Annotated in this window: 39 protein-coding genes and 1 tRNA gene (1 of these 40 only partly in view); 11 read left to right on the top strand and 29 right to left on the bottom strand. The window is 49.4% G+C overall.

All coding sequences use genetic code 11. The annotated features are described in order from the left end of the window. The 6 genes from VIS48_06860 to VIS48_06835 all read right to left on the bottom strand — a co-directional run. Positions 1 to 741: the 5' portion of a prenyltransferase gene (locus tag VIS48_06860; protein HEY9165866.1), read on the bottom strand. It extends 276 nt beyond the left edge of the window; 741 of the gene's 1,017 nt are visible here — the first part of the coding sequence; its start codon is at positions 739 to 741; the stop codon falls past the left edge of the window. An 820-nt stretch (positions 742 to 1,561) separates the two neighbouring features. Further along, positions 1,562 to 2,641: a hypothetical protein gene (locus tag VIS48_06855; GenBank protein HEY9165865.1), complete on the bottom strand. Its 1,080-nt coding sequence runs from the start codon at positions 2,639 to 2,641 to the stop codon at positions 1,562 to 1,564. A 74-nt stretch (positions 2,642 to 2,715) separates the two neighbouring features. Continuing rightward, positions 2,716 to 4,887: a BamA/TamA family outer membrane protein gene (locus VIS48_06850; GenBank protein HEY9165864.1), complete on the bottom strand. Its 2,172-nt coding sequence runs from the start codon at positions 4,885 to 4,887 to the stop codon at positions 2,716 to 2,718. 82 nt (positions 4,888 to 4,969) lie between these two features. Further along, positions 4,970 to 5,593 carry a porin family protein gene (locus tag VIS48_06845; protein ID HEY9165863.1) on the bottom strand — a complete coding sequence of 208 codons (624 nt, stop codon included), beginning with the start codon at positions 5,591 to 5,593 and terminating at the stop codon, positions 4,970 to 4,972. Positions 5,594 to 5,937: 344 nt separating this feature from the next. After that, positions 5,938 to 6,618: a response regulator transcription factor gene (locus VIS48_06840; protein ID HEY9165862.1), complete on the bottom strand. Its 681-nt coding sequence runs from the start codon at positions 6,616 to 6,618 to the stop codon at positions 5,938 to 5,940. Continuing rightward, positions 6,615 to 9,080 carry a HAMP domain-containing sensor histidine kinase gene (locus VIS48_06835; GenBank protein ID HEY9165861.1) on the bottom strand — a complete coding sequence of 822 codons (2,466 nt, stop codon included), beginning with the start codon at positions 9,078 to 9,080 and terminating at the stop codon, positions 6,615 to 6,617. Before VIS48_06835 ends, VIS48_06840 begins: the two co-directional genes overlap by 4 nt. 467 nt (positions 9,081 to 9,547) lie before the next feature. On the opposite strand from VIS48_06835, the gene hisS reads away from it, so the two are divergent. Then, a complete protein-coding gene (gene hisS, locus VIS48_06830; GenBank protein HEY9165860.1) occupies positions 9,548 to 10,942 on the top strand; it encodes a histidine--tRNA ligase in 1,395 nt (464 codons plus the stop codon). A gap of 16 nt (positions 10,943 to 10,958) precedes the next feature. On the opposite strand, the gene VIS48_06825 is transcribed toward hisS, so the two are convergent. Beyond that, complete coding sequence (locus tag VIS48_06825) at positions 10,959 to 11,378, bottom strand: hypothetical protein (GenBank protein ID HEY9165859.1); 420 nt, start codon at positions 11,376 to 11,378, stop codon at positions 10,959 to 10,961. Positions 11,379 to 12,205: 827 nt separating this feature from the next. Between VIS48_06825 and VIS48_06820 the strand changes: the two genes are divergently transcribed. Both VIS48_06820 and VIS48_06815 read left to right on the top strand, forming a co-directional pair. Then, positions 12,206 to 13,219, top strand: coding sequence for a squalene/phytoene synthase family protein (locus VIS48_06820; GenBank protein HEY9165858.1), 1,014 nt, complete (start codon positions 12,206 to 12,208; stop codon positions 13,217 to 13,219). Between the two features lie 322 nt (positions 13,220 to 13,541). Beyond that, positions 13,542 to 13,979 (top strand): hypothetical protein, encoded by a 438-nt coding sequence (locus VIS48_06815; GenBank protein HEY9165857.1) that lies wholly within the window; start codon positions 13,542 to 13,544, stop codon positions 13,977 to 13,979. 102 nt (positions 13,980 to 14,081) lie between these two features. Here the strand turns inward: VIS48_06815 and VIS48_06810 are convergent, their stop codons facing one another. From VIS48_06810 to VIS48_06785, 6 genes are all read right to left on the bottom strand, one after another. Further along, a complete protein-coding gene (locus tag VIS48_06810) occupies positions 14,082 to 14,327 on the bottom strand; it encodes a hypothetical protein (protein HEY9165856.1) in 246 nt (81 codons plus the stop codon). Further along, positions 14,324 to 15,847 (bottom strand): glycosyltransferase family 39 protein, encoded by a 1,524-nt coding sequence (locus VIS48_06805; protein HEY9165855.1) that lies wholly within the window; start codon positions 15,845 to 15,847, stop codon positions 14,324 to 14,326. The genes VIS48_06810 and VIS48_06805 overlap by 4 nt, the downstream gene beginning before the upstream one ends. A 345-nt stretch (positions 15,848 to 16,192) precedes the next feature. Further along, a complete protein-coding gene (locus VIS48_06800) occupies positions 16,193 to 19,693 on the bottom strand; it encodes a FlgD immunoglobulin-like domain containing protein (protein HEY9165854.1) in 3,501 nt (1,166 codons plus the stop codon). A gap of 125 nt (positions 19,694 to 19,818) precedes the next feature. Continuing rightward, positions 19,819 to 20,451, bottom strand: coding sequence for a hypothetical protein (locus VIS48_06795; protein HEY9165853.1), 633 nt, complete (start codon positions 20,449 to 20,451; stop codon positions 19,819 to 19,821). Between the two features lie 122 nt (positions 20,452 to 20,573). After that, the gene (locus VIS48_06790; GenBank protein ID HEY9165852.1) at positions 20,574 to 21,293 is read right to left on the bottom strand and encodes a diphthine--ammonia ligase; all 720 of its coding nucleotides are present in this window, start codon (positions 21,291 to 21,293) and stop codon (positions 20,574 to 20,576) included. 135 nt (positions 21,294 to 21,428) lie between these two features. Further along, a complete protein-coding gene (locus tag VIS48_06785) occupies positions 21,429 to 23,669 on the bottom strand; it encodes a T9SS type A sorting domain-containing protein (protein HEY9165851.1) in 2,241 nt (746 codons plus the stop codon). Between the two features lie 219 nt (positions 23,670 to 23,888). On the opposite strand from VIS48_06785, the gene VIS48_06780 reads away from it, so the two are divergent. Both VIS48_06780 and VIS48_06775 read left to right on the top strand, forming a co-directional pair. Then, complete coding sequence (locus VIS48_06780; protein HEY9165850.1) at positions 23,889 to 24,101, top strand: hypothetical protein; 213 nt, start codon at positions 23,889 to 23,891, stop codon at positions 24,099 to 24,101. Then, positions 24,061 to 24,456, top strand: coding sequence for a hypothetical protein (locus VIS48_06775; GenBank protein ID HEY9165849.1), 396 nt, complete (start codon positions 24,061 to 24,063; stop codon positions 24,454 to 24,456). Before VIS48_06780 ends, VIS48_06775 begins: the two co-directional genes overlap by 41 nt. 358 nt (positions 24,457 to 24,814) lie before the next feature. Here VIS48_06775 and VIS48_06770 read toward each other — a convergent pair whose 3' ends face one another. From VIS48_06770 to VIS48_06735, 8 genes are all read right to left on the bottom strand, one after another. Next, positions 24,815 to 25,312, bottom strand: coding sequence for a hypothetical protein (locus VIS48_06770; protein ID HEY9165848.1), 498 nt, complete (start codon positions 25,310 to 25,312; stop codon positions 24,815 to 24,817). A gap of 1,027 nt (positions 25,313 to 26,339) precedes the next feature. After that, positions 26,340 to 26,516: a hypothetical protein gene (locus tag VIS48_06765; protein ID HEY9165847.1), complete on the bottom strand. Its 177-nt coding sequence runs from the start codon at positions 26,514 to 26,516 to the stop codon at positions 26,340 to 26,342. A gap of 353 nt (positions 26,517 to 26,869) precedes the next feature. Continuing rightward, positions 26,870 to 27,910: a lysylphosphatidylglycerol synthase transmembrane domain-containing protein gene (locus VIS48_06760; GenBank protein HEY9165846.1), complete on the bottom strand. Its 1,041-nt coding sequence runs from the start codon at positions 27,908 to 27,910 to the stop codon at positions 26,870 to 26,872. Positions 27,911 to 28,018: 108 nt separating this feature from the next. Continuing rightward, positions 28,019 to 28,771 carry a glycosyltransferase gene (locus VIS48_06755; GenBank protein HEY9165845.1) on the bottom strand — a complete coding sequence of 251 codons (753 nt, stop codon included), beginning with the start codon at positions 28,769 to 28,771 and terminating at the stop codon, positions 28,019 to 28,021. A gap of 210 nt (positions 28,772 to 28,981) precedes the next feature. Continuing rightward, the gene (locus VIS48_06750) at positions 28,982 to 30,040 is read right to left on the bottom strand and encodes a radical SAM protein (protein HEY9165844.1); all 1,059 of its coding nucleotides are present in this window, start codon (positions 30,038 to 30,040) and stop codon (positions 28,982 to 28,984) included. Then, positions 30,022 to 30,744, bottom strand: a complete 723-nt coding sequence (locus tag VIS48_06745) for a glycosyltransferase (GenBank protein ID HEY9165843.1) — start codon at positions 30,742 to 30,744, stop codon at positions 30,022 to 30,024. Before VIS48_06745 ends, VIS48_06750 begins: the two co-directional genes overlap by 19 nt. Positions 30,745 to 30,746: 2 nt before the next feature. After that, positions 30,747 to 32,462, bottom strand: coding sequence for a capsule assembly Wzi family protein (locus VIS48_06740; GenBank protein HEY9165842.1), 1,716 nt, complete (start codon positions 32,460 to 32,462; stop codon positions 30,747 to 30,749). A 75-nt stretch (positions 32,463 to 32,537) separates the two neighbouring features. Beyond that, entirely contained in the window at positions 32,538 to 34,049 is a 1,512-nt protein-coding gene (locus VIS48_06735) for a radical SAM protein (GenBank protein HEY9165841.1), read from the bottom strand. A gap of 209 nt (positions 34,050 to 34,258) precedes the next feature. Between VIS48_06735 and VIS48_06730 the strand changes: the two genes are divergently transcribed. Then, complete coding sequence (locus VIS48_06730; protein HEY9165840.1) at positions 34,259 to 35,728, top strand: tetratricopeptide repeat protein; 1,470 nt, start codon at positions 34,259 to 34,261, stop codon at positions 35,726 to 35,728. A 120-nt stretch (positions 35,729 to 35,848) separates the two neighbouring features. On the opposite strand, the gene VIS48_06725 is transcribed toward VIS48_06730, so the two are convergent. Continuing rightward, on the bottom strand, positions 35,849 to 36,160 hold the full coding sequence (locus VIS48_06725) for a hypothetical protein (protein ID HEY9165839.1): 312 nt from the start codon (positions 36,158 to 36,160) through the stop codon (positions 35,849 to 35,851). Positions 36,161 to 36,352: 192 nt separating this feature from the next. On the opposite strand from VIS48_06725, the gene VIS48_06720 reads away from it, so the two are divergent. Beyond that, positions 36,353 to 36,439, top strand: a tRNA-Leu gene (locus VIS48_06720). Positions 36,440 to 36,790: 351 nt separating this feature from the next. On the opposite strand, the gene VIS48_06715 is transcribed toward VIS48_06720, so the two are convergent. Continuing rightward, the gene (locus VIS48_06715; GenBank protein HEY9165838.1) at positions 36,791 to 39,556 is read right to left on the bottom strand and encodes a DUF2723 domain-containing protein; all 2,766 of its coding nucleotides are present in this window, start codon (positions 39,554 to 39,556) and stop codon (positions 36,791 to 36,793) included. 151 nt (positions 39,557 to 39,707) lie between these two features. Continuing rightward, the gene (locus tag VIS48_06710) at positions 39,708 to 40,181 is read right to left on the bottom strand and encodes a hypothetical protein (GenBank protein ID HEY9165837.1); all 474 of its coding nucleotides are present in this window, start codon (positions 40,179 to 40,181) and stop codon (positions 39,708 to 39,710) included. A 179-nt stretch (positions 40,182 to 40,360) separates the two neighbouring features. Between VIS48_06710 and VIS48_06705 the strand changes: the two genes are divergently transcribed. Further along, positions 40,361 to 42,073 carry a M1 family metallopeptidase gene (locus tag VIS48_06705; protein ID HEY9165836.1) on the top strand — a complete coding sequence of 571 codons (1,713 nt, stop codon included), beginning with the start codon at positions 40,361 to 40,363 and terminating at the stop codon, positions 42,071 to 42,073. A gap of 64 nt (positions 42,074 to 42,137) precedes the next feature. Here the strand turns inward: VIS48_06705 and VIS48_06700 are convergent, their stop codons facing one another. Further along, positions 42,138 to 44,105 carry an ATP-binding protein gene (locus VIS48_06700; GenBank protein ID HEY9165835.1) on the bottom strand — a complete coding sequence of 656 codons (1,968 nt, stop codon included), beginning with the start codon at positions 44,103 to 44,105 and terminating at the stop codon, positions 42,138 to 42,140. A 531-nt stretch (positions 44,106 to 44,636) separates the two neighbouring features. On the opposite strand from VIS48_06700, the gene VIS48_06695 reads away from it, so the two are divergent. Continuing rightward, positions 44,637 to 45,782 carry a ceramide glucosyltransferase gene (locus VIS48_06695; protein HEY9165834.1) on the top strand — a complete coding sequence of 382 codons (1,146 nt, stop codon included), beginning with the start codon at positions 44,637 to 44,639 and terminating at the stop codon, positions 45,780 to 45,782. Positions 45,783 to 45,841: 59 nt separating this feature from the next. Here VIS48_06695 and VIS48_06690 read toward each other — a convergent pair whose 3' ends face one another. Continuing rightward, the gene (locus VIS48_06690; protein HEY9165833.1) at positions 45,842 to 47,038 is read right to left on the bottom strand and encodes a hypothetical protein; all 1,197 of its coding nucleotides are present in this window, start codon (positions 47,036 to 47,038) and stop codon (positions 45,842 to 45,844) included. A gap of 549 nt (positions 47,039 to 47,587) precedes the next feature. On the opposite strand from VIS48_06690, the gene VIS48_06685 reads away from it, so the two are divergent. Together VIS48_06685 and VIS48_06680 are read left to right on the top strand one after the other, a co-directional pair. Beyond that, positions 47,588 to 50,350 carry a TIM-barrel domain-containing protein gene (locus tag VIS48_06685; protein ID HEY9165832.1) on the top strand — a complete coding sequence of 921 codons (2,763 nt, stop codon included), beginning with the start codon at positions 47,588 to 47,590 and terminating at the stop codon, positions 50,348 to 50,350. 125 nt (positions 50,351 to 50,475) lie between these two features. Beyond that, positions 50,476 to 53,310, top strand: coding sequence for a TIM-barrel domain-containing protein (locus VIS48_06680; protein ID HEY9165831.1), 2,835 nt, complete (start codon positions 50,476 to 50,478; stop codon positions 53,308 to 53,310). 43 nt (positions 53,311 to 53,353) lie between these two features. Here VIS48_06680 and VIS48_06675 read toward each other — a convergent pair whose 3' ends face one another. From VIS48_06675 to VIS48_06665, 3 genes are read right to left on the bottom strand one after another with little or no spacing between them, the layout of a single operon-like run. Then, positions 53,354 to 54,127 (bottom strand): penicillin-binding transpeptidase domain-containing protein, encoded by a 774-nt coding sequence (locus tag VIS48_06675; GenBank protein HEY9165830.1) that lies wholly within the window; start codon positions 54,125 to 54,127, stop codon positions 53,354 to 53,356. A gap of 48 nt (positions 54,128 to 54,175) precedes the next feature. Beyond that, positions 54,176 to 54,862: a response regulator gene (locus VIS48_06670; protein ID HEY9165829.1), complete on the bottom strand. Its 687-nt coding sequence runs from the start codon at positions 54,860 to 54,862 to the stop codon at positions 54,176 to 54,178. Further along, the gene (locus tag VIS48_06665) at positions 54,859 to 57,537 is read right to left on the bottom strand and encodes a sensor histidine kinase KdpD (GenBank protein ID HEY9165828.1); all 2,679 of its coding nucleotides are present in this window, start codon (positions 57,535 to 57,537) and stop codon (positions 54,859 to 54,861) included. The genes VIS48_06670 and VIS48_06665 overlap by 4 nt, the downstream gene beginning before the upstream one ends. Between the last annotated feature and the right edge of the window lie 134 nt (positions 57,538 to 57,671).

The following is a 57,671-nucleotide window of genomic DNA, read 5'->3' as shown; positions in this document are numbered from 1 at the left end:
GAGGCGCGCGTTCTTCTCACCCAGAACTATCGGCAGCGTACGCTGGTTCTGGGTTTTGTCAAATTCCATCTGGTCAATATGTTTCCCGACGAGTATTGACATTACTCCGAGTCCGTATGGTATCGACGCGAGAAATGCCGCTGTCGATAATGAACCTGTCATGCAGAAGTATCCCCCTCCGATCATCAGCGGTCCCCACACGATGAAGGTGGCGATCTCGCCGAACCCGATGCTCTTGAGATCGCGTGGAGCACCATCGTACCAGTAAAGGATTCCTAGTCCAAGGGCAGCTAACACAGCCGCAACGAGACCTCTTACGAAAGTGAAGAATATCGCAATGATGATCCCGATGGAAATCAGGATCCAGATCCCTTTCTTGAGCGAGCCGGCGCTCATCATGTTGCTCGCTAGCGGGTGAAGGGTGTATCTCATGCGTGGCGAGTCGGGAGTGTCGTGGCCGCGATGAAAGCCGAAGTAGTCATTAGATAGATTGCTGACCGCATGTGCGACGACAAGTCCGATCAGGAGAAGCAGAAAGTAGAGGAGATCGAACGATCCCGACGAAATGGCGAGGAGGCCTGCGATGACAGCGGCCTGAGCCGAAATCACAAGGATGATACTCCGCGAGGCATATAGCCATCTTGACACCGGGTCAAGTTGATCGATCGGGAGTTCCTTCCGATAAAAACCGCGGAAGGCGTTATACCAGAGTTCGTACTTGGATACAACGGTCACCGACATTTGCATCTCCTTAGAATCTTGTCAATGATTTAACGTGGAAAATATAATAAAAGTGCGAAAGAGATTTACGGATTTTAAGATTGGGGTGGTGATTCAATTTCAATAAGTAACTGTTGTACCCCTTGCGAAAATGTCCCGCTCCGAAGGAGTCCCTTAGGGAAAGGGATCCCTTCGGGAGAGTCCCGCTGAAGAGGAACAGTTTATTCATGTCTCGACAGAATGGTTATGGCGATTTTTTGTTCAACAGAGGATTAACAGAGCTATTCAAAAAATCGCGCACAACAGAGGGCGGGACGTTCCCGATGCCGCCTTGCGGCATCCCGACACACAAATATTTGGACGGGACGGCAGTCGGGACCATTTTCGCGGGGCGTCCTTTTTGCGCCTCCAATTATTGTATATGCGGCGCATCCGCTCGACCCGTCGAGCTTACGGAAAAAAATGGGCGGGACTTAAACCCACTCTGGAAATTTCTGCCGCTTCTACATTATGGTTTTATTTCTGATGCGGCATCCTCGATCCCGCGGGCCGGGATCGGGACTAATCGCCATTTTTTCCGAAGGCCGTTTGTGAAGGTGTCTAATCAAAACTCAAACTGAGTCACAACCAAGATTGGCAGCGGACTACTTTAAAATAAATGTCACACCGACAAATTCTCTTACTGTCATCTTTGGGCGAGATAGGGTAGTCAATGATGGTGCATTTCAGTGGCATCAAAGGAGTCATTATCCGGATTATCAATTGAAATCTAGAATCACCTCGGGCGCCCTCTTCACCCGCTCCGCTCCGCATTTCGACGGAGCTCCTCCGATATTAAGGATCAGAACGAATAGGTAATACTTACAACCGGAATTCCGATGAGTGAGTCCCAGCTTTGACCAAGCGGATAAAGAAGACCGATGTCGCCTGAAAGCTTGCTCCCGAAAAACCTCAGGCCGATCACCAACGGAGACCAGTTGGCATCCTTCATCGTCCAGAACTCGGCCATCAGCTTGATGCTTTCGCCGACACGTTCATCGCCGCTTATTCCGAAAAGAATCTGGCTTCCGCTCCCGGAGAACGCGTCGCCGACAGCAAAGTTGAGCGCGCGGTCACGGTTTCCAACACTCGCGACGCCGTACGCGATCCCCGAGACATTTTCAATTAGTCCTCCTCCGAACATTTGAACACCAAGCGAGAAGTTCAACCTGGAGGCGGCCGGAAGTAGTCGCACCTTTGCGCCGTAATCGAAAATCATGTCCTCAGGGCGAAGCGGGAGCAGCACGGTTCCTCCATTTATCATCAGCCAATCTGTCAGGCCATAAGCCGCCGTAAAGAAGATGAGCTCATAGTCTCCGATGTAGCCGGTGCCGGCAGGAAGCGTGGAGGCGGTGGGCATGAGGTATGCCCTTGTCATGTCTGGGTCCTTTACAAGATCCGAATACTTTCGGGCGGGTCCGCGCGTCCGCTCGCTTATGTTTTCGATATTAGCTTTGGCTATGGCGACGTTTCCCAAACTCCCCGCTGCGAACGTTAACGAATCGGTAGTCTCCCTAAGAATTTTCCCGCTCACGATCAGCCCGTCCTTGAGAAGTAACTGCGTCGATTCCAATAACGAATCTTTTCGATTCATCATTGCGACGACCACATGTTGGATTCCCACTTGCTGGACAAGCGTATCTTCCGGCGTTCCGTCTTTTCCCATGTATCTCACACATGCGTTCACGATCGAATCATTCGAAACGAAGAATCTTGCGCACACGAACTTATCGACGTTTGACAGGAGACCGTAATGCTGCCTCAACATCGGCCAGAGCGTGTCTCCCACGAGTGAGTTGAGTTGAACCGGTTTCCCGAGATCCTGGGCTCTAACCGGAAATGAGATTGAGAAAAACAAAAGGAGAAGTCCGATTCGTTTCATAAAATTTTCCTCCTGACATAGTCCCTGATTTCTGAAGCTGTCTCCAATTGAGGGACCAACCTCGCATCAATAAGTTAGAACAGCTGACCGAAATTGAAATAGAAACCCGTACCCTCTCTTCCAAACCCGATGTCAACTCGGACAACGTAATTGTCCATATACAAACGCAGTCCCGCGAGCGGATTGTAAGGCCAGTTACGAAAGTCGATGTCTTTCAGTGACGGCCAAACTTTTCCCGCATCGATTCCCGCTACGCCGCCGATTCTCCAGAAAATCGGAAATCTCAACTCTGCATTCAGCAAAGCGTCGGACTTGTCGAGAAATCTGTCCTGCGGGTACCCGCGGAGATTCAGCGTACCGCCAAGCGAACTCATCACCTGGACAGGAATGTTGCTCCCGAATACCTGCTGGGCTCCGATCCTCAAAGCGAACACGGTGGTAGGGTAAAAGAGAACGGAATAGTATTGGATCCATCCTGCCGCACGGGCGAACGATGTATTTCCGAGACTCCACCGCGGTGAATACTCAGTCTCACCCTGCAGCACGACGCCTTTAGACGCATTAATGAAACTGTTCCTCGTGTCGTATCTCAATGTCAAACCAAGAGAATTGTATTTCACCGTCGCAGAGTTCAACGCGGGTGGAAGAGTGGCCAGCTTGCTTCCTACTGCAAAATTATAATTTCTTACCGACATGTATTTCAATATCACCTGACCTACGAAAGTAGGGCTAAAACCCCTGCTGATATCCACTTCCGCATCGATCGGGATCCTGGTGTATTGTTCACCTTCGGAAACTCTGCTGGCATTTCCGATTCCGTAGAAGTTATTTCGAAGCCATTTGTCATAATCGAAAATCAAATCGAGAGCGACAGGGTACCGTGTACCCTCTCTCGATTCGAAATCAGGAATTGAAAATACGAACCGGTACCATTGCTCTCCCTTCGTGCTGTTAAAAAGCACGATGTCAAACGACTCGTTCAGCTTGAACAGATCGAAGAGAAAAAGTTTCGCGCCGTATCCAAAATGTGTGTCCGTGTCGTAAGACAAAATCGGAAGAGGTTCAACCGGACTCCGCGCAGAGCTCTTTTCATTGTCAGTCGATAGAGAATCGCGCGCAATCTTATTCATATCGATGACCGCAAAAACACCGAAATGGTCGGACGCAAAAACACTGTCACGAGATTCATCCATCGCAATGTGCGCCTCCACTGTACTTCCCTCCGTGAAGCGATTGTTCAGGAATATGTAATCGATTGTTCTTGGGACGCGGTCATACATGGCGGACAATCTGTCGAAAGTGCTGAAGTCATTCACGCCCTCCGCAGAAAGATCAGTGGAGAACTTTATATTCGGGTTCCGAAGCGGATCCCAGGTAGGATGGGAAGCATTAGCGGCGCTGTCACGCACACAGGAAAATTCGCCTCTGCCACCGATCAATTTCATCTCTCGGGAGTCCTGGATCGAATTGAAATCGCCCGCCATGGTCACCGGAATACCGGCGGGAAATTCAGCCAGGTGGTCCAGAAGCTCGGATACTTCCTCAACTCTTCTTCCGGCTCCCGCAGAAATATCTTCAGAAAGCTGCTGCGCTTCGGCACTGTCGATCCTCCCCTCAATTATCTCCTTTTCGATTTCCTCCTTGATGGTTCGATCGTCAGGAGGATAGGCACTCAGGTGAACATTGACGAGGTATATTGCCTTCCCGCCCACCGTGATCTGGGCGACCTGGGCAAACTCGGATTCATCGAAGTTCAGGGTAATGGCGCCGCCATAAATTCCGAACGATCCGGACAACTTCCAGGGTGGAAGATAGCGCAGCTGCAAGTTCCTGCGTGCAAGAATTGCGATTCCTTCGTCAAAGTTCGTCGGCAGTCCCACTCCGCCAAACTTGATTCCCGCGTTGCATACCTGGTGAACTTCATCGAAGCCGAGCGAGTCTGCAAGCCGGCATGAATACTCACTGACCGGGTTCGCCTCCTGAATGCAGATGACGTCCGGGTCGAGTCTCCTCAGCTGCGCGATGAGAAGCTGCAGACGAAGTTCCCTTCTCTTTGCTGTCTCATACTCGCCGAAACGAAAGAAGCCGGTGTAATCCAAACCGGACCAGATGTTGATTGTAACCACTTTGAGAAGGTTTTGTGTTCCGGCTGTATCGGCAGAATTATTTGCCGAAGAGGCGAAAAGAGCTGACACATCGAGCAGTAAGAGACTCGCAAATACGACTATACCGAGTGTACTATCCAAACGATTCCTTACTTCAAAACCTCGAAACCCAATTCGGGAAAAAGAAATTCTCATTCGATGTGTCAGCGGTTTCTAAAAGGGTTTACATCAGTGAAATCTTGACGCCGACCAGGATCTGGACGCCGGTTGATTTCCACGATTCGGATTCGGTTCCGATATTTGTGAGACCTAACGAATATCGGACGTCACCCGTCAAACTCAGATTCGCGATTAATGAGTACTCCACTCCAGCTCCGATGTCGAGACAGAAGTCGGTCGATTTAGTGGAGTCTATCTTGCTCGTTTGAGTTTGACCGAATGCAGTGACCTCTCCCTGGGCGTTCACACTAAAGCCGATATTTGGGCCGACAAAGACGTACGGTTTCAGCGGGCCGACAGGAAGTTTAGCCTTGATGAGGATCGGGACTTCGACATAATCAAATTTGAATGTTGCGTCGATTGTTTGCCCCAGGAAAATCATGGAATACTTCGCGCCCTTCTGGATGTAAAGGACTTCGGGCTGCACAGATAACATTGGGGCAAGCCCGAATTCGATCGAGCCGCCGACAATCATGCCGGTCCTGGTTGTAGTAGATAATGACGGCGAAGTTGTCGCATTTGCCAGGTTCAATCCGCCAAGTACTCCGACGCTCAGCGGCAACTGTGCGAATGCGGCCGGAATCATTATGACGAACAGAATGACAAGCTGCATGAGTACGCGTTTCATTTTCGTCTCCTTTTTTTATTTGTGTAGTGGAAGCAAGCGAAGCGACAGGACGCACGACGTTACTCCTGCATATGAAGAGCAGATCCTGATGACGACTTCTTTGCCGCTTCCTTTATGGTCGAGACGAAGTCTCCCGCCGGATATTCCACACGGGCGAGTCCGAGCTTCTCGCCCCGCTCTTGATGGATGCGGAGAACTGCTGTCTACACACAATTGGAAGCTCACGTAAATATTTTTCGATTCGAAAAGCAATCTGGCTCTTCCATGACTTGTTGAAATCTATAAATGCATGTTCCCCCTTTTGTCAGGAAATTGTCACGGTCCGGTCAAATTACCCCCTTCCTTCAAACATCAAGCTTGTATCCGGAGGTATGGACAGTGAGGATGTACCTTGGACGCGCAGGGTTGTCCTCCAACTTATGACGGATAGAGAGAATGTAGTTATCGACCGTACGTGTGGTCGGGAAAGTCTCGTACCCCCAGACTTCGTCGAGAAGCATATCGCGTGTCACGACTTCGCACTTATGGTCGATCAGGTATTTCAACACCCGGAATTCCCTCTCTGTAAGCTTGATTGATTTCCCTTTCTTAGTCGCTTCGTGTTTCTTCATTTCGATCCTGACATTTCCGAACGAGAATTCGTCGATGATCTCCGCCTTCCTGACCTGCCTCCTGAGAATCGCTTTTACTCTCGCGAGCAATTCCGGAATACTGAATGGTTTGGTGACATAATCGTCCGCCCCCAATTCGAGTCCGAGAACTTTGCTCGTCTCTTCCTTCTTGCTTGTAAGGATAAGTATGGGCGTGTTGACCCCTTCGCTTCTGAGCCTCCGGCAAATCTCTTCGCCGTTGATTGATGGAAGCATTAGGTCGAGAATTACCAGGTTTACACTTTTCTTGACTGCCTTCTTATATCCTTCTTCCCCATCCGAGGAGGTGTCCACCTGATAGTGTTCTCCTTTGAGAGTCTCGGCAAGGCCGTTCCTTATTGCGGCATCGTCTTCGATTACAAGTATTTTGTTCATGATCGCTCCGTAATTGGAAACAGTAATGTGATCCTCGTACCATATCCTGGCTCGCTATTGATGTTTACCGCGCCATGGTGGGCGTCCATTACGTTTTTGACCACCGCCAGTCCCAGTCCGGTCCCTCCCGGTCGCAGTGTCTTCGTCGCTGCACCTCTGTAAAAGGCGTCGAACACATGCGGCAGATCCTCTCGCGCAATTCCAACTCCTCTATCGATGACTGAAACACACACAGACTCGTCTCTCTTGAATGTCTCGATCCGGATAATCTTCTTTTTCGTCGAATACTCAATCGCGTTGGAAATCAGATTGCCTAGAGCTTCCATTACGGCATCTCTATTGGCTGAGATAGGTTGAAGGTGTGAACGAATTTTGACTTTGCATGCGAAGCCTTCCTTTTTCAATTCGTACTCCATCATCTTCACGCTTGCCGCGACGATCTCATTCAGGTCTTCAGTCCCGAGTGCAAACGAAACAGTTCCGCGTTCAGCTTTCGCAACATCCAGGACATTATCGATCAATCTTGTCAGCCGAAGAGATTCTCCCCAGATAGTATCGAGATACTTTCCGGTTCTTGAAGCGTGAGAACCGCCTCGCGACTTCAGTATCTCCGTGTACATTCTTATGGTCGTCAGCGGCGTCTTGAGATCGTGAGAAACACTCGAGACGAAGTAGGTTTTCATGCGGTTGAGTTCTTCCAACCGTTCTCTCTCCTCCTGCTCTCGCCTCAACCTGTTTCGCATCACTATCCTGCCGTAAGCCAATCCGGATTGGCGCATGAGAGACGTCAGGAGTTCGACGTCTTCTATACTGAAGAGATTACCGGACTTTTTCGGACCAAGTATGAGAAGCCCTGAGACATCTCCCTTCTCGGATCTCATCGGGAGAACTGCCGCGGCGTTCAGTCTCAGGAACACCTGTTCGTCGGCTTCTTCGTATCGGACTCCCGGCTCCACTTCTTGTTTCAGAATCAAAGGAACCGACAAGCGTGAAGTGATATCCTGCAACTCAACCGCGCAGGTCTTCAATATTTCCGGGTCAAGACCTTCGTTAAAAATCGGCCGCAGGAGATAACCCGGTTCATCGATCGCGAAGAATCCAATTCTCTCCACAGGGATGGCCGCCACCACGTTCTTGATCAGGAGAGTCCCTATCTCTTCCACTGTCGCGCATTTCCATATCTCGTCGTCGAACTTCCTATCAATCAATTTCATGTCGTATTTGACCCGGAAGAAGTTCCTGTCCACAAATCTCTGAACCCTGACGCGCACAGGTTGAAAGAGGATCGCAACGATCGCCGCGGCGACTGCCGACACGAGAATCGATCTTGTGACAGTGAAGCTCGCAACGACGGCAGCAACCGAGCCCACCACCAGTGCATAGATCGAAAACAAGATTATGAGAACGATGACATAGACGGAACTTCTGTTTACGAAGTAATCGATGTCCATTACATGGTACTTGATGATGGCGACCGCAAAAGCTACCGGAGTGGCGGCAGATATCAGTATCACCACCTCTTCGCTTATAAGTCCGTGGGAAGTTAGTAGTTCAGGCACCTGCCACAGGCTGACGAATCCGAGCGAGCTGACTATCAATCCGAGAAACACCCATCTTAGCTGCCGCCTCTCCATTTCCTGGTGCGCCGACCGGTACGAAAGCACGAAGAAAAAGATAGCCAGGAATACACTCATGGCGTAAACCCATCTTGTCACGTTGAAGAAAAACATGAACGTATGAAACTCTTCGACGGACACCGGGAATGTTGCCTTCAGAAAAGTGACAGCCATTCCGATGGATAGTAGTGACGTTAGCACATACAACGGCTTTACCAGGACGCGGACGGAGGTTTCCTTTTTTGTTGGAAAGACAAGGCTCAGATGCAGGAGAAGAGCGGGCACGAATGCGTATGCAGATGAAAAGATGATCCTTATTGCATGTCCGAGTCCAGTGGGACTGATGGTGTAGCAGCCCCACGTCATCATAATTATTGACGCGACCCCAACTGCACCGTAGTGATAGACCTCGGCAGCGATCTCATTTCTTTTCTTGACGAATACGAAAACGCCCGAAAAGAAGAACAGCGTGCCGACAAACCAGGCGATCAGAACATACATCCTGCTGTATGCGGGTACTCCAGTGAGCACGACTTCCCTCGATCCGCCGGTACTCTGCACCGTGACCGGAATATCATTTCCTACTCTGATGCCGTCGAGCAGGAACTCAATGTCCTCTGGTATTGAAATTTTTTTGCCGTCGACTAACGAGACTGTGTCTCCGACGCTTAAACCGGAGGGAAGTCTACTGGTCGAACGGCTGACGACAAAAGTCCCCTCCGGACTCCTGAAAAGTGAGAGCGGGAGAGCCGTCTTCTCGGCAATCTGCCATATACCCAGGAGGCAGAAAATGTAAAGGACCCCGTCCAGTATGAAAACCGGAGTGGCATTCCTTGGAGGCTTCATTAACAAGCCCCGCAGTGTTTAAGATCTATGTTTTGCCCTGACATTCACAGCGATTGGCAGCCGTGAGATATTTTCGGCTCTACGAAAGCCCTTGCAGCCAAATTATAATGGGTAAAGGGAGAGAAACCAAACTGACGATTCCGGAAGCTGGGTGAGACGTTCAGTGTAGATCATCCCTCCGCATGCTAAATCACTTTTCGAACTCATGACCGCGGGCCGAACGCCCTTGTCCGTGCAAACTCGAACCGCTCTGATAGTGAAGAGAGACAAACGTATCTTCCAGTTAAGCGAGTGACGAGGGATGAGTTTTTCTTTGAGGCGGCTTGGAGTGTATTTAACTGAAGCTCGAGCATCCTATAGCACTGGAAGGAGAATGCTGCGTATTTCCATGATCTTAAGATATTTCCGGATTTGTTTGTAAATTGATGCGAATTCTGAGATCAACTTCATCACCACCGCAGGAAACCATGGAAAGAATTGAGCCGCAAAACGTAAAGGGATTCCGGGATCTTCTCCCCGCAGCCGCGTTGAACAAGAACCGCATAATTGAAACCGTCCGGCTGGTCTATGAGAGATACGGTTTTCTGCCGGTGGAGACGCCGGGACTCGAGTATCTGGAAATACTTCTGGGCGAGTACGGTGATGAAAACACGAAGCAGATTTTCCGCTTGAAGTCTCCCGAAGACGCAGCGATCGCGCTCCGCTTTGATCTCACTGTCCCGCTCGCGCGGATCGTAGCACAATACAATGAGCTGCCAAAACCATTCAAGAGATACCAGGTCGGTTCGGTATGGCGCGCGGACAAACCTGACCCGGGACGATTTCGCGAGTTCACTCAGTTCGACGTCGACGTGGTGGGGACCTCCAGCCAACTCGCCGAAGCAGAAGTAATCTCCGCTGTGTGTGATTCTCTCCGGGAAGTAGGCGCGGGGCGATTCGTCGTAAGTGTAAATAGCAGAAATGTCCTGAACGCTGTCGTGGACTACGCCGGTATTGCGAGGGAACGGGCGCATGATATCTTCAGGGTACTGGATAAACTGAACAAAGTCGGAATCAAGAATGTTGAACTTGAACTTACAACAGGTCGCCGGGATGTTTCGGGCGATTTCATACAAGGACTCGGATTGACCGACCGGAACGTCTCGAGACTGAAGGACTATCTTAATCTGCCGAGAGGAGAAAGACGCTTCGTTCTGAAAGAGCTGGGGGAATTACTTGGAGATGAGAGTTGCGCCGATCTCCAGCGCCTTCATGAATTCCTCTCGGATCTCGGCATGGATGAGAGTGTCGTGGTATTCGATCCGACTGTCGCTCGCGGACTCGATTATTACACGGGCCCGGTTTTCGAAGTGACCCTGGCCGACAAGCCGAATTTCGGAAGTGTGGCCGGCGGAGGGAGATATGACAACCTCGTGAGGCGGTTTTCCGATACCGACATACCGGCAGTCGGATTTTCAATCGGAATCGATCGGCTCGTTTCCGCTATCGCGGAGACTGACGAGAACAAATTTGTAGACGTTGTTGTGACAATCATGGAACAGCAAAAGCTCGGGGATTACCTGAAGGTCGCACACGACCTTAGAGAGGCCGGGCTGAAGACGGACCTTTATCTCGGGACAGAAAGAAGTCTGAGGAAACAACTTCAATATGCGGACAGGGTCGGCGCGAGGTTCGCGATCATAATTGGATCGAACGAATTTGAAAAGTCTACGGTTACGATTAAGGATCTCTCTGCGGGATCCGAGGCGAGTAAAGACTCCGCGAAGCGCGAGGAGTGGCTCAAGAAAAGCAGGGAAATTCAAAAGGAAGTACCCCGCTCCGAGATGGTTTCAACTTTACGCGATTTGATCGGAAGAGACTAAAAACTTCAGTCGATCGCTAATTAAGGACAGTGGTGATCGCCGAGTCGCCGGTTACCCTAATGAAAACCTTCACCATATTCACACCATCGTTTCCCACTTGCCTGCCGCATCCGACAATGTACATGACCTGAACAGGTGAGGGAATGCTCGACGTCCCTCCGGGGACGTATGCCGCTCCGGCAGGAAGAGTCTCGGTCGCCAAATAACTTCCATTCGCGTTACCGGTGTCGCTGCTGAGTAAACCAAAACCCATGAAAGTATAACCACCCCCCGCAAGAGCTTGCGGCTTGCGGTAATACTCCAGCGCCTTTGCTCCGATGTTATTCAGATCGTTGACAATCTGATCACGATTGGAGCTCTGGCTGCCACTTTTGAACATGGTGAGTGCTATAGCGACCGCGATACCGACTACAAACACGCCCAGCACAACCAGCAAGAGCTTCTGTGTTCCTATGTACTCCTCCTCGCCTTTCTCAACGGTTCAAGGATGAATTTCAAAACATCCCTGACCTTTTTGGCCGAAAACGTTACATCAGAGCAACCCAACACTCGCCTTAATATAACGACCGTAGATAGAAACTCGAAGAGGTAATCCGCTGCATGCCACGGAAATATGTTGCGGGAAGGAGCAAATACTGTATTTTTTCGCCATTTTGACGTGCAAGCAAGCAGACACGTTGATTGGGAAAGGTTTCCAAGCCATCAAAACTCTAAATTTCAGCTTCACAGGATTTCCAGCCGATATATGTAGCACAGAGAGAACCACCCTGATATTCTTGCCAGACCCATATGCAAGTTTGTATGCGGCGTGATTATCCACTTTAGCATGATACAGAGCCTGATATTGAAAGGTTCAAAGGCGTGAGAAAATGAAGAAGTGCACAAATGCTTAAAAGTGAATTGACAAACCGCTTTGTCGATTGACAATCAATTCATTGTCGGCGCATTGTTCACCATGTTTGGGAATTGTGGATTCAAGCAAATAACAAATTGCAAAATGATATCGGAAATCAAAGGAGCGATTCGCGATTGGATATGAAAACAATTAAATTATGTCCAGGTAATCGTTGACCAGCATTTTAATATGTGTTAGAGAATATTGACTTTGGTTCGCAGGCATTTTAACGTTTTACCGACTAGACTGAGCGATGAAATGATTTTTGGTATGACAGAGCACGCTCGCGGGACGCTCACAGTACCACTTAGAAGATGGAAACGACCGGAGCGCTGCGCTGCCGGTTACACCTCATCGGTCTAAAGATCATGCACACAAGTGAAATGTTGCGCGCCGTGAGCAGGACCTTCGCTCTTTCGATAGAGCGGCTTCCGGGGCGTCTTCGCGATGCAACTACCACAGCGTATCTCCTTTTTCGTGTGTCGGATTGTCTCGAGGACAACAACAATCTGATCGCGCCTCGCAAGGCGGAGCTCTTGCGTTTATGGGCTAAGATGCTTGTTGACTCCGTCCCGGTTGAATCTCTAACGGGTGCGATCCGACACCTTGATGAAAGCGACCCCGAAGTATATGTCGCCCGCCATGCGGATGAGGTGCTCGATCGGCTGCACCAGCTCCCTGCGGGAATCCAGGAGATTATCGCAAACCACGTAAATCAGACATCGCTCGGCATGGCGCGCTGGCAGGAGATCGGACCCGAGGTTCAGGATGAACAGGAGCTTGACGATTACATGCATGAGGTCGCAGGGCGTGTCGGCTACCTGATCACAGATCTGTTTGCCTGGTATTCACCAGCTATCATGGAACGAAAACCGAAGCTTCTTCCTTTGGCGCGGCAGTTCGGGCTCGCCCTCCAGACAGTCAACATCATCCGCGGGATCAGAAAAGACTACGAGCGCGGTTGGGTATACGTGCCCAGAACATTTTACGAACCGCTCGGCTTGACGCGAGAGAGTCTCCTCGCGCGTGAGAACGCCGACCAGATTCTTCAGATGATCGACAAGCTTGCCGACAAGGCTGAGACACATCTTGTTTATGGTTTGAACTACATTACAAGTCTTCCCAACAGGCTGCACGGTATACGGCTCGCTTGCATCTGGCCGCTGATGTTCGCAGTGAGGACACTCGCAGTGAGCCGCAACAATATCAACGTTATTCTCAGCGAAGCGAAAATTACGAGAGCAGAGATACGGAAAATCGTTAGAGAGACCACGATGTTCGGGTGGTCAAATGACTGGCTCGTAAATTACTACCGCCGTCTGCACGAAGTCGATTCATCTTTACTCGTACCGGCTACGTCCGCCCCGATAACGGCAGACTGAGATCGTTTCGAAGAAGCCTGAGAGATGGCCTGAGCGCGACAGGACAGGCTCATCCGGCTGCGGAAAGTGAAACGTTATATGCCGAAGGACCAGTTACCATACATTTCCCACAGGTGTTCTCCCACAAGCAAGTATTTTCTCACAAGTTCCCATTCGGGAGCCGAAGTCAGACACAATGTGAACTTCGACACTTGCATCTGAACTCACAGTTATTAAATTCGCTTGTCGATTGAAGTTCCCAGTCGAGGGGGGAGCGGAACTTGGAGGTAGGTGTCCGCTTTTTATCGCTCAAATGAAGGGAAAACAAAGATAGGAGCATCAAATGGGAACCCAACAACTCCTACTGATAGTATTGGGGATAATAATTGTCGGTGTAGCAGTTTTCATCGCGATTCTGTTATTCAAAGGTAATTCCCAGAGTGCCAACCGGGACGCGATCACGGCCGACCTTGAAAATCTCGCCACAATAGCCCAACAGTACTACAGAAAGCCAACGACCTTAGCAGGCGGCGGCTACAATTATCTTGGATTCAACATTATAGGACTCGACACCGGAAATGAGGACGGCAGCTACTCGATAGCCGCAACACAGCCTAGCGGCCCGGATTACACGCCGGGGAACACAGACCCCATCAACACATCGACACAGACAATATTCTTGCTCGGTTGCGGAAAGGAAATCGGAAATGACGAAACGAACCCCGTGAAAATCTTCATGGAGGTAACTCAAGATTCGCTAAGCGCCTATGTGCTTAATTGACATGAGAAGTTTCCTGGAATAGCCGTAACTTCTCTTCCCCGCAAAAAGGAAGTCCCGCCACCGACCGGATGACGGGACATTTCAGTAATGCTGTTCGTTAGATTATTTCAGTATTATCATCTCTTTCGATGAGAAGTAATTTCCCGATGTCATTCTATAAATGTACACTCCGCTCGTTAACTGGATCCCGTTGAACAACGCGACGTGATCACCCGCCGTTTGATATTCATGAACAAGAGTAGCCAATTCCCTGCCGGTTGGTAACTTGTAGATCAGCGCGTAACGATTACTATAATCTACTCGATTCGAGAATCTTCGCTCACTTATGGCACTCTCTATCGTGGTCAAATGAACCGCTTGAGCTGTTGCCACAATTTGTCGAGTGGATATTTGGGCCCTTTGCACAAATAGACCTCTGCACCGTATGCGTACGGTTGGTCAAACCTCGCTACACGTTCAACATTGTCAAAGAACCTCCCAAGGAAAGCAGCGTCGTAACCGACTGCAAGAACAATTTTGCCGCTGTAGTTCCGGGTGCCCCAAAGCCAGTAATTATTCCTTGGGCATATCGCATTAGGCAGACCGACCGTTGGACCGAAGTGGTCTATCGCACCCGCTATCCCGTACCACGAAGCGAGCACAGCACAACTATCCCGTTCATGCTGGGGCAGCGAGTTGTAAGCAACTCTGACGGTACCGACAAGTTCTTCCCACCCCAATCTGTATACAAAATGAAGCGGCAGGACATCACCCTCATCCTTCTCCATCCTGATCATGTTCCACACGCTGAGAGTTTTTGCATACGCGACAAATTGTTTCACCGGAAGAACGGGAACCGCAAGAGGCATGAGTATGGTGCCCGACACGATCAGGGTTGAGACTGTGATCCATCGCGGCCATCTTACTTCTTTTCTCAGAGAGAACCGTTCTACCGCAACTGCGCCGGCGGCAAACAAAACCGGAAAGATGGGGACGACATAATATATTTTTGAATTCTGAACCATATAGACAACAAGGAATATTATGGCTGTCCATCCAAGAAACCGGAACTCCCGCGCATCCTTGCTAAAAAGGAGATACGCCAGACCGGAAAGCCAAACGGGGAGCGTGAAGGGATTGAGACCTATTGCCAACTGGAAAAGAAAGGCAAGCGGTGACAATGAAAGATTTTTGTATTCTGTAGCGTTGCGAATGAATTCGAGTGTCGGCCAACCGTGGTTTATTTGCCAAAAGATATGCGGGAGGAATATGATAAGACCTACAGCGCCGCTGAGATACAACCAGGGCGACCCCAATACGCTCCACCGCTTTGTGATGACAAGTGAAACAAATAATGAAAAGTCCAACACCAGGAAGGTGTACTTATTCAGTAGTCCAACTCCGAGAAGAATTCCCAGGCCGATCCATTTTGTTCCGGATGGCGCTTTGATTGTAGTCAAAAACAGCACAACAAAAAGAGTGCACAGCATGATATCTACCGGATTCATTGAAAAGAAACTGCTCATGGCAGGAAAAGCCGAGGAGAAACATATCGACAGTGCGGCGAGCGATTGTGAAAATCCGCCTCCTCCGAGAATCTTGGCAATTCGTGCTGCAAGGAGAACTGTAACGGCGCCAGAAAGCCCCGACATGAGACGAAGGCCGAAGATCGTCTCACCAAATATCTGAGTGCTCAAAAAAGTCAACAGCGCGACCAGGGGAGGATGATCAACATAGCCCCATGCAAGATGTTTGCTGCAGGCGAAGTAGTAGAGCTCATCTCCGAAGAATCCGTATCGCCCCGCTGTGGCAAGAGTGAGCGCGAGAAAAAGGATCGCTGCACCGTTGGGAATTGTGATCAGCCCTCGAAGGGACTCCCGCACTTTCATGCTGTTCACTTCCTTAAGATGCGTTAGATGACCGGTCCTGCCCAAGCTGAGTTCTCGTTAACATTGCGCTCCAACCAACTTCTCGGCGAAGAGCGCAGTTCATCCGTGTTCTTTGGACGGATTGAGCGAGACTCTTCATCTATGGTTCTTCATTCCCCCTTCAATGTCTTGGTTTGATGTACAGCCAGAGACTTTAGAAAAGAATTCATTTACCATTCATAAATAAAAAACAGATAATGAAGAAAAGAAGTAATCCAAATCTGATTGGCAAACCACTCCATCCAATAACCACGCTCGTTCTGATTTATCTCTTCTTCAACTTTTCAAATTCATCCGCGATAGATTCTATTTAACGAGAACCATTTTCCTTGTAGAAGCGAAACCTGATGAGGATTCGATTCGGTACAAATATACTCCGCTAGCCACTTGTACGTTGTACTTGTTTTTTCCGTCCCAGTAATACGTGTACGTTCCCGGCTGAAACTGCTGATTGACAATCGTGGCGATTTCCTGTCCAAGGATGTTGTATATCTTCAACGTCACGTGACCCGATTTGGGAATGGAGAACCGGATTGCCGTTTGAGGATTGAAAGGATTCGGGTAGTTCTGGCTGAGATCGAACTTAGTTGGAAAATTCGGGTCAACTTTGATTCCGAGAACCGTCGGATTGAATGTCCATCTGTCTGCTGAGGTTAGATAATGGCGCGCGAGTATTTCAAATTCTTCGGTGGAATCAAACGCAGCTACCTCCCTATTGGCGGTTGAGACCCACATTAGAGGCATTGTATTATCCAGTATATCAGTGGCGAGTGCAGGGTTATTGGTGAGTTTCGAGTAATGTGACGCAAAGACGAAGAGCCATTCTCTGGTTGTTGTAACGTTATTGATTCCATTTGAATATAATGGAGGCCAGTACTTCGCATCGACAAGTCCACCGAGGACGTTATTCTCAAGGAATCCTAATTCAAGTCTTTGATTTGAATTTTCTTCGTCATATGCAGCGATTGGAATCGGGCGCCTGTCCTGGTAGGCATAGCCGGGATTCTGATTTATTATAAATGGTGTAAATGATGGATCAGCAGAACCTAGGTCCGCGTGGCGCAAATATCTGTATGCCATCGTAACATTCGAATCGCTTGGATTGAACGGATTACCGTTGGTATCAGTCGAGACAAACTTCAGGAGCACGTTGTGAAGCTGCGACGGCAACACGGTTGAGCTGCTGAACCAGTTCTGGTATCCCATTCCGATTGCACCGTTGAAGCCCTCCAGATTCATTCCAGTTGCATTTAACCATGTAATGTTTCTCACACCGCTCGGCACCTCCCAACCGCTCATGCCGATCGCCGAATTGACAGTGGTGCCGGCAACTATGAATCCATCAGTCAGCGGCATATTATCACCTAGCCGATCTGGAAGAGGATGGTTTCTGAATAGAAATGTTCCAGTGGTCGAATCTTGCAGAGAAATTCCGGGATCGCCTTGCGCGTCAATAGAGTCCACTCCAAGTATTAAATAAGAATGATCCTTGACCGAATCAGGGCGAACAATCCGCAGCGTAAAATCACCATCCGCCTTCCCCGAAACATGTTGGACTACTGCAACGCGAAGAGGCGATTCAAACTGGTACACGGGGAGTTGAAGTGAATCCTGCCAGGAGTTTCCTGCTGTATCAGCAACCGTCAGTACCACTTCATAATCAGGAGCGCTGTACGATGCTGGTATTTGCAGTGAAAAGAAACTGTTCGCGCTGTCCGGAGCATAATTCATCGTGAATGAAGAGTCTGAAGAAATTTGATTCACCGTTATTAATTTTCCGTTCATCTCATTCTGAAGCTGCAACTTCAAATCATTCACCGGATAGATTCCGGCGTTTTCCATTTTCATGCCGAGCCTGAGAACCTCTCCAGGATTTGCAAGGCCATCCTGATTAAGATTATCCTGTTCGATCGTGACACCGCTGAGAATCAAAGGGCCGTTGGTTGTGATATGATCGAAGACATCCTGCCAGATGCCGCTCCCGAATGCTCCTGTTCCTGATATGTCGAGACGGAGGCCGTCAAACTGTGAAGGAATTGTAACGGTGTCGGCGAAGACTCCGTCTGAAGCTGTGCCATCTCCATGTTGGCCGTCGTCATAAAGGGGGACGGTAATCAATAAAGATCCGTCGCGATGTCTCAGGCTGGCTGTCATTGACTTAAGTGCGCCGGTGCTTCCATTTGCAACTATTGTAAGACGAGACGAAGAAGCTCCGTAAGCCACGGAGACATTCGCATTCGGGGGAGGGGCTTTGAAAAGGGAGTTATAAAAGTTGCGGGCGACTATCGCGCCCTGTTTTAACACTGCGACGGACGAAAGGTAACTTGGGCCAATCGCGCCGATCGATGCCACCACCACCTCCGCTGTATCGTGTAGTTTCAGCGTAAATGGACCCGAGATACATAGGTCGCGCCGATCGCCGGGGGTCAAGTCGTATCCGTCCACCCAGCCGGTGTGGGTGACAGGATCGCCGGACAAGATGAAGTTTGTCACGATCGCATGCGCTGTCGCATATGGTGAGGATGTGTAGAACGGCACCCCCGCGGGATACTGCGGTCGCGGAAGATCCCCACGCATGAGGTTAAACATCTGCATCGTCCCGGGGTAGAAACCGAGATCGGGGTCGCCTATGGTAGATCCGACTCCGAAGTAGTCGTACCCCGTCATAGGATTTGAATGCCAGGGTTTGTACCCTCTTCTCCAGCGAAAGTTGATTTGGACGCTATCCGATGAATTGCCGGTGTATTGAGCCGGTCCCTCCAGAACACACACTCCGCTTGCGGGTGGCGACAAACCTACGGAGGCGTACTTTGAATCCACCGGCTCTCCGTTGTAGCAAAATCCAAGATTAAGGGTCGAGTCGCATCCGGAATAATCGTCCGACATATCTCCGTTGTCGGGATCCCGCCACTGGACGATGTACATGCTGTCGATTTCCGAGTTCGACGCACTTGTAGTCGTGCCTTTGTAGATCAACTTGACCTGCTTGAATGTCATGCTGTTGAGTTCAGCAGGCGAATCATACGCCCAGAGAGTCACTTGTTCTTCAATACCTATCGGTTCTGAGCCGTACAAAGCCACTGCTTGATTCGGATCGAGGTCGTTGCAGACATACCAGACGGTCTGTCCGGCGCCGGGGACACCAGGGATGCAATGCGGGCTTGTCGGATCGAAAGCGTTATCATTTCTCACCACGCCGACGGAGTCGATGTACCATGGTGCACCGATCGAGGCAGGCCACTGGAGCCAGTCAGTATAATACTGCTGCTTAATTTGATCGAGCTCGGCGGCGGTAACTTCACTGGTTGACACCTGAAAGTATGATGCGGCGTCTGAAGTCAGATCGGGAGGCGAGGCCTGACCTGGAACCACGTCGGGTCTCACTCTCCATATCCTGGCGTTGGCTCCTGCAGTATCATCGGCTCCTGTAACAATTCCCGATCCATTGGTGATGATTCTTCCCGCCTGCATGCCGGTGGGATACGTCGCGCCCCCTACACGGAGAATTTCGCTTCCGCCATCTCTCACCATTCCACCGAACACAATTCCTTCCTGGAAGATTAAACCGATTCCGGAACCTTTGGGAAACTCGCCGTTCCACTTTCCGTTGGAAATGTTTGGCGGGAACAAAGCATTATCAGTAGTCCAAGAAGTCAGGTTATTGAAGTTCAGAACCGTACTTGCCGGTACACCGTTCACCTTTAGCGGCATGGGCTTTGATTTTCTGCCATCGGGATTTCCCGCGAAAGAACTCTGAAAGTAAAGAGTTGTTATTGCCAACAGGAGAAGCACTCTCATTTCTCGCATGTCTGATTCCTCCTGGCCACGGATATGTTCCCGGGCCGTAGACCTATTCTAATGAACAGTATTAATTTGTGTCCTTATCCGGCTTCATCCGACAAAAGGGCCGTCTTACTTGACTAAAAGCATTTTCATTGTCGAAATGAATCTGGACGATTCAATCCTGCAGAAGCATAATCCACGTGATACCTGGACCTTTTCACGCCCGGAACAACAGTCTGGCCAGGTCGGACGTCTGATCTCACTCTCCAAATTCTGACGTCAAGGTCACTTGGATTTTCTGCTCCCGTTACATTACCACTGGCATCACTCAGAATTTTCCCCGCCTGCATGCCTGTGCCGTAAGCGGATCCACAAATACGAACCGTCACCGGCTGGTTGTCGTGCACAAGTCCGCCAAATACAATCCCCTCCTGGAATATCACCCCAACGCCCGAGCCTTTTCGAAACTCTCCATTCCATTCATTCTGACCCCGGGGCACCTTCGGAGGAAAGAGTCCGTCATCCTGAACCCATGCAGTGATGTTGTTTGTGTTGAGAACTGTGGAATAAGAAGAGCCGAGGATTTTGCGGGGGTAATTCTTCCTCTCGGAAATTGCGCGCTCCTGTAAATAGGACTTCACATTCGCGAGGAGGAATATCGAGGATAATACAAGTGTGATGAGCTTGCAGAATTTCATGCCGCCCTCCCTGACCCTCAGACCATGAAGCCATCTGTAATTCTTTAGATGCTCACTGTTCATCTCTCCCACAGCCTCTCGCATGCGATGTCACCTGCCCGCCTGTGATTCTGGTAAAAGACTAATCAAACGGCTATTAAAAAGCAATGAACCCCCCTGCCACCATTTTGTATTTCATCATTGCTCGAGGAGAGATTGTGCTTCCTTTACTCTCCATTTTCAACGTGGGCGCCGTTTTCAGTACTGGCAACTATACCATTAGCAGGTATCAAATCACAAAAGTAAAAACGATTGTCCCGCAAAACGATCTCTCCAATTGTAAATGTTATCTTTTCTCGAAATATCGGTCCGTCATATACAAACGAATGAAACTCTCCATTTTCCCCGCATGGGTCAACGCCGGGCGGGAGATCGGTCAGAAATTGCTTATCAAACATCCTGCCGACAAATGTTTTATCCAGGACTTTTGAGTCAACGCAGGTAACAACTGCTTTGAATTCCAAATCCATGAATGTGTTGGCAAGCTCAGTTGTATCCCTCTTCCATATCGGGAAGATTCCCTTCATTCCTATTTGCGACAGGTTTCCTTCTCTATACTTCCTTAGGTCCTCTAAAAAAATGTCCGCAAAAACAACTGATGATACACCTTTACGCTGATATTCTACTAGCTTCTCTCTCATTCTTGTTTCATACTCATCGTTGGATGCGTTCTTCGTGATATAGATCTTTTCAAGCGGAAGACCCAAAGATTCCGCCTGCTGTTCGAGAAGAATACGCCGAACGCCGTGCATGCTGATCCTGTCGTAGTCCTCTGTTACGGTCGTAAGTAGCGCTGATACTTCATAGTTATTGGGCTTCTGTATTTCATGTAGAGACATGGCACTATCCTTGCCGCCACTCCAGGATAAAATGACTTTCTTATTCATTGGTACCCAGAATTATTTAGTTTGTCAATTTAGAATACGACCGTGCGAATCACGCCCGTGCCGCATCACCGGCGTTGAGTGTGCCGAAGGCATCCCTTCGGGAAACTCCATCATCCATTCGGTTGCACTTGCCCGTCACTTTAACAAGAGGAACTTCTTGGAATCCTGGTGGTTCCCTACTCGAAGTGTGTAGAAATAAACTCCGCTCGGTAGGTTGCCTGCATTGAAAATGACGGAGTGATTGCCGGGATTTTGCCTCTCATAAAGCAATGTTCTCACCAGCCTCCCCAGGATATCGTACACCCTTAAAGTCACCAGACCGCTCGTAGACAGCTGATAGTTGATGAAAGTAGATGGATTAAAAGGATTCGGAAAGTTTTGCTCAAGCCTGAACACGGTTGGAGAAATCGGTTTGTTCTCGATACCGCTGACACCGCCCGGATACTCTAACCTCAGATTATCCACATAAATCGTTCCTGAACTTGACTGCCCTATAACAGTACTCCCGGCAAGCTGGATCTCTATTCTCTCGAACGTCAGCGGATAAGTCGGTAGGGCAGTGCCTGAAAGCTCCGACATCGCCGTCATCCCGGCATTTATGTTTGCGAAAGAGGTGCTGTCGTTGAGGTACTTCCTCCCTATGGCACGGAAAAGATCCGAGTCGACATCCGCAAAGCGGTAGTAGAGTCTGTGATTTCGACCGTCCGACTTCACATCAAGGAATATGGAATCGGGAATCCCGTAGACAGGAATATCCTTGTTGAGGTAAACCATGTATGTCGTTGATGCGGCATAAGTGTACTTGTAGTTTATTCTGAAGGATGCACTCCCCACGGACATCTGGTCCGTCGCAAGCGTGACGGAAAGCGAATCCAGATTCGATCCATCAAAGGTCCAGCCGCTGACGCTCTCAAGAGGATCGAAGCTGACCAAACCGGTGGCGCACTCGACTCTTACCACGCCCGTATCGGATGTGCCGTTGAACGAAGCAATTATTTTTGTAATGCCTGTCTTCAGCCCGGTAAATAAACCTGTCGAATCGATTGTCCCCACGGAGGGAACCGTTGAGGTCAGTCTGAACATCGTTATCGGCAAATAATGCTGTACCGAATCGGCGTCGAAGATATTTACGCTAATCTGTAGAGTTGTCAATGAATCCGTAACCGCAAGTTTCGGACTTAGTGCGAAATACTTGAAGTCGTAAGTTCTCACGAAGCATGAGTCCGTAGTGCCGTTGAATTTTGCGAGGACATATCCGCTGTCGGGGTGGGCCGACGGAGTAAATACACCATACGGCTCTATCGAACCGAGACTGCTGTCGCAGGAATACTGTACCATCGAATGAGGGAGTATAATCGTATTGCCGTTCTTATCGACCGCAGTTGTGAAGAAAGAGTGAGTGTCATAGCGAAAGAGATTGAGGGAATGGTCTGAGAGATGCATCGAGGTAAGATCCGTCGGCGAAGAAGAGGAAAGCACCATTAAAGTGTAAAAGAAATTTGAAGCGAACCCTTGCAGGCTGTCTGCTCCGCCGCCATGACCCTGGCCAGGAAAGAAAACGGCCTGATTATATATTCCCAGTTGGGTAGCAATTCTGGAGATCGTTATGCCGCCATATAATTCTATGCCAAAATCACCCGACACGCCGCTATCTTGTGGTACGATCGTGTCTGGCACACCATCGATGCTCGCAACAGGTACTTCCCCGGCATTGATCCATGTTGGATCTACAATTCCACCACAATAATTTATTATGCCTTTAATCGAAGATGATAATCCGGGATTCCCGCTTGTGCCTTCAATATCTCCCCACTTCGCCTGATTCACGTCGGTCGGGATTTCATCCTCATTCCAGTAACCATAATGGACCGCAACCATCGATCCCGCAGATGAACCTTCAAGATAAATTTGTGAAGTATCAATTCCATATTGGGCGGCATTTAAGCGGAAGAAGCGAACCGCAGCTTTAGTATCTTGAACTCCTCGCAACAGCGCTTCCAGTATTGTCGTAACTCCCTTCGGAGATCCAATGCCGAGTCTGTAATCTATTGTAGCCGAGACATACCCGCGCTCAGCGAAGTCGGTGCAGTTTAAGCTCATATCGCTTCTTACGCCGCTGACGAGGCTTCCCCCGTGTATGCAGATGACGAGCGGTCTCGACGTCAGAGTGTCGCCCGTCGGTTCGTATAAATCGAGGTACAGGGAATCGGTCGCCCCATTAATGTCGAGCGCCCTGCCGAATTGAATGCCCGTCGTGATTGTTGCAGAGGAAAAAACAATGTCTCTATAACGTCTTCCTGCATCGGCAACATTTACCAAGATGAGCGCAAATATGACCGTGAGCAACTTTATGGCCAGACTGTGAAATGATTTCATTGAGTTATCTCCTTTTGTCGAAGCACTTAACATTCCACTTAAGTATTCTCTAAAGGTTGCTTATTTCAATTTAGAAACATATTGGCAAGAGGTAAATGCAGTAATGCGTAGAAGAATAGTTGAGAAGCACGTCCCCGTGAGCTTCTAGCGACATCCCCCGTATCAAGTATACAAAATAATGAGCGGGACAGGATCGAGATCGAGGACAAGGAGCGGTTCATGAAGGCCGCAAAAAAGCGCGGTCTGGTTAAAATAACGCCGGCAAAAGGGGAGCCAGATCTGATCGCAATTCTAGCATATGTTAAGAAAACTGGCGAGATCCCCCCGGGCTCGAAATTCGTTCCTTCTTCAACAAACTTTTCATACTCACTCACAAATGGACGTAACAACAATGGCGACGGAGAAGAACAATATACCGAAGCTCGATCCTGAACTAAACATGGAAGTAACAGATAAATTGCTCAGAGACAAACCGCACATCGGTGAATCTTCATTCGGGAAATACTATCTCTACAATGTAGAGAAAGGCGGTTTCGAAAAGTCATTCTTCGCGCCGATTGAGATCCACGAAGTACTTCAGGCAAACAAACTCAAAGCCGGATCGGAATTCAAGTTGAAGAAAATCATGGATCAGAGCAAACCGAAGTTGGAACTTGCTCTCGTTGCAGCTTCATCGACCGGCAATGGTAACCACACCCCGAATCAAGACAACCTGAAAGAGATTATGCTTCAGTGCGTACGTGACAGTGCGGACATCGTGAATGCAGTGAAAGAAGTTCCCTTTTAGACGTGCGACATAAGATCGGTCGCTGCTATGTTCTTCATTGCAAGGACAAAGCAATACGCATAGGACTGTTCAGTTCTTTTCGCGGCTTTTTGGAACTCGTAAAACTTCGGAAGCTTGCGTGCAATTCTTCGCCACCCATGATAGCCGCCCACTGTCTTGAGCTCATAGCGGCAGTCCGAGAGTCAGTAAGAAAATCTATCAGGGCCATCGTCCGCCCTGATCAAGAAGAGATCGTAACAGGCTTCGTTGAGTACCTTCTCACGGTATTCGCGGCTCGTGAAGTTTATAGGTTCTACTGATTTGATCTTGAACGGCTCAATGATCGGCGTTGTCATAAAGGGCAATGAATTGAATGAGGTTAATTTCCCCCATTACTATTACCATTGCGGTTACCATTACCATTTCCATTCCCGTTACCATTACTATTTCCATTCCCATTACCATTACTATTTCCATTCCCGTTACCATTTCCATTGCCGTTCCCGTTGCCATTTCCCTTGCCGTTTCCCTTTCCCTTTCCCTTGATGACTTGACAATTCCCCATAGAGGTATGGGTGACATTTACGTCAACGGTGAAATCTGAGCCCATTGCCTCTAGAGAGAGCGTGTCTCCCTTTGCAGAAACGACATTGAACGAAGCAACTTCGGTAGAATCAGGTTGAGAAATCGCCGCCAGAGTAAAACCGGTGAACGACCAGTTGCCACCTCCAAGCACCGACGGCTTCCTATACCATTGCTGCGCCTCAGCTGTAATATTCGTAAGTTGGTTAATGGTCTCGTCAATCTCAGCGTCCTGTTTATTTGAAATAAAGTAAGAGATAGCGATCGCGACTCCCGCTGCTACAATAATCGCCACAAGGGCGATTAAAAGAAATTGCTGTGTTCCCGTGCAGCACCCTCCTCTACGCCAATTGGCAAGGGTTAGTTAACCTAATATCTTCCATTGGACGTTTCACGCTCTCCTCGATCAAATCCCCCCTCTTTGAGTAAACGCCGAAAGCACCATTTCCCGCCCTTCTCATTAGAATTGGACTTGCGGGACATGGCGCAGTGCGCACCACACGGCTAAATAAAATAATCGAGCGGATCTTGCATTCCAAGGATTTACAATCCACTCTTCGACCGCTGCCGTGTGCGGTGGGACCGTCCGCTACACGTTGGTGCAATATTCGCACCGAAGATCTTCTGCCCAATTTCCGATGTTTTGAGATCTTTCTCACGATAGAAGGTGTTTCTGATAGCAAAACCGTAATCCTTCGTTACATTTTCATAATGGAGCAAAAATGAAAAACTTTAGCGGGAGAGTCCTGCCAAATTCGAAAGAAACTCCAATCAGGAAGCAAATTGCAAGGTATTTCGTCTAGCCAAGTGGAGTGGTACATATTGCTAATCTCCATTTGCGAATGATGAGTGGGAAAAATTTGTTACACGGAAACGGAGAAAAACGTGGAATGGAGAATCAAAAGGGATTGGTAATCGACACATCATTAAGACGATTCTGAATGGGAAGTGAAATCATGGCAGTCTCTGTTTTGGGGACTGCTATTTTTTCACCTGCTTGTGGTTCTCCACAGGTTCAGCTGTCGCCTATCATCTCCCTGGTACCACAATCTACTTTTTACAAAGTTCAAAATGTTTCACTCTCTGGGGGCAGGTCACCCGATTTGACGTTGCAAGTATCTGTTCTTTGAAACGCATAAACTGACAGCCAAGAATAGAAAGAGCCGCCACGATCAGCCATGAAGGGAACCTGGCCACGGACTTTCCATTAATCCCGAGTTTATCAGTACAAACCTTTTAGTTGCAGTAAATAGGCCAGCCTGAATCCGATAAAAATAAACTCGGCTTACAAGCCAAGATCCATCAAATGTCACCTGATAAGATCATGCGCTTTTTTGTTCGTCCACGAGCGTCTTAACCCCTCTGCCGAGCGCATCATATACTATCAGCATGAAATGACTACTCGCTGGCAGCTGATAATTTTTCTTTGTTGTCGGGTTGAATGGGTTGGGATGGTTATGTTCCAATGTGAATTTGGTGGGGTTATTCACGCCCTTCATTACCGCCGCTTATAGAACGGCTGCATGATATGCAGAAGCATTTTTGGTTTTCATAATTCCAATCCTCATTCTGACTTAACGGGAGAAAAAGTCCTTCGAAGAAGGAGTTTTTCTCCCATCTCTATTTGACACGAGATAAATTCAGGCGGATTAGTCAAACAGAAACTACCGTCAGTTCAAACCATTCGACTGCTGCAAAAGAAAATTGAAATAATGGAATTGAGAGTCGCGAATCGTACTTCGCAACTACAGATTACCCTTTCGCGGTTGGATAAAGAAACCTATGCATTACCCGAGATTATCAGAGGAAATTGACGCCGATACGAACTGGTTAAAGGCCGGGCTGAACCGTCTCAGGTCGCGCCAGTCGTCTCTTCGGTTCTAATCAGCTTGCCGAGCGTATTAATCTTCAGCCTGTGCGCGAAAATCAAAACGAAAACTGAACCTACGATCGTAATCTCCACGTATCCGAACAGATATGTCAGAGACGCGTAAGCTAATGCCTCAACCTTCGGTACTCCTGATATTATGACCAGGGCCTGGGAGACGAACAAATGGTAGACTCCCATCCCGCCGGGACTCGGCAAATTCCATGCTATAGAGCTCACGAGCATCAGGAGGAACGCGTCGAAGAAAGTGGGGTGCAATCTCGTACCGAAGGAAAAAGCGAAAAAGGGGATGTACATGGCGAATATATAAACGATCCACATCACTGCCGTATAAATCGCAACGGCACCGACCCGCTTTCCTGACCGGAGAAGTCTGAACGATGCTAGAAAGGACAGGATCGCGGAATCGACCTTAAGAGCAAATTTCCGGGGAAGGATGAACTCCACGATATGAAGGAGCATGCGCTGGACTCTGTCCGAAATCGAAGACATGTAAAGACATCCGCCGACCACTAGCGACCCGGCGACGAGCAACACGCCTGCGACGCGGAGGAACGGGAAGGACTCAGTGAGCCCACCGTGATAGAGGAACAGGGCCACGCCGAAGAGTATCCCGGAGGAGATCATGTCGAAGAGTTTTTCCAGGACTATCGTCCCGAATACGCCGCTGACTCTCACTTCCTCAAGCCGCCCGGTAATGTACCCGCGCACAATCTCGCCGAGCTGGGGGAGGAAGTTATTGAAGAGGTACCCAACCGTTATGCTGCCCCAGGCGTTGACCAGCGAGACTTCCTCCTTGAGCTCCCGAATTATCACGCGCCATCTGAGCGCGCGGATGAAATGGCTTAGAACGACTACGATAACAGTCAGGAGGAGTATGTAGAAGTTGGCCTTCAGCGAGTCGTGGAGCAACGAAGAGAAAGATATCCCTCTAAAAGCGAAATAGATGAACAAGGCCGCGATGAGCACACCTACGACCGCTCTCAGTAAATTAGATCTGTTCAAAGAATATTTCCGGTGATCGGGTTCAACTCTTTGAATGTCGCATTGATGCTGGATGGTTTCGGTCTTCGCCCCGTGTTTCGACAGTTGAACTGTCCCAAGGCCCGGGATTCAGACGCGCTCACCAATTTTCACGGAATGCACAAACGTCGAGCAATCTTTAGTAAAGAAGGCATGGAAGTAAGCCCTGGCGTATTCGTAGTTCACTCTCCAGAATCCCGACTCGTCGAAGCGCCTGGGTGAAGACTGAGCCCATACCTTCTGTGAAAACTTAACCTTACCCGCCGAGCGTGCCAGCATCATTGCCAGCACGGCGTCATCGCCCCAGAACTTGATGGGAGGTATGCCGCCGATTTTATGCAGAGCCTCGCGAGTTGCCGCGAAGTTGCCGCCGATCAAGATGGCCGCCCTGCGCCAGAAGAGAACCCTCAGGACGGACGGCAACGCGGGCAATATTACCCGCGTATACAACTTGTTCAACCAAAGTTGATATCCGGTGGAGAAGCCGTAGAAATACGGACCGCTCACTGCTATCGCCCCCTTCTCAATCTCAACCCTGATGCTTGCGATCCAATCGTCAGGGATCCTACAATCGGAGTCGATAAAACAAATCACATCGCCGGTCGATTCCAGGAATCCCCGCTGCCGCGCAAAATTCGGCCCGGGCTGTTTCTCTGACACAACTTTCCCTTTTCCTCCCAGTGCGATGACCGCAGCATTGCGGGTTCCATCGCTGGAGTTGTTGTCGACGACTATGACTTCAAGAGAGTCACCGTCCTTTAAGACCTGAGATTGAACGGCGTGGACAGCCGGTGCGATTTGCGCATCTTCATTGAAGGCAGGTATCACTACTGAAAACTTCATTCGCCTGGCGCCTTTACTTTTCTGAATTATACTGAAATGTTATTCAAGAAGGAAGAATATTCGAGGTCGAGTACTGTCCTGATTAGAGTCTTTCTCAAGTGGGAAACGACTTTAACCGTCAAGGTCCAAAAGACACGCTAAGATTACAATATTGATTTAAATATTCCTAGCGTCCATTTGCGGTAAGACAGCCAGGCATGATTACAGATTCTACCTTACCCTTTTGAAAATCTCACAATTGGTACAAATGGTATGGTCAGTCTCGCCTTGATAGTTCATTTTGCCGAATAAGCTTCGCGAATACACATATTTGTCATTGTACCAGATTTCTTCGAAAGACTCTTTCGTTAAATCTCCCCAAACATTTTCCCTGCTCGTAACCCAGCAGCATGGTGTAACCTTTCCATCGGGATTAATAACGGGAGATGTGAAAAGCTGGTTGCATGGCTTGTCGTTTATTGGAGGCTTATTACCATTTTTGTAGTAATCCAGAACAAATCCAGGATTGTCAGGCAGCCATTTCTTCTTCCTTTCTTCAACCGTGCCTGCAAATGTCATGTCGGGGATGTCGTCAGCCAATCCCATTTTATCGAAAGTAATTTCGATACGCAGTTCTTTAGCCAACTTTTTTGCGAAGTCGATTTCATGCTCATTGAATTTATTTACGATGAATTTCCAGACGATTTTCGGATCCCTTTTCTTCAACCTTTTTTTGGCTTCGACTGTCATTTTAATATTCTCGATAACCCAATCGAGACGTCCTTTAACTCTATATTTCTCGTAAGTTTCCTGAGAGGCTCCGTCCGCTGAAATCACCAGCAGATGCAAACCGGAACTAATTAATTGCTCAAAAAACTCGGGTTTTTGTTTAAAACTAAAGTTTGTATGCACAGCGGTATAAATATTTCTTGAAACGGATTCCTTTATCATGTGCAATGTTTCATGGTACAGAAGAGGTTCACCCCAATTAAACAGCACTAAGACCTTAAGCGAGGGAATCTTTTCCAGGACCATGTTGAACGTATCGATAGACATCTTTCCTTTCTGGTAGTCCTGATTCTTCGATGCGCAAAGAGGGCACTCAAGGTTGCAGATGTTTATCGGATCGACAGTCGCGACTGTCGGGAGTTTAGGTCTCAGATCATTCGGGTTGAATCTGTACTTAAGCCATTCAACAATCTTGTTTTGGATGTTTATAGGTACTCTTTGCCAGAGAGAAAGATAAGCTTGGAACACGAATCCGTTCACGCTCACCTTATTGCTTCCCACTCTTTATAGAATCGCTTCAACTTAGTCCAGGGTCCTGCGCTCAGGATCCACGACGCGACCGTTCTCCAATAGCCCCATCTGCGATACCTTCGAGGAGACTCATATACGGTCACTCCCCGCAAGAACAAGACCCTCCCATGTTTTCTTAGCCTAGTAAACAGTTCAAAGTCTTCGCCCGTGACGAGCTCTTCTTTATAGCCTCCCACGCTCTCGTATACTTTTCTTCTGATTAATTGGCACTCGCCCCTTGCTATCCCGCGCCCCAGAAGATTTGAAAGAAAGTAAAAGACATTTAAAACCAGGCTGAAGATTCTATCATTCATATTCTCCTGTTCCGGCAGGCACCTGATAGGACATGTCATTGCCACGTAACCATTCGAAGCGAATTTCGTCTGCGCCATCGACAACAGCTTGTCCAAATCGATTCTGACATCCGCGTTGATAAAGAGGAGGTTATCCCCGCTGGCCGACCCGGCACCCTTCGACCGGCAGGCTGAGATGGTCCTTGTTTCACTTAGCTGATAGCAGAGCACCTTGTCGCAATATTGTTTGGCGATCTCAAGCGTGCCGTCCGAGCTTCCACCATCTGATACAATGATTTCATAGTCGAATTTCGATTTGAGAGACGGATTGCCAAGCGACTCAAGAAGCCCGGGCAGGAGTTTTTCTTCGTTCAACGTGGGTATTATTATGGAATATTTCATGATCAGAAATCCGTAGAAGCTGTCACATAGAGGAATTGGTCTATAGATGCTTTCGATAAATAGAGTTGGTCGATCGACTGAAGAGAGTAACTGATATCCAGGAAGTACTGTCTCACAGGCTCGATGCGCGTTGAAATGTCGAAAATGTCCCTGTTGACCCTGAAACCCATCAGGAACACGTTGGTGTATTTGAAGTCAAGATCTCCCCGGTTGACGTCACCGCCAAAATTCCTGGTGATGATCCCCCTATCACTGAATGTCGGGTTTCCATTGACGTCCAGGAAGCCTTCCCCAGAACGCTGATGCTTGTACAAGAAGTTGAGAGTAATTCGATTCGTCAGATAGTAACCCAGCTTGAAGGCCACCTCATCGGAGTTCGGCGGGAGGGCAGCTCCGATGCTGATTCCCCAGTTGGTATAATTGCTCATATTAGTCCGGTGCGAGTAGACGAACGGATCGATTCGGGTGTATTCCACAGAGGCCGAGAGGTCATTGAGTCCGAAGGGCTCGACGTACATGAATCCGGCCTGATAACCGAACTTGTTGTCATTCCCGGCCGGAGTCTTCTTGCCCAGTGTGCTTGTATTCAGGTCATCTATAAGGAACGAAAGCTGTATCCCGATATTCGTGTGAGGCCTGAACTCGCAATCGAAACCGATCAGTGCGTTACTGAGGGGATCCTCATGAGTGCCCAGATTCTCCGACTCGATTACACTTGCTGGATTGAGATATGTGAATGAGAAGGGTACGTTACTAAGGATAAGGCTTTCGAAAAGACCAAAGCGGAAACTGCGCGACAGTTCAATATCCAGGCGATGGCCCAATATGCTTTTCGATGTGAGTGGGGCTCCCAGCGAATCCCCCTGGAGGTTACCGTAGAAAAACGAGTAACGGAAGAACTTGTAATCGATATCCAGTTTGCCAAAATCAAACGGAGGAATATTGTCTGAGATAAAAAGTTTATCGATATAGCCGTTTCCCATTTCGAAATTGTCTCTTCCGATAGTCAGGGAGACAGCATGATTTGCAGTTTCATAACGCATGTACCCGGCATTGAAGGCTGTGATAAATTTATCGTCGACGAACTTAGTTGAAGCCGCCAACGACGGATCGTAGCCGGTTGCAACCTGGCGTGCGTATTTACTACCGCTAAACGATTGACCTTCAGTGACCTGGACATAAAACGCAAGGTTATCGTAGAGTGTGCCTCTCAGCCTCGGGCCGATCTCGAAGAGCGAGAGCTGCGCTTTTTGAAAACTTTTCGCGTCGAAATTTCTGTATGAGACCGCTCCGATACCGTCCAGGAACAATGAAAAGTTCGAGTCCGCGTATGAAGCCAGATATTTCTGCTTATCGTTGCTGAAGATCTGCAGGACGCTATCGAGTTTGAACTCATGAAGAAAGGAATACGATTCATCCATGCTCTTATCGATATCGTACCTAAACTCCACCATTACGTCTGCGAGTATCTTCCGCTCGGTAGGTGATAATTTCTCTTTGGCCTTCGCAATATCTTTTAAATACGATGCGACTTCCCCCCTGCTTATCGGAATACTGGCGCTGTTATAATCGATTAACCCTTTCATGCTCATCGTTTCCAGAAAAGGATACACTTTATGATCGACAGGAACCAGCTCCGTTTGTGCCATTGAAACAACCGGAAGCAAGATGGAAAGGACCACAATATGCCGCAGTATACCCCTTCCAAGGTTTCTCACACCGCACTCCTTTTTTTGATCAGTCTATCTGGATTGAAGCCTGGTTGATCAGTTCTCCGGCACGACACTACATAACTACCCTTTTCCTTGAGCGGAAACGTTCCCGGCCAAACCGGCCGATTGCATTCGCAGTGCAAATTCCTTACGGCGTTTCCCTTCGAGGAAGCGCCCCCGGGTGAAATGATGGAACACCCAATCGGGATAATGATAGATCATCATCAACAGCGTCTTCACGAAGAACAGCGGATACCTCTTCCAGATCCTCCTGTAGACGCCGCCGTCGGTGAAGGTCATATGGTTCATCGAATCTATGACCCTGTACAGTGCATACGAGTCAAGATGATCCGTCCTGATATTCGTGTTGATGCAATCGTAATAAGAATAATCGTCGAGATTAGTTATGTAATTCCCTTCGAGAAGTTGCTTCCGAAGTTCAGTACCGGGGTACGGAGTCAGCGTGAAGAACAACGTCGCATCCAGCCTGAGTTTCTTTGTGTATTCATACGTTCTCCAAAGACTCTCTTTATCGTCGGAGGGATTGCCGACTATGAATCCGCCGAAGACAAAAATATCATTCTCCTGAAGCGCCCTGACTACGGTTTCGGTTTCACTGGTTTCAAATTGATTGTCCTTCTTGAAGAATTTCAGCGAATCGTCGGAGTCGCTCTCGATTCCCAGGAACACCCATTCAAATCCGGCCTTCCTCATCAGCTTCGTCAGATAAGGATTGCGGCTAAATCCCTGGACACTTGCCTGAGTCAAATACTTGATATCGTTCAGCCCGCGGTCGATTATTCCGTTGCAAAGCTCCTCAAAATGGGTTTTGTTCAGGACGATATTGTCGTCGGTGAAAAATATTGCCTTTGCACCATGATCTTTCGCTGCCTGGATATCCCGCAACACTCTCTCGTTGCTGAATTGTCGGAAGCTGCGGCCGTACATTTTCGTTATCGTACAGTAGCTACATGTGAAGGTGCAGCCCCTCGAAGTCTCGACCACATCGGTCTGGTACCCAAAGAGCCTGAAGTTCTTGTTCTTGATTACCCTACAGTCTCTGTTTGGCAACTCAATGTCGTCCAGGTTAAGCAATTCGTCGGGAGGATTCTGAACAATCCTTCCGTCCTTTTTGAACGAAACGCCCGGTATCTTATCGCAGCTGGTGCCGTGGTACAACGCCTCTGTGAGTTTGCGGAAAGCGACCTCACCTTCTCCACTTACGATAAAGTCCAGGTAGTCCGTATCGTTGCTTTGAAGAACCTCTTCGTATGCTACCGTTGCATGGTAACCGCCAAGAACCGTCTTCACATTCGGGTTGATCTTCTTCGCGATTTTCGCAAGCTCCAGCATCTCGGCATACTGGAACACCATGGCACTGAAACCGATTACGTCGAAGTGATTCTTCGTGATGTATTTCGTGAAATAGGATTTCGCATTGAACCGAACAGCCACCAGGTCCAGGATCTTTACCTTACAGATTTCGCGATTCACATTCGCCGCAAGGGATGATAGCCCGCCGTTGGGCTGTGTCATCAGAAATGCGCCGTACCCGGTGATCTTCGAACTCGCGACCAGCAGACAATTGATCATGTACTCCCCTCATTTAGTGATCGCCACGTGATTTTCCGAATAATATATGGATATCGTGTTAACCGCGCAAACTCTTATGTCACCGTCATAAGTCATGATAGTGTTATATTGTCGTATTGTTACTGTTTGTTGCTCCAAACACGAAGCGTGAGTTTCAATTGCAGATACGGTATGGGGGCATTCGTCCCTTTTTTTGTTCGGCCATCCTTATGCTTGGACTAGTTCTAAATGCCAAGGGGCAGGATAGCTACGATATACTCGTCGGCAAAGGCCGGGACCTGGCGTACAACGTGCGGTTCGAGGAGGCCGAAAGCCTCTTTACTGAAGCCGCCCGTATTTCTCCCGGAAGAGCCGAAAGCTATTTTAATATCGCGCAAGTCCATCTGTGGCTCTTTCTTTGGACGAACAACCGTGGTGAATACGAGACATTTACAAGATGGTACGACAGTACTGTCACGAAGTCAGAGAAGATCATCGATTCCAACCCAGGAGACTACAGGGCGACGTATCTCCTGGGCGAGACTTACCAGCTCCGCGCGATCGCCGGAGTCGCCGCGCATTCTTATCTCGACGCCTTTTGGGCAACTAAGTCAGCATCCGGCAGTTTCGAAAGGACTCTTAAACTGGCCCCGGACTTTTATGATGCGTACCGGGGCGCCGGTGAGATTCATTACTTCCTCGACTTTTTGCCCGGAAGTGTGAAATGGGCGATCACCCTCTTCGGTATGGAGGCAAACAAGGCCAAAGGGTTTTCTGAGTTGAGGCTGGCGCACGAGAAAGGAACCCTGGATAAGGTAAAGTCGGCTCTCTCGCTCGCGCAGATTTATTCCGACTACGTTGCGGAGTACGACAGCGCGGAGATCCTGATGCGTGAGCTTGTAACCAGGTTCCCCAGAAACCCGTTGTTCAATTACCATCTCGCCGTCATACTTATAAGAGAAGGACGTCTTCACGAAGCCGAGAAGCACCTGGATACCATTCTTAATCTGAACGACCCTGATTTTGCCGTGCTGAACAACCTGTCGGTCTTTCTTAAAGGAGATATTCATTTCAAGCTGAATGATTTCCGGAATGCCGTCAAATACAACAAGATGTTCCTGGAAAACACTAAGGAGCCCGATTACTCGGGGATAGCTAATTACCGGCTCGCGGTCAGCTACAGGGCGATTGGCAACGATTCCCTGATGAAGAAGAGTCTGTCGGATGCGATGCACGGGAACGATCGCATTTACGACGACGCGCAGGCAAAGTCCCGGAGCAAACTCTTCCTCAAGAGGGGAATCTCCAGCGACGAGCTCATGACAATAGAAATGAAAAACAATATCGACGCCGGTGAGTATGAAAATGTTTATTCTACGTTGATGCCAGTTGTTGACCAGATCCAGGATATGGATGCGCGTGCGGAAGCATTTCTCCTCTTATCGGAGTCAGCGATTCACATGGGAGAGTTCTCTGAAGGAACACGGTTCGCAACCATGGCGGACTCCATCGACCGCGGTGACGATGAACGGATTGAGCCGATGTCATGGTACTTGACTGCCCTGGGGAATTACCGCCTTGGTGACCTTTCGGGTGCAAGAAGGTCTCTGCGCAAGGTAAAAGACACGAGCGAATATGGATCGAACAATATTCTGAGTGCGCGGGTAAACAACCTCGAAAGACATCTGAACCCGCGATGATGCGGAAAGTAAGTCGCCGCAATGAAAGGTGGCAATCTGCCTGCAGCAGAAATGGATGTTCAAGCGGCCATCCCATTGCCGACGATTAAATCTGGAAAATGGTATGAGCAGCCCGCCGGACTAGACTCGTTTCAACCTGTTCCGGTCAATATGCTCGAACAGCGCCTCTTGCCCCTTTATTTCCATCATGGTAACCTGGTAGTAGCTGAGACTCTGGTCGTCGTGGAAAGACATTTCAAGCTCGAATGCAACTGTCTTGAACTCGCCGTTGAGGAAAGGGTTGCAACCGATCCCGAAGATGGAAGATCCCTCATGGGCAGTCAGTTTGAAATGCTTTGCATCAGGCTCTACTATACCGCCAGCGACCAACGAAACGCCTCTGGGAATCGAGATGCATTTCATAATCGGGGGCTGGTCACTAACCTTGAGCAAGATCTGAGGACACTCGGATATCAAAACCACTTTGATCTACGCGAAGGTTCGGCTTGGTGCCATGAAAGGCGCAGTCAAGCTGTTCGAAAATCTCAAAGCGCCGGTCACATTTTGGTTACTCGGCTCGGGAAAAGTCGACAGTAACGCCTGAATTTTTGTTGAAATCCTTCAAAATGTTATATTTTCACATAAGCCGAGATGGCGGAACTGGTAGACGCACTGGACTCAAAATCCAGCGAGGCTTAACCCCTCGTGCGGGTTCGATTCCCGCTCTCGGCACAAAATTCAAACCGGGGTGAATATCCACTTCAGTGCTAGAGAAATTCCCATAGCTCCAGATGTTTTAAACAGGACTAACCCGAAACACCCGATGGCTGCAGAACAGGTGTTGAAAGCAGCGAGTCAATATCACGTCAATCTCCGGTAGACGCATCCCGATGAAGTCTCAATTTGTCGTGACGAGATTCCTCGTGCGGGTTCTTTCGAAGGAATCCTCCAAAGGAGTACTTCACGAAGTGACCTGCGGTCGGACCTTTGGGAGATTCCCGCTCTCCCTTTTCACAATTCATGACGTCATTGTTCTCACTCAATCAAGCTTCTAACTGAACCGGCATTTTGGAAAACGAATGTCTATCTATTGCCGACCGAATCCTTCGACTTACTCACCTGGCTTTCCAGCACGCTTATGCGCGAAGCGATCCCTGGATCACCGGGATACATCGACTGAAGTTTTTTCAGGAGTGCCAAAGATTTCGAATAGTCGACTTCCATCGTATAAATATTCAGAAGCACTCCGTACGCATCCTCATTTCCGCTCTGGCTGTAATCGATCGCGGCGAGCGCACCTCGCTCTGCTGAGTCCGCATACTCGCGAAAATGAGATTTGTCGCCGAGCGCAAAATACAATCTTGAAATGTATTCTGTCAACCTGTAGTCCATCGGGATCGCGGCGAGTGGAATTCTCTTCTCCATCTCGTTAAGTACCGACAGCGAATTGGTGAGATCTCCATGCGCCTGATAATAAATGGCGAGTGTCAGGAAAGAGTCTCTTATCGCAGAAATTGTGTTCCTAGCATTGCTGTCATAATACACTCCTGATATGTTCAACCCCTCATAAATGAATCCGTATTTCTGTCCATCCACAATTTTGGCATTGTCGGAGAAAAGACATTTTTTCATAAGAGACACATCCATCGCGTCGAAATATGAACCATTATCCGGGACAGGAGTCACCTCGTAAACAAGTCCGATTCTCCTGAAGTATCCCTGTAGCCCGATGAAATCAGACGGTGGAGTGAGGGTCGTAAAGCACACAGGTCGATTCCACTTGTTTGTGGAAACAATGTTGTTGACCATGATGTCCTGGACCCTCAACGCATGGATATCGCCGAACTGCAGCGTGGGTTGGAGTGTGTATTCTATGTAGCTCTTGTATGATGCGCTCGAGTCTTCAATTCCGAACTTTCGGTAAACATCGGCCGGGACTGCCATTCTGATCTTCTTCGACTCCCACTGGATTGCGCCTGCATTGGCGATCTCCTCAATTTGCGGGTCCGAGAGCCCGATCGGGACCTGCGGCGAACCGTGCGGCGTTTCGTGCTTGAGTTGGAGAAGGTACCAGCCGGTATTCGACAGGCTGAGACAGACTACTCTCACATCTGTCCGGACACCGAGCGCTTCCTGCAGATACCACAGAGGAAATGTGTCGTTGTCTCCTCCGGTGAAAAGGATCGTGTTGGGCGGACACGACTGCAAGATGTCATACGATACATCGAGCGCGGAGAAATTCCTATGCCGGTCATGACTAAAGAGGTTCTCACGAAACATGTTTAGCGGGCCAGCTGTTAAGACCAACCCCGTCAGCAGCACGGTCACCCCCGTCTTCCGAGTAACCCACCCGAATTTTTGGATTGAAGATTTTAGAAGTCCGCTCGCTCCGATTCCGATCCATAACGCGTAAACAAAGAAAGCCCCTACGAAAAAGTAATCTCGTTCCCTGGGCTGCGGCTCCGCCATGTTGAAGTAAACCGCAAGAGCGAACCCCATCATTACAAACATCGTCAGAAAAACCAAACCAAATTTCCAATCTTGCTCGAAAATGTACCACAACCCGAACAATCCTAAGAGAAAAGGAATGCCGTAGTAGCTTGCTGGATAGCCATAATTTTCAGATTTCGATCGCCCGTGATTGCCCAAGAGTTCAACGGAAGAATCCTGAGCGTCCCCTTGTCTTCCGATGAAATTGAAACCGATATATCTAAAGAACATGTGACCGAGCTGGTAATTCCAGAAATAGTCCAAGTCCGAGGAATATTTTTCATAGCTTTTTTGATATTGCGGTTCGCTGCTCCATCTTCTTGGCCAGACAGAAGGCTGCTTGCCGTACTGGTCCCGTCCAATGTAACTCGACAACCTCGCCATGTTTACCGGACTGTTTTCATTTATGGGAGGGAACGCGTTCGCACGCACGACAACCAGAGCATAGGTCGAGTAACCAAGCACGATCATAAGCGCCGCAGTCAATGCGCTGCTCACCAGCAGGTTCTTCCGCCTGACCGCCAATCTTGTGAAATATATAGCCCCAATGACTCCCAATATCGGTGTCAGCTTCACCAGCGAACTATTTTCAATGTCAATCGGTCCGATACTCAAATTTCCGGAAAGCGCGCTCACGATCCACCTCACGATTCCGGGATAAATGACTGCGAACGCGGCACCGGTCACCACAAGGAATTTCAAGAAACGCTTCCACTCAAATTCAAAATATCGGAAGAAGATTATAGCAGCCAGGGGGAAGAAAGCAAGAAGACAGAGTTGATGGATTCCACAGGAAAGGCCCAGGACGTAGGCGACAATGAGAAGATATCTGGACGCACCTGGTTCTTTCCATTTCTCGTACCAGACCAGAGCTAGCCAGATCATCAGTGCAATAAAAAAAATCGCCGAGGCGAACAGACACGACTCCGCCGCATTAAACCAGAATGTGTCCGAGACCGCAAGTGTAAGCGCTCCGATTCCCGCTGATCCAAACACAAGTACGGCTCCCCTGGTGTCCGTTGGAAATCCTTCCCACCTAGAGATGACCTTGACGCCGATGAGATAGAGTAGCATGACGGCGAGCGCGCTCGCCAGGGATGAGACGAGATTAATTCTGAAAGCTGGATCATTTACGAATGTGCCCATCATTGCAAACCTTCCCACAAGCACAAACAACGGCGCGCCGGGAGGATGAGGAACCTCAAGGGCAGGCGCCGTAGCCGCGTACTCTGCACAGTCCCAGAAGGATACGGACTCTTGTGCGGTAAGAGCATAAAGCGCAAATGATAGAACGAATATGGAGAATGCTATGTATCGATTCAGGTTTCTTTTCTGCTGCGATCCGTTTGGGCAGTTCATTTTCAAACTCCAATCTGCATATCGTCTTTCGACGAATGCGGTTGACAGTAATCGGTTCGTGAGTTATTACCGCTGGATAATCCGAGTCAATCCGAAATGCATACCCGCACTTCTTGGGTTGGACTACCGGATTTGACTTATGAACTGATCCCTATTTCTTCGTTTCCAGGGAAGCCCGAAAATCGTGTTGAGGATCGTAAGGTGAGAGAAAATGCTGAGAGGAAAGTGCACGAGCGGTCTGGAGATATGAAGGAGATGTCACTGAGAATGTGAATGTATTTCCGCCTGAGCCACCGTCATTCACGAGCGCGCCTGAATTATCAACGCTAAGATGTCGGGAAGCCTCGGGATCGCCACGCTCACCGTTCGAACTTCTTTCAATTGACGTGCTCACCGTTGTGAAATCCGGCTTGACTGATTCAAGGGCGGCGGTCCCAATGTCGTTTGAAAGCGTTCGTCCGACAAGCTCCGGATCGGGACATTCGCAGGATTGCAGCTGCGCGACAGGCTCACAAAGTTGAAGCGAAAATGCGATCGAAGAAGGACCAGACTTCGATTCCGCGCGAGCAGCCGCACTCGATGCAACGAGGAGGAGACTAATTGCGATGAACGACCTGAGTTTCATATCTGTTTTCCGCCCACATTTTAGGCGAAAGGCCGACTAAAGTCAATTCGATCGTGATGTCTGATCGGGCGGCATATTCGGGCGAACTAAGTATCAATCTTCTTTGTATGACAGCGCCTCGAGCAGTAAATTTCGTCGTGTTTTGTGGAACACAATCACAATCAAAAATGGTGGATGCTATGAAGAGACTCGCATACCTTTTCTTATTCATTTCGATTCTAACGTCCCAGAAAATCTTGGCGCAGGAGCCGTCGCATTATAACTGGGGACCGTTCACCAAGGCCGATACCCTCCGCGGTTTTCTCTCTCCTGTCCGGACGTGCTATGATGTCACGTATTATCACCTCGATATCACGGTTGATACATCGACTCAGTCGGTCCGCGGATCAAACACAATCAGGTTCAAGGTCGTGACCCCTTTCGACAGGATGCAGGTGGATTTGTTCGCGAACATGAATGTAGACAGCATCGCAGCGGAAGACGGCACACTGCTGAAATATTCGCGCGAGTTCGGGGCGGTATTCATCGACCTTCCCAAACTTCTCGAGGCCGGGACCGAGCACCAGATCTTGTTCTACTACTCGGGCAAACCGCAGATCGCCAAGAATCCGCCCTGGGACGGCGGCTTCGTTTGGAAGAGGGACAAGGAAGGCCGCCCGTGGATCATGGTCACGTGTCAGGGCACCGGTGCGAGCTTGTGGTGGCCGAACAAGGATCACCAATCCGACGAGCCGGACAGTATGCTGCTCACTGTTACCGTACCATCAAATCTCGAGGATGTCTCCAACGGAAGACTACGCAGCAAGATCGATTTGCCGAACGGCATGAGCCAATACAACTGGTTCATGAGTTATCCGATCAACAATTACGATGTCACGCTCAACATTGGCGTCTACTCGCACTTCAGCGATACTTACACGAGCAGTGACGGCAGCAAACTGACGCTCGATTATTACGTCCTTCCGGAAAATTTGCAAAAGGCCAAAGTACAATTCAAAGAAGTAAAGACGATGCTGGCAGCATATGAGAAATATTTCGGCAAATACCCGTTTTACCGGGACGGCTACAAATTGATAGAGTCGTCTCACAACGGTATGGAACATCAGACCGCGGTGGCTTATGGCAACCACTACCAGATGGGATACGAAGGTCGCGCAAGTTCGGATGTCGGATTGAAATTCGATTTCATAATCGTACACGAGAGCGCGCACGAGTGGTGGGGAAACAGCTTGACATCCAAGGATCTTGCCGATATGTGGATGCACGAAAGTTTCGGCGCTTATGCCGAAGCCCTGTATGTCGAGTACAACTGGGGTCACAAAGCGGCGCTCGATTATATAAATGCAAAGAGGCAGAATGTCAGGAACGACAAGCCGATGATCGGGCCGTACAATGTGAACCAGGAAGGCTCCGGCGACATGTACGACAAAGGTCAGCTCGTGCTGAACACGCTACGGGATGTCATAAACGATGATCCGCTGTGGTTCTCAATCCTGAAGGGCTTCCAGGAGAAGTATGCGTACAAAACCGTCGACGCGGATGATCTCATCAACTATATAAATGAGAGAACCAATTCAGATTATAACTATTTCTTCGAGCAGTATTACCGATACGCCACGCTTCCGGAATTGATGGTAATCGCAGGAAAGAAGGGGAACGAGACTGAGTTGCGATTTAAATGGAACGCGGACGATAAGGCCTTCAAGATGCCGATAAAGGTCACGACCGCCAGGGATCATTTCGAGTTCATTCACCCGACGACTGATTGGCAGACGATGAAAGTGAAGAATCTTGATCCAAAGGATTTCAAGGTCGATGAGGATGAGTTCTTCTGCAAGGTGAGGATCTTGCGGTTTTATCTCGATCCGAACAGCGAGGTCAAACTTTTTTAGGGAAACTAATCCGACGAAAGTCCCGATCGTGATCAAACCAGGCGCGGTCGGGGCACGATCAGAGTCACGTATTTTTATTGTCGCGGAGCACTGAGTCTATCGTCCTGAGGAATTTCGCCGCGGTATAAGGTTTCGCTATGAAGGCATCCGGGATGAGTTCTCCCTCAAGGGCGGCGTGGTTTTCGCTTACGAGGCCGCTTGTGGCGATGACTTTCAGGCGCGGGTTCAGCCTTTTCAGCGCGCGGATGGTTCTCGGTCCGTCCATAACAGGCATCATGATATCGATCAGTACCAGAGCGATCTCACGTCCCTGATCCGCGTAAATGGCAACTGCCTCTGCCCCGTCATTTGCTGTCAACACCCTGTAGCCGAAAGATTCCAGCGTCTGTTTTGTAATCTGACAGACGGAAAGCTCGTCGTCGACAACGAGGAGAAGCTCATTATGACCGTAAGGCGATTTACCGTCCCATTCGTCGGCTTGTATGGTGGTCTCTCCATCCGTGGCGGGGATGTAAACCTTGAAAGTCGTACCGACTCCCGGCTCGCTCTGGAGCTCGATGAAGCCGGAATGGCCGTTGACTATGTCGCGGACGATAGACAAGCCAAGCCCTGAACCCTTGCCATATTCTTTTGTGGTGAAAAAAGGCTCGAAGATCCGCTCCATCAGCTCCGGATCCATTCCGGTGCCGGTATCTTGCACACCGATCAGAACAAATCGGCCGGGGGTGATGTTTTCGTGCATCGCCGCATGCTTTGAATCCACGAAAATATTCTCAGCGGTGATGTTTAACGTGCCGCCATCAGGCATAGCATCGCGGGCGTTCACTCCGAGGTTCATCAAAAGCTGAGTAAGCCGTGTGGCATCACCGCTGATGAGCCATAGGGTTTGCGGAGTAGCTTCGACTATCGAAATCGATTTGGAGAAGGTTGCCCTCATCAGTGTCACGGCCTCGTGAATGATGTGACGCGGTTGTACCACCATATGCTCGCCCTCGACACCGCGCGCGAACGTCAGCACCTGCTTGACGATATCGCGGCCCCTGCTTAGACTCGATTCGATCATCTTAAGAATGATCTTGCTCCGATCATCCGTAAGCGTGCGATCAAGAGCCGCCACTCCGAGGATCACCGGCGTGAGCACGTTATTCAGATCGTGGGAAATCCCTGATGCGAGTGTGCCCAGACTTTCCAGCCGCTGCGCCCTCAGGAACTGTTCCTCGAGTTTCTTGCTTTCCGTGATATCATGACTAACAACCAAAATGTGTGACGAGGCCTCGTTGTCGAGGCGTTCCGCCCTGGCTTCGACGTAGCGGGCATTCCCGTCTCCTGCCATCAACCGCAATTCCACCCGTCTATCGACACCCGGGGTCGAATCCTCGCCTATGAATTGCGCCACTTTCTTGCGATCGTCGATATGGACGAGATCCAAAAATGTTTTCTGACTAAGCGTGTCAGGATCTTTGAACAGGCTGCGGTATGCCGGGTTTGCATAGATATGTTTTCCCTCCCTGTCGAGAATCGCGACAAAATCGCTAACTTTTTCGGACAACGGCCGGAATGAAACGCCGTCGTCCTTCCTCACCGGATTACCGTCACCACGAAAAGTTGTGCCGCGACCTTCAACCGGCTCCTCCTGGTTCGAGAAACCATTTCCATTTTCCAGCTCGGTCAGGTTCAGCGAATGAAGAATTATGTACGTTTGACCGTCCGACGGATTCGTAAATGGAACAGCGCGCGAAAGATAACGGTTTCCTGAATATTCCCCTTCGAAGGTAACGGTCTCGCCTTTCAGAACCCGCGAAAGATTCTTCTCCATTAAGTCCGCTAGCTTATCATCCAGAACTTCTCGGATGTTTCTGTTACAGAGAGCTTGTCCGGATGTCCCCCATTTTCGAAGCTCGTCTCCAGCATTGAAGACGTGCCTGAGGTCCTTGTCAAAAATGTGAAGTGAGCCGAGAGGAATTTGTTCGGTGAGTAAACTCAACCAGGCCTCATCTAGAAGCCCCGCGGATTCGGACGCCCTATCGCTCATCTTGGTCTCCTACCGGTGTCTATACGCTAATCGCTCTCCGGGATAGGGGGACAATCGCAACGATGCTTCTTAAGAGAACGTTTGAGAGTCTGCACAGCTTGGAGACGCTGAAATAAAGTCGTATACGTCTGTTGTGGCTCTCCTCCCGCTCGGACTTCGACGTTCGTCCTTCATGTAAGCACTCGACCGTCCTTACCTACTCGCCGGTCACTTCGAAATAAATCTCTATCCCGCTACACCTGACTCAATATAACTAGCTAACTTGCGATCTCAACAGAAGATTCCGCAGATGTGATTCGTCTCACAAACTTATCTGCTGTGCGGGCAGCACCAAGCGAAATCTTGATCAGATCTATTCCCCGGACCAATGAAAATCGGAATTCTCGTCACGTTCAAACTGGAATGAGTGGACATTCAATTTGGAATTGGAGGTCAACTGCAGCGAAAATATCTTCGAAATTTCACTATATCTTCACGAGGTGTTAACATTTGCACCCTTACTTACGTACGCATGAGAAGCAAAGGGACAACATGAAAGAAATAATGGAACTCGTCCTCAGCGTCGGTATCGCGTACTACCTCATCACCCTTATAGCAACTTATGTTAAAATCCTGACCGCGAGAGTAGGGTCGAAGGTCAAGGCTACAAGAACTGAATTCCTTCCACCAATTACAATTCTCAAACCCGTGACCGGTGTGGACGGGAATCTCCGGGAAAATCTTCTTTCATTCATTAACCAGGACTATCCTGAATTCGAAATCGTGGTGGGAATCCAATCGCCTGACGATCCCGCAATCCAGCTTATCCACGAACTCATCGAAGAATTTCCGGAAAGCAAAATCGAGCTTGTTGTCAGCGATCGAACACTGGGATTCAATCCGAAAATAAATAATCTCTATGGCATGATGCCGCATGCTTCGTATGATTACATGGTCATAAGCGACAGCAACGTGATTGTGAGAGACGATTACCTGCGAACTAACATCCAGCACTTTCAGGACAAGAATGTCGGACTGGTTACTAATCTCATACGAGGGGTAGGCGGCGAGAATATCGGCGCACTATTCGAGAATCTTCATCTAAACTCGTTTGTGATCGGAAATGTCAGCCTACTCGCGCTTGCGAGCAGACAGGTTGTCGTTGGGAAATCGATTTTCTTCAGAAAGTCGCAGTTCGATACGCTGGGCGGGATATGGGAGCTGCGGAATTACCTCGCGGAAGACTATCTGATGGGAAGGATCTACAAGAAGAACGGTTACAAGGTCGTGGTTTCGCCGAACGTTATCACCACGACAAACCATTCATGGAACATGAAGCGATTTCTGAACAGACACACGAGGTGGGCGCAACTCAGATGGAATTTGAATAAGCTGGCGTACATCGGCGAGCTCCTGGCCAACTTCTCGCTCTGGTCCCTGGCATACATGATTTTCTCTGGATTTTCTTACGAAGCGTCCGTCATAGCCGGCCTGTGTTGGCTCGTCAAAATAACCGGCGACTCGCTGATGAACTACACGTTGAACACCGGTCTCGGCTTTCGTCATTGCGTGGCAGCCCCCTTCAAAGATATCGTGATTGGGATGACATGGCCCGTCCCTCTAGTGAATCGCAAAACAAAATGGCGCGGAAATCCGGTGAAGATAACGCGCAATACACTTCTTCTTCCCACCGAATAGGATTCCAATCCGGTCATTACAGGCCACGCCGCCACAAACCACAACAACAACTCTCCAGGTCACGACCCTGACACTATCTCATTAATCTTATCTGCCCCTTCCCGCAATAATTTCCTGAAGCCGTTTTCCGCAAGTTCCAGAAGAAGCCCGCTTCGCCTCGCCTCGAACAACCATTTGGCAAAATCAGGTATCGATATCATGTCGGAGGCACAACCGCTTTCGAGTAAGTACTCACGGTTCCTTGCCTCATGCGCTCCGATCGGGGGAAGAAAGACCATTGGAATGCCGAGGGCCGCATAGAAAACCATTTCGCTGGGCTTTGTCACGACTACGTCTGAGGATTTCAAGGCAAGATTGAATCTCTCAAATGATTTGAAAAGGTCCGCATCATAAATGATTTCGACATACTCGAGCTCGTCAATGCCGTAATTTGTGAATAAGTTCTCGGCGTTCCACAACGCGTCCTCGTTGTCTCCACATGATACGACGAGTCTCAAAGTGCCCTCTCGCAGTTCGTCGAGAATACTCTTCACCATCTCCGCGAGCACGTTCGAGTAGGCTCCAGCCCCGCTGAACGGAAACATTATTGTGAGCGGGAGAGAAGAGTTGGTCTGAAGCCTGGTTCTCCTCACTTCAAAATCATTTTCTGCGGTCACGGTTTCACCGACTCCTGTGTGAACAGGGGGAAGCGGAAATCCGGTTACGTGAATCTTCTCTGATTTTACTCCGTATGAAATAAGCCTGTCTGCTGATTTTGAAATAGGCACGCAGTACTCGAGCGGGCCGTTTTCGGGTTCAAGCGGCGCCCACACTCTATGAAAGTCGGTATCGCATAAAAGGAGAAAACTCTTTCCCGGATATTCGCGGTAAACCGAAAGCATCGCGGGGAGGTAAAAAGTGTGGATGAGACGCGGGTTGTCTTCGCCCAATTGCCGGAACAGCTCTTTCCCGGCACCGAACCGTTCTATCGTCCTGATGAATCGAGAGGGGCCAAGCGGCGGCTTCTCGTGATCCTTGGGGATTGTCATCAGCTTCTCAAATCTCGTGTACAGGAACTTGCTCCTGCTCTCGGCATCTCTCGAAGCGTACGTGTGTGAGTACTGACCCATTCCCCATACGAGCCGGTCGACAAAGTTTACGTACGGCTCGCGATCCACTCTGAGCACCGGCATATGGCTGAAGCTCGACAAGTTGTGAGCCGCTCTCAAATGCCCGAACCCCATCAGGGCGGAAGTAATCAAGTATCCTCTTTTCAATGGCTCGCTTTCATAAAGTGATCAGATCGGAATCATCTTGACATACGCTAACGTCTTGATTCTTGGGGGCAAGAGGATCGTTACGGGATAGAATATATTTAATGGCGACATCCTAAGCAACGGTAAGAGGCGTCCGACTTTCTACGGACTCCTTTCCAAGGGAATGTATTGGATCGGAGAATGAGTTCAGGACGGGAAGGACCATTCGAATGAGTCAGTTCCGAGGGACCCCTTCGGTTTGGACTTCAGGGGCCGGATTGTGTCGGCAAATTGAGTCGTTAGCTAAGTCCGCGCATCGTTGAATATCGGCGCATGTGGGACTAAATTAACCTGTATCAAATTCGGGCGGGCGGGTTCGGAAACGAGAATCAGTAATATCCGCCGTTCTCATGTTTCACGATCAAGACGAGAAATCTTGAGACAAAATTCTACCATTTCAATTCTTCCTCAACTTACCTTCGTGGGGGGATCATGATCTTCCGGTCCATTCAATGCTTGATTCCAATTCTGGTTATTGCCTTCAGCTCTCCACCGGCGGAATGTCAAAACATGAAGCACATCACGAACGGCGTGGCTGTCACGACGCAATCGGCTACCGTCAAGGTGCAGTTCTTCAGCGACAGGATTGTCAGAGTGGAAAAGTGGCCCGCCCAAGGCATCGAAAAGAAGAAGAGTCTTTCAGTAATAATGAAGCCGATGCCTCATCTGAAGACGGTGTGTGTTGAGAAGAACGAGACGCTCGTAATCTCCTCTTCATGGATTTCGGTTGTGATTTCAAAACCTGATGGAAGAGTGCGTTTCACCACGAAGGATGGCAATTCATTGTTAATGGAGGATTCGTGCTTTTTTCAGCGCGCTATCTACGGTTCCGATTCCGCCTTTTCAATGGAGCAAGAATTCGTTTTGACTCCGAACGAAGGTATCTATGGGCTTGGCGAAGACCAGCACGGGTACATGAACTACCGCGCGAAAACGGTGACGCTCGTCCAGACTAATACAAATGCAATCAGCCCATTCCTTGTGTCAACGATGAACTATGGCATCTTATGGGATAACTACTCGAAAACAGTTTTCCAGGATGACGGAAAATCTCGCGCCAGTATTTGGTCCGATGTGGGCGACAATCTTGATTACTATTTCATTTACGGAGCGAACATCGACAGCGTAATCGCAGGCTATAGAGAGCTCACAGGACAGGCGCCAATGTACGGTAAGTGGGCATACGGCTACTGGCAAAGCAAAGAACATTACAAAACACAAGACGAAGTGCTCTCGATCGCGAAGAAGTACCGCGATTTAAGAATCCCGATCGACAATGTCATACAGGATTGGGATTACTGGAACGGTGCAAAGAACTGGAGCGGCATGTTCTTCGATAAAACGCGGTTCCCTCACCCGAAAGAGATGACCGACAGCTTGCACGGCATGAATTTCCATTTCATGATTTCCATTTGGCCGGCACTCGGTCCGAACACCGAGATATACCATGATATGGAGAAAAGAGGATTTCTATATTCGCCGGTAGGCTGGGGCGGTTTCAAATATTATGACGCATATAACCCGGCCGCGGACAAACTCTACTGGAAGTATTTGAAGAATGGGCTTCTCTCAAAGGGTGTCGACGCGTGGTGGATCGACTCCACTGAGCCCGACCTGATAAACGCGAACACTGTCGAGTCGACCGAGTACGAGATGAAGCGAGTCGGCAACAACCATCTCGGGTCGTGGGCAAGGTATCTCAACGCGTTCTCGCTCGCGATGACCGACCAGCTTTATTCTAACTACAGGAGAGAATATTCCGATAAGCGGTTCTACGTCCTGACAAGGTCTACTTTCGCCGGCCAGCAGCGCGCGGCCGCAACGACCTGGACGGGCGACATCGGAGCGAGCTGGGAAATCTACAGGAACCAGATCTCAGCGGGAATAAATCACTCGATGTCTGGAATACCGTACTATACTTTTGACATCGGCGCGTTCGTTCTCGGCGCGTACGGCGGAGTCTTCAACAGGGGCGGGAACGATCCCGCATACGAGGAATTGTACGCACGGATGTTCCAGTTCGGAGCGTTCTGCCCGATATTCCGCGCCCACGGATCCGAAACGCCGCGCGAAATCTGGGCGTTCTCAGACACGATCGGCACCGGCGAGAAGTTCTCCGACGCCATGTTAGAAGTCGACAACCTGCGGTACCGCCTCCTTCCCTACATTTATTCTCTCGCCTGGAAGGTCACAAGCCAGGGATACACGATCATGCGCGGACTCCCGATGGATTTTGAGTCGGACCCAAAGACTTATGACATCGACAATGAATTCATGTTCGGCCCCTCAATCCTTGTCTGCCCCGTCACGCGATGGATGTACTATCGTCCCCCGGAGCCAAGTGTCCTCATCGGGCCGGAATCCTTCCGAACAGACAATGGCGAACCCGGTATACTCGCGACATATTGCCGCGACAGCAAACACAAGATTGTCACAAAGCAGGAAGTTGAACCGAACATAAACATGAATTGGTATGCAACGGGAAGACCGGCCTACGTGACCGATTCATCCTTCTCGATCAGGTGGGAAGGCAAGCTCGTTCCCGTGGAAAGTGGGAAATACCAGTTCCATATGAGAAGTTATGATGCGAAAAGAATCATTCTCGATGGAAAGCAGCTACCGATCGTCTATACGAGCGTCGAACAATTCACAGATACTTTAGACCTGATCGCGGGAAAAGAATACAGCTTCGTCCTCGAAACGGAGAACGCGACACCTGGAGCGGCCCACATGGAGTTGAACTGGAAAACGCCATCGATATTCGGTCGCGAGAATGTAAATGAGCCTCGTCCGAAGACCACAGAGGTCTATCTGCCAAATTGCGGAGGCTGGTACGATTTCTGGACAGGCGAGAAGTACGAAGGCGGACAGAACATCCTGGCGGACGCACCCATTGACAAGATTCCCATTTACGTTCGGACCGGCTCGATAATACCGATGGGACCCTTTGTCCAATACTCGACCGAGAAACCCGCCGACCCGATAGAACTTCGCATCTATCCCGGTGCCGACGGCCGATTTACTCTCTACGAAGACGAGAACGACAACTATGATTATGAAAAAGGTATCTACTCAACAATCACTTTCGAGTGGATTGATTCAGCGGGAACTCTTACAGTCGGGAAAAGAGTCGGGACTTTTCCCGGCATGCTGAAGGACAGAACGTTTAATGTAATTCTCGTCGACAAGGAGCTCGGGATCGGCGTCGAGTCGGAAAAAAGAGTCACTGAAGTTATCAAATACAGCGGCAGCGAGTCAAAGGTAAAATTGTGAATTTCACGAATCGCCTCAGGACATCAATTTCTTTTTTACTCTTCTCAATTATGAGTCCGGAAATTGTTTTTGAATTACATGATCAAGTCAATCGACTGTCAAAATAACTCTCGAGGCTTTTCCAAATGAAAACTCTTTTACTTCTTCTGATGAGCGCCGGTTTGATCCAGGCTTACGCACAAAAACCTTACAGCATAACAACCAAAGGGGTCGTCGTGCGAGTCAGCGAGCCCACCAAGAACGGCGCTAGCCTGGTGAGGCTTGAACCGATTACCGACTCGATCATTCGGGTAACAGCCGTGAGCACGGATTCATTTCCAGATGTTCAAAGTCTCATGATCGAGAAGAAAGATTTTCCGGAAGTCAAGTGGATTGTCGATGAGACGAACGACCACATTGTCGTAAAGACCTCATCGCTTCATGTAAGGGTATCCTTAAAGACTGGAGCGCTTACTTTCTGCGATCAGGATGACAGACCTATCCTGACGGAGGTTAAGAACGGCGGAAAAACAATTGAGCCCGTCACTGTCGAGGGAGAAAATCTCTTCAGCGTCAGGGACCGCTTCGAATCGCCGAAGGACGAGGCATTTTACGGACTCGGCCAGCAACAGGAAGGACTTTACAATTATAAGGGACACGACGTCGACCTTTATCAGTACAATACGAAGATCTCAATTCCATTTGTGCTTTCGAGCAAGGATTACGGAATTCTCTGGGACAATTATTCCAGGACGAAATTCGGGGATATTCGTGAATACGGTCCGCTTTCGACTTTCAAACTATATGACTCCGACGGAAAAGAAGGCGGACTGAAAGCGATGTACTTGAAACGCGACGACTCAGCGAAAGTATTCACAACCCGGAATGAATCGGAAATAAATTATGAGTTCATACCCGATCTCAAGAAGTTTCCCGCCGGCTATTCTCTCGACGGCGGAAAAGTGACGTGGGGCGGCGCATTGGTTCCCGACTCGAGTGGACTTTTCAAGTTTCGTCTTTACTCGTCGGGCTACAGCAAGTTGTGGATTGACAACAAGCTCATAACAGACAGATGGCGTCAGTCGTGGAATGCCTTCGTGCAGTTGTTCGACCTCAATCTGCAGGCTGGACACAGGTATCCGATTCGCATTGAATGGATTCCTGACGGCGGCGAAGCCTACATCTCACTGAAGGTAAAGACACCGTTACTGCCTGAGGAACAGAATGAACTTTCACTTTATTCGGAATATGGAAGCCAGCTGGATTACTATTTCATAAGGGGATCGAACCTTGACGATGTTGTGAGCGGGTATCGCAGGCTTACTGGTAAAGCGTTCCTCGCGCCAAAATGGTCGCTCGGCTTCTGGCAAAGTCGTGAACGGTACCAGACACAGGACCAACTCCTCCAGGTCGCGAACGAGTATCGAAAATTGAAAATACCATTCGACAATATTGTACAGGATTGGTTTTACTGGCGCGAAGATCAATGGGGCAGCATGGAATTCGACTCCGCGCGATATCCGAATCCACTTGCGATGGTAGATTCAATCCGCGCGCTTCACGAGCACATCATGGTCTCGGTGTGGGCGAAGTTCTACAAGGGAATCGCGAATTTCGACAGAATGATGGACAAGGGATACCTGTACAAAGGAAATCTCGATCTGAACAATCGCGATTGGGTCGGAAAAGGATATCTTTCCACTTTTTACGACGCGCTCAATCCCGACGCCCGAAAATTATTTTGGAAAATGATTGACGAAAAATTGTACCCGTTCGGATTTGACGCGTGGTGGATAGACTCGGACGAACCCGACATGCAGTCTAATCTCCCGATGGAGACGAGGAAGTATCTCATGGATCCCACGGCACTTGGTCCCGGTGCGGAGTATTTCAACGCTTACGCCCTCGAGCATTGCAGGGGAGTTTATGACGGGTTGATGTCGGAGAACCCGGACAAACGCGTCTTCATACTCAGCCGATCCGCATATGCCGGCTCGCAGAGGTACAATGTTGCCGTCTGGAGCGGTGATATTGGTACTACATGGCAGGACATGAAGGGACAGATTCCCGCAGGACTCAACCTCGCAATGTCGGGTCTACCCTATTGGACATTTGATATAGGAGGATTCGCCGTCGAGAGCAAGTTTATAAATGCGAAAGGAGCGGCGCTCGACGAATGGCGTGAGCTTCTGACAAGGTGGTACGAGTTCGGAGCGTTCTGTCCGCTCTACCGGTCTCATGGACAATATCCGTTCAGGGAAATATTTAATGTCGCGCCTGCCGGAAGTCGGTATTACGACGCAATGGTGAACGTGACAAAGATGCGGTATCAACTTATGCCTTATATTTATTCTCTCGCCGGGATGGTTTACTTCGACGATTATACAATCATGCGCGGACTCGTGATGGATTTCCCCAACGACAAGAATGTCACAAATCTTTCGAATGAATATTTGTTCGGGCCGTCGATACTGGTTGCGCCGGTAACGGATTACGAAGCCCGGACGAAGCAGGTTTACCTGCCCTCATCCTGCGGGTGGTACGATCTGTACACCGGAAAGCATCACAAGGGCGGAAGAACTTTGAACGTGCAGGCTCCTCTCGACAAAATCCCACTCTTCGTCAGAGAAGGATCGATAATACCGGTCGGCCCGGATATTCAATACGCCGAAGAAAAGACAGACGGCGCGATCACGATATTTATCTACGCCGGTAAGGACGGACGATTCACATTTTACGAAGATGAAAATGAGAACAACGACTATTTGAAAGGTGAATACTCGACAGTAGAGTTCCAGTGGAATGATCGCAACAGGACATTTACAATTGAAAAGAGAAATGGCGAATTCCCTGGAATGCGCGCGGAGTTATCGATCAACGTGGTTCTCGTGTCACCTCAAACCCCGAAAGGATTGAACAGCCAGACGAAGCCGAACAGGAAAATAAAATATACCGGCAGCCAGGAGATCGTCAGATTCTGAAATAAGGATATCAGTTTTCCTAGTAAAGCAAGCAGGGCGAGAATCAGAGAATTCCGATTTTTGACATAATCTCGCGCGGGACTGAATCTCTTAAGGCAGAAGTCTCTTCAAAATTCTCTCCGTCAATATTGAACGCGAAGAGATAAACATCGCTTTCTCTTTCGACAAATCCGACGAGCCAGCCTGTAAAACGATCCGAGTGCCCCATGCCGGTTTTGAATTTCATAATCGCCTTTCCGTGCACCTCTGCCGGCAGGATCGCCTTTACGGTTTCCATTGAGCGCTTCGATACCGAAAGACTATCTGAATAAAGCTTCCTTAGCAATTCAATTTGTTCGTCGGCTGAAATCTTGAGGCTGTTGTCGAGCCAGAACCTATCGACCTCCTTGCCGATCGTCTTGTTGCCATAGCATAATGTATCGAGAAAGTGCTGCTCGCCGGCCCTTCCAATTTTCCTGGCGATGTCCTGGAAGAACCAAACCACAGAATATCTGATTGCCGAGGCAAGATTCTGATCTCTCATCCATTCTTTGATGTCGTAGTTCGTCCCGTCCCACTTTATCACGTAGTTCGTATCCGGAATCACGCCCGTCTCGAGAGCTATCACCGCGTGAGGGATCTTGAACGTCGAGGCGGGAAGAAATCTCTTCGCGCATCTTGAACTGTCGTATCTGAAATACTCATTCTTGTTCCTATCGAACATGACAAAGCATCCGTCGTGCCCCTTGAACAACCTGGAAAGATCGGTTTTGTCGGGGGTTTGCCCTCTTAAAAAGATCGACATAGCTACCGTCAAAAGCAGAGTCAGCGAATCCATTCCTTCTCCGTGTTGTGAGGTGGACTGGGAGCAATCTACATTTACAGATTATTCGGTACTGAGGCGATAACCGATCCCTGATTCGGTAATTATAATTTTCGGGTCCGCCGGGTTACTTTCGATCTTTTTGCGCAGCTGTCCTACATACACCCGCGAATATTGCGTCTCGTCTGAAAGATTGGGACCCCACACCTGTTCAAGGATATATTTGTGCGTCAGGACTCTGCCGGCGTTCCGGACGAACAGAGCGAGGAGGGAGTATTCAGTCGGAGTCAGCTTGAGGATCTGATCCTTCTTCTTCACGATCCGCGAAGACAGATCCACCTGGAGATCCGCAACAGAAAAAACCGATTTATACTCGTCGCCCTGTCTGTGCCTGACGGCCGTCCTGACACGGGCAAGCAGCTCTCCTGTTCTGAACGGCTTCACCAAATAATCATCGGCACCCGCATCGAGGCAGGATATGATATCGTTTTCGGAACTTCGGACGGACAGAACGAGGACGGGGACTTCAGACCACTCGCGTATCTTCTTCAGGACTTCCAATCCATCCATATCCGGGAGTCCAAGATCCAGAATGACCAGCTCCGGTCGCTCCGAAGCCGTCTTTGCCAATCCCTCGCTCGCTTTCGCACATTCACGGACGTCATATCCGTTTGATTCAAGTGTCAGCTGTAGAAGGCGGCGAATCTGCACCTCGTCATCGATCACGAGAATTACCGGCTTGTCGCTCAATCCTCCCCTCTCGTAAAGTTCTTGTGACTCATCGGAAGATGAATAACGAATTCCGCGCCGCCGGTCGACTTGTTTGAAGCTGTGATCTTCCCGTGATGTGCCTCGACGAAACCTCTCGCAATGGTAAGTCCTAAACCCGTCCCTCCCGCCCTTGCTTCGGACGCACGATAAAACTTTTCGAAGACCCTGTCGGTGTCGGTTTCAGGAAGACCGGGTCCACCGTCGGAGACCGAAATCGCGCACGCGTCATCCTCAGCATAAGCCTTCACTTCGATCTTCGTCCCTGCGGGAGTGTAAAGCGCCGCATTGTGAATCAGATTCGTCAACGCCTGTTCGATCAGTATGAAATCCAGTTTCAGGAGTGGGACGTTTTGCTCGACAGCGACCTCGACCTCATGCTGGCTGAGCTCGCGTTCCAATCCCTTCAGAGATTGGTTTATGACATCCCGGATGTCACACCAGTCAAGTTTCGGCTGAATCATTCCTGATTCGAGGCGAGTCATGTCAAGCAGGTTAGCCACCAGCCTGTTCAACCTTTCTGCCGCGATATGAATCTCTTTCAGGTTTTCCTGATTCACCTCTTTCGTAGCACTTCCACCCTGTTGAATAAGATTTTCGGACGTCCCCATTATCGTGGCGATCGGCGTGCGAAACTCGTGCGAGATGGAATTAAAGAGGGTCTTATACAATCTTTCCGATTCCGCCATTACGACAGATCTCTTGTTAACTTCGTTCAAAAGTTCTCTCTCGATCGCGGACGTGATTTGCGAAATGAAATTCTCCAGGAGCGACTCCTGTTCCTGAGAGAGGTTAACCTCATCACCGAGGCGAACTCCTATTACGCCGAGAGGATATCTCGGTCCGGACATAGGGAAGTATGTTGCCTGAGCCGACGGCAGGGTGTCGGTTGATCTTCCGGCGCGTCGCTCGTTCCAGTATGACCACGCTGCCACACCCATTTCCTTCACATCGGGTGCAAAGCTGCTCATCTTGTGCGGGGTAGAAGATACTTCACCATCGGCTTCGCCAAGGACCACCAGGACATCAGCATCGAAGTACTTCTTTATGTTTGAAACTGCCGCCTGTATGACCTCGTCCTGAGAATGTGCCGATGAAAGATCTTTTGTAAGAGAAAACAGAGCCGAGGTTCTCTGTTCCCGCTGGCGCAGAGTCTTCTCTCTTTTTCGTACGCGTGCTGAGAGGACGCCCGTCACAGATGCCACCACGAAATAAAACCCGACCAACAGCATATCTTCGAGATTGCCGATCGTGAAGGTGAATTTGGGAGGAATGAACAGAAAATCCCAGGCCAGCGCTCCCGTTGCCGCACCCAAGATTGTCGGACCCGGTCCCATTCTCAGCGGAAGCAGCGACACGATCAGGAGTATTATAAACGACACAGTCCGGTATCCTATATAAGGCGTGATAGGATAACAGAGCAGAGCAGTCAGTAATACTGCAGCTCCTGCGAGCACATATTGCGCCAGGCTCGATTGCAGTCCGGGGAAAAGGAGTCGGGAAACTCTCGTGCGCTGGCCCTCTTCCTGACCGACAATGTATATGTCAAGATCCCTGCTCTTCTGGATGAGCTCGTCGATAAGACGCGCTGCCCTGGAGAAAACAGTCCGGTCCGGTTTCCCCACGAGCATGAGGCCGGCATTTTGTTCGTGTGCGACGCGCATCAGGGCATCGGCAATGTTGTCGTCGGAAGTCGTCACAACCTCTGCACCGAGTTCCTTTGCAAGTTTCATGTTCTTTGCAAGCTGGTTCTTTTCATCAGCGCTCAATTTCCCGGAGTGCTCAACGTAGACCACTACCCATGTTGCGTCCATCGTGTAAGAAACTCTCCGCGCCCAGCGAATGACGGAAACCGAATGAGGGCTCGGACTAATCGCGGCTATAAGCCGCTGACCCGATTTCCAGGGGCCGGCGATGCGCTGTCCGCGCATGTATTCACGGAGCTCACGATCTACTCGCTCAGCGGTAAGGCGTAGCGACATCTCTCTAAGTGCTGCCAGGTTGCCTTCCCGAAAGAAATTCGTAATCGCCTGCCGCGACCGATCCGGAGTGTAAACTTTACCCTCGCTGAGACGCTTGAGCAAATCGTCAGGAGATATGTCGATTATCTTGATTTCATCCGCCGACTCAAAAATTGAGTCCGGAACCGTCTCCCTGACGGTGGTGCCGGTAATTTGAGCGACCGAATCGGCGCGGCTCTCAAGATGCTGCACATTTAGCGTGGTGAATACATCGACGCCTGCATCCAATAATTCCAGAACATCCTGAAACCTCTTGGCATGACGACTACCCGGCGCGTTCGTGTGGGCCAGCTCGTCGACGAGAACAAGTTTAGGCTTTCTCAATAAAATGGCATCGATATCCATCTCTTCGAGGAGTGTACCACGATATTCAACTTTCCTTCTTGGTATCACCTCGAGACCCAGTACAAGCTCGGCGGTCTCCAGACGATTATGTGTCTCGACATACCCCACGACCGCATCTATCCCCTTTGCAACTACTTCCCTCGCCTCGCTCAGCATTGTGTACGTCTTCCCAACTCCGGCGCACATCCCGAAAAAAATCTTAAGCTTTCCTTTTTCCCCACGCTCCTCTTCCTTCTTGATCAGATTGAGAAGTGTATCAGGGTCCGGGCGGCTATGATCTGCATCAGGCATTGTGAAATATAGGATTATTTGGCCAGATTCTCACAAGCGAACACACTGACGACAATAAACCCCGTCCCGTTCGACGCAATCCCTTCCGCACGAGAGCGTCGCTCCCGACTTCCAAAACCGATGCGGCGAGAAAA

The organism is Candidatus Kryptoniota bacterium (genome assembly GCA_036567965.1).
Classification (GTDB): domain Bacteria; phylum Bacteroidota; class Ignavibacteria; order Kryptoniales; family JAKASW01; genus JAKASW01.
The sequence above is the reverse complement of the archived record's forward strand: the minus strand, read 5'-3'. Positions and strand labels throughout refer to the sequence as shown.

Bases quoted from the DNA above. Each gene is read 5' to 3' on its own strand.
- VIS48_06780 (HEY9165850.1), top strand. From the start codon at position 23,889: ATGAAGGCCGCAAAAAAGCGCGGTCTGGTTAAAATAACGCCGGCAAAA.
- VIS48_06765 (HEY9165847.1), bottom strand. From the start codon at position 26,516: ATGAAGGGCGTGAATAACCCCACCAAATTCACATTGGAACATAACCAT.
- VIS48_06820 (HEY9165858.1), top strand. From the start codon at position 12,206: ATGCACACAAGTGAAATGTTGCGCGCCGTGAGCAGGACCTTCGCTCTT.
- VIS48_06715 (HEY9165838.1), bottom strand. From the start codon at position 39,556: ATGAACTGCCCAAACGGATCGCAGCAGAAAAGAAACCTGAATCGATAC.
- VIS48_06730 (HEY9165840.1), top strand. From the start codon at position 34,259: ATGCTTGGACTAGTTCTAAATGCCAAGGGGCAGGATAGCTACGATATA.
- hisS (HEY9165860.1), top strand. From the start codon at position 9,548: ATGGAAAGAATTGAGCCGCAAAACGTAAAGGGATTCCGGGATCTTCTC.
- VIS48_06700 (HEY9165835.1), bottom strand. From the start codon at position 44,105: ATGAGCGATAGGGCGTCCGAATCCGCGGGGCTTCTAGATGAGGCCTGG.
- VIS48_06695 (HEY9165834.1), top strand. From the start codon at position 44,637: ATGAAAGAAATAATGGAACTCGTCCTCAGCGTCGGTATCGCGTACTAC.
- VIS48_06710 (HEY9165837.1), bottom strand. From the start codon at position 40,181: ATGAAACTCAGGTCGTTCATCGCAATTAGTCTCCTCCTCGTTGCATCG.
- VIS48_06855 (HEY9165865.1), bottom strand. From the start codon at position 2,641: ATGAAACGAATCGGACTTCTCCTTTTGTTTTTCTCAATCTCATTTCCG.
- VIS48_06685 (HEY9165832.1), top strand. From the start codon at position 47,588: ATGAAGCACATCACGAACGGCGTGGCTGTCACGACGCAATCGGCTACC.
- VIS48_06800 (HEY9165854.1), bottom strand. From the start codon at position 19,693: ATGCGAGAAATGAGAGTGCTTCTCCTGTTGGCAATAACAACTCTTTAC.
- VIS48_06745 (HEY9165843.1), bottom strand. From the start codon at position 30,744: ATGAAATATTCCATAATAATACCCACGTTGAACGAAGAAAAACTCCTG.
- VIS48_06705 (HEY9165836.1), top strand. From the start codon at position 40,361: ATGAAGAGACTCGCATACCTTTTCTTATTCATTTCGATTCTAACGTCC.
- VIS48_06835 (HEY9165861.1), bottom strand. From the start codon at position 9,080: ATGAAGCCTCCAAGGAATGCCACTCCGGTTTTCATACTGGACGGGGTC.
- VIS48_06845 (HEY9165863.1), bottom strand. From the start codon at position 5,593: ATGAAACGCGTACTCATGCAGCTTGTCATTCTGTTCGTCATAATGATT.
- VIS48_06805 (HEY9165855.1), bottom strand. From the start codon at position 15,847: ATGAAAGTGCGGGAGTCCCTTCGAGGGCTGATCACAATTCCCAACGGT.
- VIS48_06785 (HEY9165851.1), bottom strand. From the start codon at position 23,669: ATGAAATCATTTCACAGTCTGGCCATAAAGTTGCTCACGGTCATATTT.
- VIS48_06675 (HEY9165830.1), bottom strand. From the start codon at position 54,127: ATGGATTCGCTGACTCTGCTTTTGACGGTAGCTATGTCGATCTTTTTA.
- VIS48_06840 (HEY9165862.1), bottom strand. From the start codon at position 6,618: ATGAACAAAATACTTGTAATCGAAGACGATGCCGCAATAAGGAACGGC.
- VIS48_06790 (HEY9165852.1), bottom strand. From the start codon at position 21,293: ATGAATAAGAAAGTCATTTTATCCTGGAGTGGCGGCAAGGATAGTGCC.
- VIS48_06775 (HEY9165849.1), top strand. From the start codon at position 24,061: ATGGCGACGGAGAAGAACAATATACCGAAGCTCGATCCTGAACTAAAC.
- VIS48_06680 (HEY9165831.1), top strand. From the start codon at position 50,476: ATGAAAACTCTTTTACTTCTTCTGATGAGCGCCGGTTTGATCCAGGCT.
- VIS48_06665 (HEY9165828.1), bottom strand. From the start codon at position 57,537: ATGCCTGATGCAGATCATAGCCGCCCGGACCCTGATACACTTCTCAAT.
- VIS48_06735 (HEY9165841.1), bottom strand. From the start codon at position 34,049: ATGATCAATTGTCTGCTGGTCGCGAGTTCGAAGATCACCGGGTACGGC.
- VIS48_06755 (HEY9165845.1), bottom strand. From the start codon at position 28,771: ATGAAGTTTTCAGTAGTGATACCTGCCTTCAATGAAGATGCGCAAATC.
- VIS48_06815 (HEY9165857.1), top strand. From the start codon at position 13,542: ATGGGAACCCAACAACTCCTACTGATAGTATTGGGGATAATAATTGTC.
- VIS48_06795 (HEY9165853.1), bottom strand. From the start codon at position 20,451: ATGCGAGAGGCTGTGGGAGAGATGAACAGTGAGCATCTAAAGAATTAC.